The sequence below is a fragment of the Actinomycetota bacterium genome, from assembly GCA_035640355.1.
Taxonomy (GTDB): domain Bacteria; phylum Actinomycetota; class UBA4738; order UBA4738; family HRBIN12; genus CALGFI01.
In genome coordinates this window covers 1-50,197 of record DASQWI010000024.1, presented here as the reverse complement: position 1 = coordinate 50,197, position 50,197 = coordinate 1, and the positions used below count along the sequence as shown (strand labels likewise).

Sequence of the window (50,197 nt, the reverse complement as noted above, 5' to 3'; positions counted from 1 at the left end):
CGGGCCTGGGCGCGCTCCAAGCTCGGCATTACACGCACGCCCCCTGGGGCGTCGGAACCTACGCACCGTACGCGCGTCGTGGCATCCCGCCGGTCCACGGCCGCGGCGACGTTCTGTAGGGCGACCTCCGTCCGGTGGGTGCGAGCAAGATCGAGCGAGCGGTGGACGACCGCGACACGGCGCTCCGGATCTTCCTGGAGGAGCGCTGCTCGGCGCCTCGCTCGTGGGTCAACGGTCCCGGCGATACCTACGCCCGGCACGCGCACGACTACCACAAGGTCCTGTTCTGCCTCGACGGCTCGATCACGTTCCACCTCGACGACGGTGACACGATGCTCGAACCGGGCGACCGCCTCGACCTCCCACCCGGAACGTGGCATACGGCGACGGTCGGTGCCGAGGGCTGCTCGTGCATCGAGGCGTCGCGATGAAGGTCGCGCTCCAAGTCGACCAGTTGTTCCTGAACGCGCCCGGCGGGATCGGCACCTACATCCGCCACCTGGTGCCGGAGCTTGCGAATCGAGATCCCGCGGTCGAGATGACGTTGTTCCATTCGAGATTCGACTCCCCCGAGCCGCCGGAACCGTGGATGCGAGAGCACCCCATGCACGAGCTCCGGGGGAGGATGCGCTCGCTGTACCTCCGGTGGAACGTCGTCGGCCGACCGCCGCTCCCCGCCCCTCTGGCCGGGGTGGACATCGTCCACGTCACCAACCATGCCGGCGTCGCGCCCGCCGGCGCGAGGCAACGTCTCGTCGTAACCGTCCACGACCTCGCCTTCGACGTCCTGCCCGGAGCGTTCCCGCCCAGATGGCGGGTCGTCTACCGCCTCGGCGTGCGTGCGACAGTTCGGCGGGCCGATGCGATCGTCACGCCGTCGCGGACCACCGCGGAGGATCTCCTTTCGAGAACCGCCGTCGACCCGAGCAAGCTCCACGTCGTTCCGCTCGCCGCTTCGTTGCCCGCAGGCAAGCTCGACGCCGACGACGTGCTGGCCCGGCTGAAGATCCGGGGACCGTACGTCCTGTTCGTGGGGACGCTCGAGCCGCGCAAGAACCTCCTCCGGCTGGTGCGCGCGTACCGGCGCGTTGCGGCCGAGGGCTTCCCTCACGCGCTCGTGCTCGCGGGGCCGCTCGGATGGCATCACGAATCCTTGATGCGCGAGCTCGCGCTGCAGGGGCCGGGGGAGATCGTCATGACCGGCGAGATCTCGGCCGACGAGCTCGACGCCGTCTACCGCGCGGCGGACGTGTTCGCCTATCCATCGCTGTACGAGGGGTTCGGTCTGCCGGTGCTCGAGGCGTTGGTTCGAGGCATCCCGACCGTCGCCTCGAACACGTCCGCCGTTCCCGAGGTCTCGGGCGACGCGGCGCTGGGGGTGGATCCGCGCTCGGTGCGGTCGATCGCGCAGGCTATCTCGTCGCTCGTGTCGGACGTCGGGCTCGCCGATCGCATGGCGGCTCGGGCGCGGGCACAGGCCCAGCGGTTCAGCTGGGACGAGACGGCGCGCTTGACACTCCAGGTCTACGAGCGAGCTCTCGGCGAGAAATGACGCGGCCGGCTCGCGTTCGAGTCAGTCGTACTCGTAGAAGCCGCGTCCGCTCTTGCGGCCGAGCCGGTGCGCCGCCACCATCCGCCGCAGCAGCGGCGGAGGCGCGAACCGGGCGTCCCTGAACTCCTCGTACAACACGTCGCCGATCTGCGCGCACGTGTCGAGGCCGATCAGATCGGCCAACCGGAGCGGCCCCATCGGGTGGTTGAGCCCCAGGTCGATCGCGGCGTCGATGTCCTCACGGCTGGCGAAGCCTTCCTCGAGCATCCTGATCGCATCGTTCAGGTATGGGATCAACAGCGTGTTCACGATGAATCCCGCGCGATCGCGCGAGAGCACCGTGGTCTTGCCGAGCGCGGCACCGTACTCGCGAGCGAACTCGACCGTCTCGTCCGACGTCGTGATCGCTTTCACGATCTCGATCAGTCCCATGACCGGAACCGGATTGAAGAAGTGCATGCCGATCACGCGGTCCGCGCGTTTGGTCGCCGCGCCGAGGTCGACGATGGGAATCGACGACGTGTTCGAGGCGAGCACGACCTCGGGCCGGACCACCTCATCGAGGCGGCGAAAAACGTCGCGCTTGGTATCGGCGTCCTCCGTCGCGGCCTCGATGACCAGATCCACGTCGGCGAGATCGTTCGGGTCGGTCGTCCCCGAGACGCGCGCAAGGGCCTCGTCGCTCACGTTGGCATCGAGCTTTCCGCGTTCCACCGCGCGCGCCATGGACGTCTCGATGCGGTGGCGCCCCGACTCGACGAGCTCGTCGCTCGCCTCGAGGTAGACCACCTGTTGGCCGGCGCGAGCGGCGACCTCGACGATGCCCGAGCCCATCAACCCGGAGCCGACCACCCCGAGCACTCGAACGTCTTCGCCGCGCATGGCCTCCGGCCGAACCGATGTCAGAGGCCAAGCGTACAATCGGTCGGTACCGCGATCCGATCGCATCGAGACAAAACCCGTGCGCAACTGGACATCGGTAGGCAGGCTCCGCCGTACCTCGGTATTCGCGTTCGCCGTCGCCGGCCTCGTGCTCGGTCACGCGCTGGCGTACGTCCTGGCGATGCCCGATCCACATCACCGTGACCTGGTTCTCTCGCGCACCGGTCACGACTACCTGCCCGCGGCAGCCCAACTGGCGCTGATCCTCGCGTTCGCCGGCGCGTCCGCGGCAGCGATCGGCGGCATCCTCTCGCGGCGGGAGTCGGCGTCGGATCGTTGGCTCACGCTCGCGGCGCGACTTGCTGTGGTGCAGGCGAGCGCGTTCGCGGGTCAGGAATTCATGGAGCGCATCGCAACGGGCGCGCCGCTCGCGGATCTCGTCCACGAACACCTGCTCGTCGTCGGCTTCGCCGCGCAGGTCGTCGTGGCGTTCGTCGGCTCGGCGGTCCTTCGGTGGATCGCGCGATCCTCGGCCCGTCTCGTCGGCGCGAGGTGGACGGCGCTACCGACTCCAAGGCTCGTTCCCGCCTTCGCGCTTCCGGCGGCGAACGACGTCCATCGTCACCGGGACGCCCACCGGTCGAGCGCTCAACGCGCACCTCCCCTTCGCTGACTTCCGTCGTTGCAGGCGCGGCTGAGCCGCGCCAACGCAAGTCCCGAAAGGAGAGGGCATTGTCCAAGAACGTGACGCGCACGCTGACCGCGTCCATCGTCACGATCGTCGTGGTCGGCCTCGCGCCGGCCGCATCCGCTCATGAAGGACGGACGCACGGCGACCTGGAGATGGTCGTGGGGTTCGGGACCGAGCCGGCATACGCCGGCCAGCCGAACAGCGTGCAGCTGATCCTGAGCCACGGCGGCGAGCCGGTCGTCGATCTCGGCGACACCGTCGACGTCGAGGTCGAGTTCGGCGACCAGACCATGGCGCTTCAGCTCGAGCCGAACTTCGCCGTCGGCGCGTCCGGCGAGCCTGGCGACTATCGCGCGTGGTTCATCCCGACCCGTCCGGGTCACTACACGTTCCACTTCAGCGGGACCATCGCGGACGAGGAGATCGACGAGTCGTTCACGTCGGGTCCGCGGACGTTTGGCGACGTGAACGATCCGGCAGAGATCCAGTTCCCTGAGCAGGACCCAACGACAGGCGAGCTCGCGGACCGCATCGACCGTGAGGTGCCGCGGCTCACCACAGCGATCGACGACGTGCGCGCCGCATCGACGGAAGCGTCAGACGACGCGGCGGGAGCGCGGACGCTTGGGCTGATCGGCGTCGTCGTCGGGGCCCTCGGAGTGATCACCGCCGTCGCCGCACTCGTCGCGGCGCGAAGGAGACCGGCACGGGCCTAATCGCGCATGCCGGCGGCGCCGACGAGCTGTTGTCCACCGCGCTCGTCAGCGGTGGCGTCGTGCTCGCGTGGATCGGGCTCACGCGCATCCGGCATCGCGGGTTCTACCGGCTCCCGCGATGGGGCGCCTGGTCGCTTGTTGCGCTCGCGCCCGCGTCGCTCTTTGCCGCGTTGGCGGTCCCGTCGTTGCTGTTCCCACAACAGGCGGCTGGGCCTCGTCCCACGTCGACGGCCTCGATCGCTTTCGTCGAACCGTCGCCGGGTGCGAGCGTTTCCGGCCTATGGCTGGGCGTCCGCCTCCGCCTCGAAGGCGGACAGGTCGTTCAACAGACGACGACGAACGTCACGCCCGACACCGGACACATCCATCTGTACCTCGACGGCGAGATCGTCTCGATGACCTACGGGACCCAACAGCGCGTGCCGCTCGACGACCTCGCCCCCGGACCGCATCGATTGATGGCCGAGTTCGTCGCCGCGGATCACGTGCCGTTCGCGCCGCCAGTCGTGACGGCCGTCGAGTTCTTCACGGAAGAACGATGAGACGCCTCGTCTCGCGGATCGCGCTCCTCTCGGGGGTTGGCGTGGTCCTCGGGACGACGTGGTTCTCGACGCCCGCACTCGCCCATGCCGCGCTCGACGAGTCCGACCCCGCGAGTGGTGAGATCCTCCAGGCGCCGCCGGACGAGATCCGTCTCACGTTCACCGAGCCGCCCGACGTGTCACTCACGACGATCGGCGTCGACGCCGGTGGCGTCCCGGTGGCCACCACCGGCCCGCCCGAACGCGTGCCCGGCACGGAACGCGAGATCCGGTTCGGCCTTCCCGAACTGGACGACGGCGTCTACACCGTCACGTGGCGAACCGTCTCCGAGACCGACGGCCACGTCACGGCCGGCGCGTTCACGTTCGGCGTTGGTGTCACTCGAGGAGAGGTCAGTGGAGTCGTTCCCCGCGACGAGACGCCGCCGCCGAGTCCCCTCGCCGTCACCGGAAAGTGGGGCCTGTACGTCGGGTTGGCCGTTCTGTTCGGTGCCGCCGTCGCCGGTCTCGTCGTCTTCGGTCCGAACACGATTGCCCGCCCGGCGGTCCTGGCGGTCGCGTGGATCGGCGTCGCCGTCGGCGTGGTCGTCATCACACTGGAAGAGCGTGCGGTGTTGTCGGTACCGCTAGGGACGTTGCTCTCCTCGAAGGCGGGAGGTGACTTCGTCGGCCTGGCGATCGCCGTCGGCGTGGCCGGCCTTGCCACGCTCGTCGCCGCGGTTCATACGAGCCGGGCCACGCTCGCCCTCCTCGCCGCCGCGACGGCCGCCGCGATGTTCGTGCGGGCGCTGACCGGTCATGCCGGCGGATCGGTCACCGCGGTCGGCGAACAGTGGCTTCACCTCATGGCGGTCGGCGCGTGGATCGGCGGTCTCGCGTGGCTCGTCCTATCGCTGCGACGCGGTCTCGAACCGAGGACGGTTCGGCGTTTCTCGAACCTCGCGGCCGTGGGGCTCGCCATGCTGTTCGTATCCGGCTTCCTCCGCGCAGCGAACGAGCTCGGCGGATTGGGATGGTGGCTCGACCCGTTCGAGAACGACTACAGCACGGCGCTCGTCGTGAAGCTCGGTGTGGTGGTTCCGCTCGTCGGGCTCGGCGCGTTGAATCGGTTCCGGAACGTCGCGCGGATCGAACGCGCCGGCTCGCGCCCGCTCCTTCGAACGGTGGGCGCCGAGCTCGGACTGGCCGCGACGGTCTTCGCGGTGACAGGCGTCATGACCGGACTGCCGCCGCAGGAAGGATCGGACCTCGCTCCTGCCGAACGACCGCTCGTCGTGACGGGCTCGGACTTCGCCACGACGACCAGGGTGCGTCTGCAGATATCGCCGGGCGCAGTCGGGCCGAACGAGTTCGTAGCCGACGTGACCGACTTCGACACGGGCGAACCCGTCGACGCGCAACAGGTGAGCCTGCGATTCGACCTTCCGGCGCGACCGGAGGTCGCCTCCGAGCTCGACCTCGAACCGATGGAAGACGGCACGTGGCACGCCGAGTCGACAACGCTGGCGATGCCCGGTACCTGGAGCGTCACTGTGCTCGTCCAGGGCGCCGGCGACTCGACAACGGTCGACCTTCGTGTCACTCCCCGAGTGCCGGACCAGCGCGTCGAGGTCTCCCGCGCTCCCGGCCAGCCGGACCTGTACACGATCTTCCTCGGCGGCGAGGTTCAGATCCAGGCGTACGTCGATCCCGGAACACCGGGACGAACGAACCAGGTGCACGTGACGGCCTTCGAGGGCGCGGAAGAGCTCCCGCTACGATCCGCCGTGATCGGAGTGACGGCGCCGTCTGATGAGCGATTCGAACCTGACCTGCTGCGGCTCGGTCGGGGACACTTCGCCGCGAACATCGAGCTGACGCCCGGCGTATGGTCGTTCGACGTCACGGCGGAGGCGCGTGACGGCAGCGTCCTTTCGGCGGCGTTCGAGCAGCGTTTCGAGACATGAGACGCACGATCACGATCGTGTTGGTCGGAGCAGCGCTCGCCGCATGCGGCGGCTCGGACGGATCGGGCGGCTCCCCCACCGCCACGCTCTCGCTGATCCCCAGGCCGAGCAGCTCGGCCGAGCTTGCCGTGACCTCTCCGGGGAACGGAGAGATCGTCCGCGGCTCGACGGTCGATCTGCGGGTCGACCTGGAGGGTGCCAGGATCGTCCCGCAGACGACGACGGAGCTCGCGCCCGACGAGGGCCATCTCCACGTCCTGCTCGACGACGAGGTCATCTCGATGACCGAAGGCACACGGCAGCGGATCAGAGACGTCGCGCCCGGCGTCCACCGACTGACGGTGGAGTTCGTGGCGAACGATCACGCGCCGTTCGACCCGCGCGTGATCGCGACAATCGTGTTCGAGGCGCGCGGATGAGCGCCGACGTCCGCACCATCAGCGCGCAGCGGTCGGCGCGCGCGACCCTCGTCATCGTGGCAGCCGGAAGCGTCGTGCTGCTCGCGCGCCCGTTCGTCGGCGTCGCGCCCGACGCGCGCGTGCAGCTGTTCGCCACGGCGTACCTGGTGCTCGCGGCATCCTCGCTGGCTGTGCCGGTCGCGAACGAACGTCCGCGCGTCGCGCCCTCAATTGTCCTGGCGATCGGCGCGGCCTCGATCGTTTTCGCGTCGACGATCGCCGGCCCGTCGGTACCAACGCCGCACCCGTCCCTCGCGCTGCCGCTGTCACTCCTCGCCGCGGTCGCGGAGGAAGGGCTCTTTCGCCGTGTCGCGTACGCGCGACTCGCCAAGTACGGCGCGCTCGTTGCCATCGCGGGCTCGGCGATCCTGTTCGCCATGGTGCACCTGCCGGCGTATGGCGTCGCGGCCCTTCCCGTCGACCTGGGCGCGGGGGCCCTCTTCGGGTGGCAGCGGTGGGCGTCCGGCACGTGGCTCGTGCCGGCGGGCACGCACGCGTTCGCCAACGCGGTGGCGATCCTGCGATGAGGCGTGCACTGGCTCTCTCGATAGCCGCCGTGTTCGTGGCGGGTGCGGCGTGCTCGCCCGCGCCGGCACCGATCCGTGTCGGTGCGGTGTACCCCCTGTCCGGATCGCAGGGGCCGGGTGGTGTCGACGAGTACCGGGGCGTTCAGGTCGCCGTCGACCTCGTGAACGCGGACGGCGGCGTCGACGGCCGGCCGATCGAGCTGGTTCCGCTCGACGTTCCGGTTGCCGACGCCGCGCCGGGCGCGGTCGAGGAACTCCACCGAGAGGGCATCGCCGTCGTGCTCGGAAGCTACGGCAGCACGATCTCGGCGCCGGCGGCGGACGCCGCGGCACGACGGAGCATGTTGTTCTGGGAGACCGGCGCCGTGGGGGAGATGACCGGCGGCGGCGCGGGCGAGCTCGTCTTCCGAGTCGCCCCGAGCGGCGCGGTCCTCGGCCGCAACGCGATCGCCTTCGTTGCCGACAGGGATGCGCCGGTGCTCGGTAGGGACGCCTCGAAGCTGCGCTATGCCGTGACCCTCGTCGACGACGCGTACGGGCGTGCGGTCGCGAAGGGTGCGCTGGACGAGCTCGAACGGCGTGATTACACCCTCGCCGCGACGCTCCCGTACGACCCGCGGACCGTCGACATGACGCGACTGATCAGCGAGCTCACTGCGGCCCAGCCCGACGTCGTGTTCGTGTCCGCGTACCTGGAGGACGCGATCGCGATGCGCCGGGAGATGGTTCGCCAAGGCCTCGACGTCCTCACGGCGATCGGAACGTCATCGAGCTACTGCATGCCGGAGTTCGGCACGACGCTCGGCAAGCAAGCCGTCGGGCTGTTCGCGTCGGACAAGCCCGACTCCGAGGCGCTGAACGATCGCGGTCTGACCGCCGGCGGACGCGCGCTGCTCGAGCGGGCCCGTGACGCGTACGCGGACCGATTCGACGAGTCGATGAGCGCCGCCGCGCTCGCCGGGTTCTCCGGCGCGTGGGCGCTCCTCGGCGTCGTGGCGCAGAACGCCGACTCGCTTACACCGAAGGCGATGGCGGACTCCGCGAACCGAACGCGCCTTCCGATCGGGTCGCTGCCGAACGGCAGCGGTCTCCAGTTCGGCGAGGCCGGGACGGCGACGGCCGGTGCGAACGTCCTCGCCGCGAGCGTCGTGTGGCAGTGGCAGGCGCCGGGCGAGTACGCCGTCGTGTGGCCGCCGCGGTACGCGACGTCGCGTATCGAGCCGATCGATCCGCTCCCGTGAAGGACCGCCCACGACGGCTCCGCGGGCCTTCCGGCACGCCCAGCCGAACGGTCCTCGCGGTCGGCAGCGCCGTTGTCGCCGCCTACATCGCCACGGCGTGGTTCTCGGGACAACTGAGCCCGCTCGCCCAACGCCCGCTGCTCGACGGACTCGTCCCGCCGGCGCCGTACCGATGGGTCGATCCCCCGCCCGAGCTCGCGTCGACGAACGTCGAACCGACGCCCGTGACGACGGTGGTGAAGCTCGGCAACAGAGGAAGCGCGACTGCGATCGTGTCGACCGACGACGCCCAGGTGACCCTCGTGCTGCCGCGCGGTGCATTTGGGAACGCGGCGCAACAACAGAGCGTTCGGGTCCGCATCGAACCACTCCCGCCCGGCACGGTCGAACCCCCTGAGCCGCCACTTCGGATCCTCGGCAACGTGTATCGGCTGCGCGGGAACTACGTCCCGTCGGGCGACCCGGCTCCTCTCCAGACCGAAGGCGTGCGCGTCGTGCTCGTGTACCCGTTCATCTCGACCGACCACTGGCAGCACGCCGTGATCGTCTCCCCAGACGGCGAGTCATGGACCTCGGTCGAGACGAACGACTTCCGCGGCATCCAGCAGGCCGACGGACCGATCGAGACGCTCGGCTACGTGGCCGTCGTTCAGACGGGAGTGCGCGCGTCGCCGGCGCCGACCACGGACGGCGGCGGCGACGTCGCAACGATCGGGATCGTGGTGGGACTCATCGCGCTCGCGGCGGGCGCCGTATTGGCGCTCCGACCCACGCGCCGGCCATCGGCGCGTCGACGCCGTGGTTTGAGGAAACGAACCGACCCTCGCGGGCGACGCGACGAACGGACGCGCGGCCGACGGCGATCTAGTAGCAGGCCTGGGAGAGGAGCGGCCAGGGATTCACGGCCGAACCGATCACCGAATACCCGTAGGGACTGACCGGCCAGTTCTCCGGGATCTGATAGGGGTGCCACTCGAAGTGGTTGTGGGGCGTCGTTGCGTCGCCCGAGACTCCGACGTACCCGATGATGTCGCCGGCGTTGACGGACCCAGTCACCCCCGGTTGCGCGAGATGCGCGTTGTACGTGTACCCGTGCGCGCCGTACACGTAGACGGCGTACCCCCCGAGGCCGTTCACCGACGTGCTCGCCGTCCCGTCGAACGTCGCGCGGATCGGCGTGTTCATCGGCGCCATGATGTCGTTTCCGGCGTGCGGGTGGTATCCGCCGCCGAAGCGAGGCGCGCCGAACCCGTCTGACACCGCGCGCGGCGGATCGACGGGACAGACCTCGAACACGCCGTCGAAGAACTGGACCCCGGTTAGCGCCTCGAGCTCTCGTTGCCGCTTGCGGTCGAGCCGTTTGGCGAGCTCTACGGCCTTCGCCTTCTTCGCCTCGAGGTCGTCCAGGATTCGCTGTTGCTCGGCGAGGTTCGCGTCCACAGCGGCCTTTTGTTCCCGGGCCTGTTGAAGCGCGGCCGCGCGACTCGCCCGGAGGCGCTCTTCCTCCTGCTTCTCCGCCGCCAGCTCGTTCTTGAGGTTCTGCACGTCGATGGCCAGGTCGACGTCCGTCTCGCTGACGGCGCTCACGTACTCGAGCCGAGCGGACAGGTCGACCAGCGAGGTCGAACCGAACAGGAACTCGAGCTCGGTCCCCGGCCCGGCCATGAAGGTCTCTCGCGCGCGCGCGTCGAGCCGCCTCTGAAGCGCCGCGAACTCGTTCTGCGCGTCGTGAAGGTTCTCCCTCGTCTTGTCGAGTTCCGCACTGATCTGCTGGAAGCGAGCTTCGGCGTCCTGGACCCGCTGCCACATCTCGGCGGCCTGGGCCATGAGGCCGTCGAGCTCCCCTTCCTGTTGCGAGATTTCCGCGACGAGCCGGTCGACTTCCGCCTCCGCGTCCTCGAGCTGTTCCTCCGTCGAGGTCTGCGCACTCGCTACCGGCGAGAGCGCCGCGAGGAGCAGCAGCGCGACAGCTGCATAGAGCAGGCCGGAGAGACGGCTGGGGGCGTGCATCGACTTCTCGGCCATGGAAGGGTTCCCTGCTTACCGAGCCGGCTACGGGGTTGTCAACTCGCGCGGCCGTTCGAGCCTGCCCCACGCGTTGGCCCGATGCAAGCATCGTCGTCGGCCAAGAACGGACGCTCGCGCCCGCGCCACATCACGTGGCGCGCTACAGCTCCGTGCCCGGCAGTCCCAATGCGCGCGCGATCAACAGGCGCTGGATCTCGTTTGTCCCCTCGCCGATCTCCAACACCTTGGCGTCGCGGTAGAAGCGCGCGACGGGGAACTCCTCGACGTAGCCGTAGGCGCCGTGGACCTGCACGGCCTCGCGGGCGCACGTGGTCGCCACCTCGCTCGCGTAGAGCTTGGCTACCGACGCCTCCGTCGCGAAGGGCTTCCCCCGATCGCGCCGCCACGCCGCGTTCAACACGGCCAGCCGACCGGTCTCGACGGCCACCTTCATGTCGGCGATCTTGAACTGGAGCGACTCGAACGATCCGATCGGCTTGCCGAACGCCTGGCGCTCGCTCGCGTACTTCACGCTCTCCTCGAGGCATCCGCGGGCGAGACCGACGGAAAGGGCGCCGATCGCGACGCGCCCGTCCGCAAGCGCCTCGAGGAACTGCGCGTACCCGCGTCCGCGTTCGCCGAGCAGGTGATGGGCGGGGACGCGGCAGCGGTCGAACGACACCTCGTGCGTGTCGCTGGCCCGCCAACCGATCTTGCGGTATGCCGCGCCGATCGTGAGCCCGGGCGTTCCGCTCGGTACGACGATCGTGGTGACGGCGCCGTCGCCGATCTCGGCATCCACCGCCGCGACCAGGATGGCCGACGTGATCGGTGTTCCCGAATTCGTGATGAACGCCTTCGTTCCGTCGATCACCCACTCGTCGCCGTCGAGCCGAGCCGTCGTTCTGATGGCGCGGGCGTCGGATCCGCCACCGGGCTCGGTCAGGGCGAACGCGCCGAGCGCCTCGCCGCGCGCCATCGGCTCGAGCCACCGTCGCTTCTGCTCCTCGGTCCCGAACCGGTAGATCGGGTTCGCCGCCAGGCCGACCGCGGCCTCGAGCGTGATCGCTACCGACGAGTCCCACCGGGCGATCTCCTCGAGGCACAGGCAGAACGTCACCAGGTCGCCGCCCTGGCCGCCGTACTCCTCGGGGAACGGGACGCCGAACAGGCCGAGCTCGCCCATGCGCTTCACGACCTCGAGCGGGAACTCCTCGCGCTCGTCGTAGCCGGCCGCGGCCGGCGCCACGATCTCCTCGGCGAACTCGCGTACGAGCGTTTGGAAGCTTCGCTGTTCGTCCGTGAGGTCGAAGTCCACGAACTAACCTTAGCCCGAGTGGTCGGCCGGACCGCCTGTGGCACCATGGCGTCGTGAAGTCGACGCATGCACCCGAGGAGAAGCTCGGTCGCGACGCAGTGGCGCGTCGGGCGTGGCCCGAGGCGTACGACGCCCTCCGGCCGGCGTGGGCGTCAGGCCGTCTGGACGCCAACGACCTCGAGCTCTTCGCCAAAGCCGCGTGGTGGGTCGGCCGGCCCGCGGAGGCGATCGAGGCGTGGGAACGTTCGTACGGCAAGCACGTGGAGCGCGACGAGAAGCTCCGCGCCGCGCTCGTCGCGATCACGCTCCGTCGCCAGTACGGCGCGAAGCTTGCCAAGTCGGTGGCCCAGGGATGGCTGAACCGCGCCGAACGGCTCCTGGAGGGCGAACCGGAATCGGTCGTGCACGGGTACGTGGCGATCGCGCACGGGCAGCTCGCCTGGTCGCGCGGTGAGCTCGACCACGCGCTGTCGCATCTCGAGGTCGGGGCGGCCGTCGCCGAACGCCTGGGCGAGGCAAAGCTCCGCGCCTGGGCGGCGATGTACCGCGGCATGGTGCTGGTCGACCTAGGGCGAGTCGACGAGGGATGGGCGCTGCTCGAGGACGTGAGCGCGGCCGCGGTCGGCAATGAGCTCGGCGCGTACACGACGGGCGTGGTGTTCTGCAACGTCATCAACGTCTGCCGGAACCTCGCCGACTACCGTCGTGCGAGCGAATGGGCGGAGGCCGCCACGCGGTGGTGCGAGCGGCAATCGATCAACGGGTTCCCCGGCATCTGTCGCGTCCACCGGGCCGAGATCATGCGGCTGCTGGGGACGTGGACGGCGGCGGAGTCCGAGCTCCGCCGGGCGACCGACGAGCTGTACGACTTCAGCCCCATGCATGCCGCGTCGGCGTTCCACGAGCTCGGCGAGATCCACCTCCGCATGGGCGATGAAGCGGCGGCGGAGCACGCGTTCCGCCAGGCGCAGGAGATCGGCGAGGATCCCCAACCGGGCCGCGCGTTGCTGCTGCTTCGTCAGGGGAAGATCGATGCCGCCGCGGCGTCGATCCGCGGAAGCCTCGCCGAGGAGACCTGGAACCGCCTGAGCCGCGCGCGGCTGCTGCCGGCGCAGGCGGAGATCGCGTGGGCCCGGGGCGACTCGAAGACGGCGGCGGCGGCCGCGAAGGAACTCGACGGCATCGCGGCCGACTACCCGGCGGATGCGATCGTCGCGAGCGCCGAGTGGGCGCACGGCCTGGCCGATCTCGCCGACCGCGCTCCCGCGAGCGCGTCGAAGCGGTTCCGCAAGGCGCGCCAACTGTGGCGCCAGATCGACGCGCCGTACGAGACGGCCCGTGCGGGCACACTCCTCGGGGCCGCGCTCGCCGCCGACGGCGACGTGGACGGCGCGGTCCTCGAGCTCGAGACGGCGCGCGCCGCGTTCGATCGACTCGGCGCCGTGCCGGACGTTCGCGTCGCCTCGGATCGTCTCGCGGAGCTCCAGCGCGCCGTGGGTCGAGAGGTGGCGCAGCGCACGTTCATGTTTACGGACATCGTCGGCTCGACGGCGCTGCTCGAAGCGATCGGCGACGAGGCGTGGGAGGACCTTCGCCGCTGGCACGACGAGACGCTCCGGGCGTGCATCGCGATCCACCGCGGCGAGGAGGTGGACCACACGGGCGACGGGTTCTTCGCGGCTTTCCCCGACGCGGCTTCGGCGGTCGCGTGCGCGAAGGAGATCCAGACTCGCCTCACAGAGCATCGCCGCGACCACGGATTCGCGCCGCAGGTCCGGATCGGCGTTCACGCGGCGGATGCGACGCGAGCGGGCAAGAACTATTTCGGAAGGGGTGTCCACGCCGCTGCGCGGATCGGCGCGATCGCCGGCGCCGGCGAGATCGTGGCGAGCGCCTCGACCGTCCAGCCTCTGACCAGCGTTACGGTGTCGAACCCGCGCTCGGTCCCGCTGAAAGGTATCGCCGAGCCCGTCGCCGTCGTTACCGTCGCCTGGCGCTGACGCGCCTCTAGCCGGTCGGCCTGAACCCTTCGATGTCCTCGATCGAGCCCGTTCGGGCTTCTTCGGGCTTCACCACGACCTCCATGCGTTGACCGATCTCGAGCGGCTCGTCCCCCGTCTCGACGATGCGATGGACGACCGCGGCGGCGGCTCCATCCGGCCGGACGAGGCCGATCGTGACCGGCTGCTCGAGCGGCTCCCCTTCGAGGCCGGTGTAGGAGATCGTGAACGACACCAGCCGGCCGCCCGGGCCGACCTCCGTGTCGGCTGCAAGCTCCGTGAAGCAGCGCTCGCAGAACAGCCGTGCCGGAACGTAGGTGTAGTCGCACGAGTCGCACCGCGAGCCGAGGAGCACGCCGCGATCCCGGAGCGCCGCAAAGAAGACGTCGCCGGCAACCCCGGGGGTGTAGCGGTGCGAGACAGGGATCCGGCCCTTCCACCGCCGAACCTCGTCCGGCCGCTCGAGCTTCTCCAGCACGGTGTCAGTCCCCCGTCGCCCGTGGGCGGAAGTACGCGATGTCCAGGATCGAACCGGTGCGATCGACCTCGGCTTTCCATACTGCCTCGACGGCCATCCCCACGCGAACGTCGTCGGGCGCGACCTCGCCGAGGACATGGAGGAAACCGCCATCCGAGCCGTCGATCGAGATCACCGCCGGAAGCTGCGGCTCATCGAGCGGGGTCATGTCCCACGCGACGTGGCAGATCGAGAAGGTCTCCACGCTGCCCGTGTGCCGAACGTCGACCCATGAGTCGGTCGCCCGGAAGCACCGTTCGCAGAACATGCGGGGCGGGACGAGGACGCGGCCGCAGCCGCGACACTCGCGGCCGAGGATCCGCCCCTCCGCGAGACCGTCGAGGAACCGGCCGACGGCAACACCGGCGTCCCACTCGTACCGGGCGTCCACGGCGTGATCCACCGCGCCAACGGCCCCGCGCAACTCCGTGTCGGACAAGGGATGTCCCGCGGTGGCGTACGGCGGCGTCTGGACGACCGGAAGTGACGTCGCAGCGGCCGTCGTGGAGGGCTCCGTCGGTAACGAGCCGGACGATCGCGATACGCCGTCACGTCCCATGACGACCACCGTTCCCACCTGCATCAGGTCGCCCCACGCCTGGGCGACGCCGCGCTCGGGCGTTCCGGGAACCTGCCGCTCGCCCGCATCGCCCCGCAGCTGCCAGTACAGCTCGGCGATCTTCATCAGACCCGCCGCGGCGATCGGGTTCCCCACGCCGAGCAGACCGCCGGACGGGCAGCTCGGTAGGTCGCCGTCGCGATTCAGCACGCCATCGCGCGCTGCCTCGGGAGCCTTGCCCGGTTCGAACAGCAACAGCCCCTCGAGATGATGCAGCTCCTTGTAGTCGAACGGGTCGTACGGCTCGGCGACGTGGATCTGCTTGCGCGGTTCGGTCACGCCCGCCATGTCGTAGGCCATGCGCGCGGCGTTGGCGACATACTCGGGGAACACCAGATCGCGGTTCGTCCAGTACGTCGTGTCGAGGTTCCAACCGACGCCATCGATCCACACCGGTCGGTCCGTGATCCTGCGCGCTGCTTCCTCGCTCGCCACGACGACCGCGACCGCTCCGTCGCTGATGGGTGACACGTCGAGTCGCTGCACCGGCCAAGCGAGCGTCTCGGACCCGAGCACGTCGTCAACCGTGATGTCGCTCTGTCCCAGCAGCGCGGCGGGGTGTCCGGCCGCGTTTCGCTTGTTCTTGACCGCGATCTGTGCGATGTCGCGCTTGTCGAGGTCGTACACGCTCATGTACCGGTTCATCTCGAGGGCAAAGATCCACAGCAGGTTCGGACCGAGCGGCCGCTCCAGGACGTTGTCGAAGATCGTGAGGAACGCCCCCTGCGGGTGCGGCTGCGTTGAGGACATCTTCTCCTCGGCGACGGCGAGCACGACGTCCGCCATGCCGCTGGCGACCGTGTACCAGGCCTGGATCGCGGTGAACACGCCGCTGCCGCCGCCGACGTACGTACGGATGAACGGCTTGCCGAACCCGCCCGCGCCGTCGGACAGGTACTCGCCCTTCATGTGCACCCCATCGAACGCGTCTGGCGCGCTCGTCAGACACACGGCGTCGACGTGATCGAGGGTAAGCTCGCACGAGTCGAGCGCCGCCCGCGACGCCTCCCAGGCGAGCTCCTTCCCGGTCTCCTGTGCGCGCCGAACGAACTTCGTCATGCCGGCGCCGACCACCGCGACGCGACGTGCCATCAGCCGCGCTCCGATAGGTACTCGATGATCTGCATCGAGTTGCCGTCCGGATCGCCGAACGACGCGTACCGGGCGTAGCCCGACACCTCGCCCATGTGCTCGTCGAACACGACGCCGAGTTCCTCGAGCGACGCCTTCGCCGCATCCAGGTCGTGGACGAGGAAGACGGCGGTACCACCGTGATCTGCCACGTGTCCGTCGACGTGGCCGTGCAGTCCGAGGCGCACCGTGCCGCCGTCGAGCTCGGTCCATCGATCCCCTCGGCGAAGGACGGACAGCCCGAGCTTGTCCGCGTAGAACTCGACCGCGCGATCCATGTCGCTCACCCAGAACCACACGTGATCGACGCCCTCGAGCCTCATCCCCGGGCCCCCGCATCGTTCGCCAGGACCACCACGGCCGACGATGTGCTCGGCACCTGGCGAGTCGATTGCGCGACGGCGACGTACGCCTCGTCGACCTGACGCTCTCCCGCTTCGCCGCGGAGCTGCTCCACGCACTCCAGCACCCGGACGAGCCCGTTCGCCTCGAACAGGTTCCCCTGACCGATAGAACCGCCGGACGCGTTCACGGACATCTCGCCGCCGATGTCGAGGTCGCCGTCCTCGAGCAGCGAGGCGAGCTCGGGGCCGTCGGCGATTCCGAGCGCCTCGAGGTGTTCGAGCTCGCGGAACGCATAGACGTCGTCGACCTCAGCGAGATCGATCTCCTCGGCGGGATCTCCGACGTCCGCGAGCCGGTAGGCCATCTCCGCCGCGCGCGTCGTGGACTCGGCCTGTCCCCACGGCCGGCTCTCGAGCGACGGGCTCGACGACGCCCACCCCGCGCCGAGGACCCACACCGGCGCCTCGGTCAGCTCTCGCGCGCGTTCCTCGGATGCCAGGACGATCACGACGCAGCCGTCGGCGCGCCGCGCAACCTCGAGGTCGCGAAGCGGCCACGAGACCGGTGTCGAGTCGTCGACGTCTTCGACGGAAAGCTGCGCCGGATACGCCGCACGCGGATTGTCGAGCGCGTTCGTACGGTTCTTCGAGGCGACCATCGCGCAGTGCTCCTCCGAGAGCCCGGTGCGTTCGAGGAACGCGTTCATCTCGAGACCCGCCACGTTCAGCGTCGAGATACCGAGCGGCCGGTTCAGAACCGGGTCGAGGGCGAACGCCTCGATGGCTCCGAGCGAGCGAACGTCCGAAACCTTGCTGTGCGCCTCGACCGCGACGACGGACGCGATCCCCGAACGGATCAGCATGAGCGCCGTCACGAATCCGAACAGTCCGTCGCCGGCGACCGTCTGCACCGGCCGTTGCACGGCGCCGAGTTGATCCGGCACGTACTCGTCGAAGATGGACGTTCCCTCGAGGAAGTCCTCCGAGCAGCACACGAACGAGTCGACGCCCGTCCTCGGATCGACGCCGGCGTCGAAGTAGGCGCGCTGCGCCGCCTCGAACATCAGCTCCTTGTACGAGACACCGGCCGTGATAGGGGCGAACCCCGCGTGACCGATCCCTACGACCGCGACGCGCGGCTCCACGTCCTCGATTCTCCCATCGCTCGCGATCGTGCGGCCAACCGTCAGACCGTCGCCGTCGCCCGCGCGGGGCGAACGCGGTCCGCGAACCGCGCCGCGATCGGTCCGGCGATCGCCAGCAGCAGCACGTACGCGGCGGCGAGCGGTCCGAGCTCGGGCTCGACGCCCACCGTGACGCCGATGCCGGCGATGACGATCGAGAACTCGCCCCTGGCGATCAGCGCCGCGCCCGCACGGATGCGACCGCGCCGGCCGATCCCGCCGCGACCCGCCGCCACCCACCCGGTGAGGAACTTCGTTCCCCCACCGACCACGGCGAGCAGGAGGGCTGGCACCACCGCGTCGGGCAGAAAGCCGGGATCGATGCGAAACCCGAAGAAGATGAAGAACACGCCGGCGAAGACGGCGCGGAGCGGAACTACCAACGAACGAGCGCGTTCTGCTGCCGGTCCGGAGAACGCGATCCCCGCCAGGAACGCGCCGACCGCTGCAGAGACGTTCAACGCCTCGGTGATACCTGCGGTGAGGAGAAGCACCCCGAGGATGCCGAACAGCATCGCCTCGTCCGAATGACTGAACACCAGGCGACTGAGCGCCGGGCCGAACCGCGCGCCGGCGGCGAGCACTGCGCCCACAACGACGACGGCGATGAGCACGGCTATCACGACGCGCGCCACGCCGCCGCCGACCAGCAGGACGGTGACGAAAGGAAGGTAGCCGGCCATCACCAGGTCCTCGACCACCAGGATGGCGAGGACGATGGGCGTCTCCCGATTGCCCATCCATCCCAGGTCGTCCATGGTCCTGGCGATCACCCCGGAGGACGAGATGTACGTGATCCCGGCGAACAGGATCGCGGGGACGAGATCCCACCCCATGATCAGCCCGAGCGCGAGTCCCGGCGTCGCATTGAGGAGTGCGTCGAGTGCGCCCGCGGTCGTTGAAGCGCGAAGGGCATCCACGAGCTCCCGAGCCGAGTACTCCAGGCCCAGCGTGAACAGGAGCAGGATCAGTCCGATCTCGGCGCCCGCCGCGATGAACCCCTCGGCCGTCACCAACGGTGCGACGCCTCCTTCGCCAAAGGCGAGCCCGGCCACCAGGTAGAGCGGGATCGGGGAAAAACCGAAGCGGGCGGCGATCCGCGACAGAACCGCCAGGAGGAGGGTCACCCCGCCGAGCTCGACGAGGAACAGCGCGTCGCGCACGCCTCAGCCCGTGTGTAACAGGACGACGAGCTCTTCGATCCCCCGCGGCGTCCCCACGACCACGAGGACATCGCCCGCCTCGATACCGAATTCGGGACCAGGCGCAGGGAACGCGGCGTCGTCGCGCAGCACCGCGACGATCGAGACGCCGGTTCGCGTTCGTGCGGCCGTGGTCCCCACGGTCTTGCCCGCGTACGGCGACGTGGCGGGGAGCGGCAGCCGGTCGACGGCGAGACCCTCGACCTGCCGCTGCAGCTCGACGAGCTCCTTCGCCACCTGGGAGACGCCCAATAGCTCAGCGAGTGTCCGGCTGTCCTCGGGTCCAAGCCGGAGGAGATCGTGACTCGTGTCGGGATCGGCGCGCTCGTAGAGGACGAGCTCGCGTTCTCCCGTTCGGTGGTGGACCACGCCGACGCGAGCACCGCCCTCGGTCACGAACTCGTAGCGGACGCCGATCCCGGGAAGCTCGACCTCGTTGACCACGGCCACGTGGCCATCCTCGCAGAGCAGGCAGTCGTGCGGATCGAGCGTGCGGTTCGCAACATCACTGGGCAGCGCCGCGCGGCCGATCGCGGTCAGTCGCCGAGGATCTTCTTCTTCTGGTTCTGGAACTCCGCCTCGGTGAGAACGCCGCGATCGCGCAGCCCCGCCAGGCGCTCGAGCTCGGTCGTCACCGACGGCGCGGCCGGTGATGGGCGGGATGCATTCGACTGGTACATCCGTTCCTTGTTGCGCTCTCCCTGCTCGTAGATCGTCCTTTGCACGCTTTCGGGATGGCGGATGTTCGCGAACACGTTCCGGCCGAACTCGCTCGCGGACTGGATCACCAGGTCGCCCGCTCCGACCATCCGTTCGAACACCGACTGCTGGAACCGAACGTCGTTGATGGCCTCGAGCGGGATCTCCATCGTCCGCTTGGCGATGAAGCCCTCGCGATGGATCACTCGGTCGCTCGTCACGGCGAAGGTCGAGGTAATCCAGGCGACGAACGCGCGCACGGGATACCACAGCAGGATCAGCGCTCCGGCGGCGAGCGCGATCCACAGCACCGCGGTCCTGGCGGAGCCGTCGTCGGGCGCGTAGATCAGCGCGAGGATCCACCCCACGACGACGAGCACCGTCACGAAGATCGGAGCGACGAGCGCGATCCAGTGCGGACGAAGATCGAGCACGAGCTCCTCGCCCTCGATGAGCAGCCGTCGCGGGAACGCCATCGGGCGGGAGCTTACTGCAGGTGCTCGACCTCACCGAACCGAACTCGCTCGACCGCTTCGCCGACTCGGACGAGGAGCGCGCCGGTCTCGTCGACGTCGACGGCGTCGCCTTCAACTACGTTCCCACCGGTCGTCCGCGCGCGGATCTGGGTGCCGAGCGTCGAGCAAACGTTCCGGTACGACGCGACCACGTCGTGCCCGAACGACTCGCTCGACGGCCGGTATCCCTGGGCGAACCGGTGGAGGAACGCCGTCAACAGCGTCTCGTCGTCGGCCTCGACGGCTGCGGCGTTCGGAACATCGCTCGGCGGCGACCCGAGATTGACGCCGATCCCGACCACGACGAATTCGACGCTCGATACCGCTACGCGTGCCTCGGCCAGGATTCCCCCGGCCTTGCGACCGTTCACCAGAACGTCGTTCGGCCACTTGCACGTGGCATCCGCCGCAGCGACGTCGCGACACGCCGTGGTCAAGGCGGTGCCGGCCAGCAACGAGATTGTGCCGATCGAATCCGGCTCGAGCGGCGGTCGCAGGACGAGTGAGAACAACAGGGCGTGCCCCGGTTGGTCCGTCCATGTTCGGCCCAGGCGTCCGCGGCCAGCGGTTTGGTGGCTCGCCGCGACGAGGGTCCACTCCGGCGCGCCGTCGATCGCCATCCGCACCGCCGTGGCCTGGGTCGAACCGGTAACCTCGTCGAATCGCACGGGCGCGCGCAGCCCCGCCCCTGCGAGCGCGCGCGAAAGCGCCTGTTCGGAAAGCATCGGAGGTTTGACTCCCCTTCGGGGGTCCTCGATTATCGGCTGCCGGAGCGGACCGCGTGGCGAAACCTCGGATCCTCATCGCGAACCGTGGCGAGATCGCCGTCCGCATCATCCGGACCGTACGAGAGCTCGGCTACACGTCGATCGCCGTGTACAGCGACGCCGATCGCGACGCGCTCCACGTCGAGATGGCCGATCACTCGTACCGGATCGGTCCGCCGCTCCCCGCCGAGTCCTACCTGTCGATCGGGGCGATCCTGGAAGCGGCCGCCAAGTCGAGGGCGACGATGGTTCACCCCGGCTACGGCTTCCTGTCCGAGCGCGCCCAGTTCGCCCGCGCAGTCGAACAGGCCAACATCACCTTCATCGGGCCGCCGGCAGACGCCATCGAGATGATGGGCGACAAGGCCGTCGCCAGACAGGCGGCCGACCGCATCGGCGTTCCCATCGTCCCGGGGACGCCCGAGCCGGTCACGATCGAGGATGCGCCGCGGGAGGCAGACCGCATCGGCTATCCGGTGCTCGTGAAGGCTGCGTTCGGCGGCGGCGGTCGCGGCATGCACGTCGTCAGGAAGCCCGAAGAGCTCACGGCTGCGCTCACGCGTTCGGCACGCGAGGCCACGGCGTACTTCGGGCGACCCGAGATCTTCCTCGAGCGATACATCAATCGCGCGCACCACGTCGAGGCGCAGGTGATCGCGGACACGCACGGCAACGCGTTCTTCCTGGGCGAGCGCGACTGCTCGGTGCAGCGGCGCCACCAGAAGCTGATCGAGGAGACGCCCTCGCCGGTCGTCGACCCGGAGCTTCGCGCGCGGATCGGCGAGTCGGCGTTGGCCCTCGCCAAGGAGGCGGGCTACGTCAACGCCGGCACGGTCGAGGGAATCGTCGACGAGGACGGCGCCTTCTACTTCTTGGAGATGAACACGCGCCTTCAGGTCGAACACACGGTGACAGAGATGGTCACCGGTCTCGACCTCGTCGCGCTCCAGATCCGCGTCGCACTCGGCGACAAGCTCGAGCTCGACGACGTCGCTCCGCGCGGGCACGCCATCCAGTGCCGCATCAACGCCGAGGATCCCGCGCGGAACTTCCTGCCCGGACCCGGTCGCGTCACGCGGTACCGAGAGCCGTCCGGTCCGTTCGTCCGCGTCGACTCGTTCATCGAGGCCGGACGAGAGATTCCCTCCGACTACGACTCGATGTTCGCGAAGCTCGTCGTGTCGGGTGATACGCGCGAGCGCGCGATCGAGCGGATGCTCCGCGCACTCGGCGAGTTCCGCGTCGAGGGCGTTCCGACGACGATCCCGTTGCACCGGTGGATCCTCGGTGCGCGAGCGTTCCGCAAGTCGACGCATACGACGACGTGGCTCGAGAAGGCCCTACGTGACGCGGAGCTCGAGCTCCCCGCGGGGGGCCCGCAACCCCCGCCGACCGAGGTGAAACCGCCGGTCCCCGCCGAGCTCCTCGTCGAAGTGGACGGTCGGCGCGTGCCCGTGCGGATCTTCGACCAGCGTCGCGACACCGCGCCCCGGCCTCCCAGTCGCCTGACCGCGCACCACGACCAGGCCGTGCACAGCGTCGTCACCGCTCAGATGCAGGGCACGGTCCTCCGGGTGCTGGTCGAGGTGGGCCAGGAGATCCAGGCCGGCGACGTCGTATGTGTCCTCGAGGCGATGAAGATGGAGAACGCGATCCCCGCGCCGCGCGAGGGTGTCGTATCGGAGCTACCGGTCCGCGAAGGACTGGTGGTTCAGGCGGGCGACACGCTCGCCGTCATCGACTGAGCGCCGCGGCGTGCTCCCGAATGCTCTCCGGAGCGATGAGCTCCGCGGGGGCGATCGCTTCGGGCGATGACAAAGCCCACGGTAGCCACAGCCCGAAACTCGTCCCCTCGCTGGTCGATCGCTCGAGCCACACGCGACCGCCGATCGCCTCGCTCGTCTTCTTGCAGATGTACAGGCCGAGACCGGTGCCGCCGACGCTTCGCGTGGCCGAGCTGTCGACCTGGAAGAACCGCTCGAAGATGCGGTCCTGCGCCGCGACGGGAATGCCGCCACCTTCGTCCTCGACCATGATGGCGACGCCGCCGCCGCGTTCCTGCCCCCGGATCGTGACGCGCGTGTCGGGTGGCGAGTACTTGAGCGCATTCTCGACCAGGTTCGACAGGATCTGATGGATCCGGGCATCGTCGGTCTCCACGAGCGGCAGCCCCGGTCGGAACCTGAGGTCGAACGTGTGACCGTGTGCGCTCGGTGTGAGCTCGAGGACGACGTCATCGGCTATCTCCTCCAACGAGACGACCGAGAGCTGCAGTGGCTCGACCTTCGCCTCGAGCTTGGCGACGGCGAGTAGCTGTTCGATCAAGCGGCGAAGACGATCCCCCTGCCGGTCGGCGGCCTCCAGGAACGAGCGCCCTTGCTCGTCACCAAGACCCGGCCCGAGCTGCAGAAGCGTCTTGAGGTAGCCCTGGATCGACGTCAGTGGTGTCCGTAGCTCGTGCGAGACGACGGCGATGAAGTCGTCCTTCATCCGGGACAGGATCTTCTCTTGCTCGAGGGCGTACTCGAGCCGGGCAACCAAGCGCGTGTTCTCGAGCGATGTCGTGGCGCCCCAATGCGCCGCGACGACGGGGACAGCGAGGAGCGGCACCAGAAGCAGACTGCGGTCGGCCACGATCAGAGCCACCGGCGACATCGCGACGAGGGCCATCGCCGTTGCGGCCTGGAACCAGAAGTCTGCGAGCAGGTAGCGAACGATCGGTTCGCCTCGTGCAAGCGCGAGCCCCACTCCGGTAAGGACGTCGTTGACCAGGAAGAGCACCGCCGCCGCCGCAAAGATAGCGATCAGGGACCCCGGAGAGATGCGAGCCGTGCCGCCGATCGCCTCGTAGACGGCACCCGCGGCCGCCACCGAGATCGTGTACTGGGCCACGTTGAACAGGACTTTGAACGGGCGCTTGCCGTAGAGGACGTCGGCCACGATCGTCGCGGCGGCGAAGACGATCGCCGCCGCCGCCGTGCCGAACGCGAGGAGTACCGCGAAGCCGAACGTGGTGGAGGTGCCGATCTCCTCGACGTTGCTCTCTCGCGGCAGCGTGATCGGAAACAGCTCGCCGATCAGCGCCAGCGCGGCCAACAGCCAGAAGGTGATCGTGTTTGCGGCGATTGCGTCCAGGTCGAGCCGGATGAGGAGTGGACCGAGGAGACCAAGCCCCACAACGGTGACAGCCCCGACGTACGCTCGTGCCGCGAGCGACGTCGGGGCATCGCCCCCTTCATCGTGTTCTCGGCTGGGAACTACGACCGCGAGGTCACGCTTAGAAGGCATACGGTCGCCACTTGCGCGGCGCGCCGAGGACGTACACGAGGACGACAAGAAGCGCCGGCGAGTACCACGCGCGCTTCAAGAGGTTCTGCACTGCCGTCTCACCTCCTCCGACAGCCGGGGCGATGGCGCCCCCTCGAGCTGGCCGCTGACACTCACTGCCCGGGGTTGCTATCGGTCGCGTTGTCGTGCGACTCAATAGGCCGTCCGAACCGTCGTTACCGTAGTTCGGTGTCCCCACCCCGAGCCATCGTCCGTTCGCACGGATTACTCGTCGGACCGGAGGTTTCAGAGTCTGACGTCGGGGGACGCCGTTTGGCCCGCGAGACATGCCCTCACCATGCGGCCCGGCATCACCGATCGAGGGCTCAGGCACGAGGATCGGCCCGCCGATAGGGGAAGTCGCGGGCCGAAAGGCCAATACGAAAGGATCCTCCGTGCTGCTCGTCGTGTTCGTCGCGTTGGCAGGCGCGCTGGTCCCGATCGCGGGCGGGAGGCTGTCGGCGCTGCTCGACCTCGGGTTCCGATCGCTGTGGCTTCTTGCGACGGCCGTCGCCCTGCAAGTCGCAGCATTCGTGATCCCGGGCGACGCAGATGCGTGGCGGATCACGGCGCACGTCGCGTCGTTCCCGGTGGGCCTCGCGTTCGTGTGGGCAAACCGAGCGATCCCCGGTCTGTGGGTGATCGCGGTCGGTGCCCTACTGAACGGGATCGCCATCGCGGCAAACGGCGGCGTGATGCCGGCCTCGGCGTCCGCGGTTCGATCGGCCGGGCTCGAAGCCGACCCCAGCGGGTTCGTGAACTCGGACGTGCTCGCCGATCCCAATCTGCTCTTCCTCGGCGACGTCTTCGCGATACCGGCGTCGTGGCCGTTCGCGAACGTGTTCAGCGTGGGCGACGTCCTCATCGCCGTCGGCGCTGCCTACTCGATCCACGCGACCTGTGGGTCTCGATTGGTCCCCGTTCGGTTCCACCGCGTGCCGACGCCAACGCACGCGGCAGAGGATGGCTCGCCTAGTCGCTCTCCTTCGAGCCCCAATCGTCCCGACCGGTGATGCGGAACCCGCTGTCGTGGATGCCGTACTGGCGATTGATCGACACGAGGAGCGCCGTCATCGTCTCGGCGATCCGGGCCTGCGACAGCAGACCGCAGTCGACCCACCGGAGCCCCGGGATCCGTTCGACCAACGCGCCCACGATCGTCTTCGCTTCGTGATCGTCGCCGCAAACGAGCACGTCACTCTCCATCGGTCGTTCGACGTCCATCAGCGCACGCGCCGAGATCGTGTGAAACCCCGCCGTCATCCGCGCTCCCTCGCCGACGATGGCCGCCGCCTGCTCGGCCGCCGAACCGTGCCATGGACGGACCACGTGCCACGCTCTCCCCCCGACGGCGGTCGCGAGAGGGCTCGTCGCGTCCATGACCACGGCGCCGGCTCGGAGGTGCGGCTTGATCGTGCGGTACGTCTCGGCTTGCCCCTCGAACGGGACGGTCACGATCACGGTGTCCGTCTGCGAGACGGCGAGCTCGTTCGTCGTGCCGGCAACGTTCGCGCCCACCCCGAGCACCTCGACGGCGCGAGTCGCTGCGGCGGCGCCGCGCTCCTCCGACCGAGAGCCGATCACGACGCCCACGCCCGCCGTTACCAGGCGAAGCGCCAGCCCGAACCCCTCTTCCCCCGTACCGCCGACGATGGCGACGTCCATCGTCAATGCGGCCGCACAACGTTCGCTTCGCTCACTGTGCTACCCCCGCTCCCCCTCACGGTGCCCTCAGTGAGGGCGGTACTCACCGAAGACGTCGCGCAGGACATCCGACACCTCGCCGAGCGTCGCCCGCGCACGGAGCGCCTCACGCATCGCCGGCAGGACGTTGTCCGTCCCGGTTGCCGCGGTGCGAACGGCGCCGAGGGCGCGCTCCACGACCGCGGTGTCACGCTCCCGGCGAAGCCGTCGTAGGCGCTCCACCTGCGCGCCGACCTCCTCCTCGCCGATCCGCTGCAACTCGACGGACGGCTCATCTGGATCGTGGAATCGATTCACGCCGACGACGACGCGGTCGCCCGACTCGATGCCCTGCTGGATGTGGAACGCCGACTCGTGGATCTCGTCCTGATAAAACCCGGCCTCGATCGCGGCGACGGCACCGCCGAACCCGTCGATCTTGTCGAGGTAGGCGCGTGCGCGATCCTCGATCTCGTCGGTGAGCGCCTCGACGAAGTACGCACCGCCGAACGGGTCGACGACGTTCGCGACGCCGGTCTCGTACCCGATGATTTGCTGGGACCGGAGGGCTATCTTCGCCGCTCCCTCCGTGGGGAGCGCGAACGCCTCGTCGAACGAGTTCGTGTGCAGCGATTGCGTCCCACCGAGCACCGCGGCGAGCGCCTCGATCGCCGTCCGCACGATGTTGTTCTGGGGCTGCTGCGCGGTGAGCGTCGCTCCGCCGGTCTGCGTGTGGAACCGCAGCACCAAGCTGCGCGGATCCTTCGCGCCGAACCGTTCCGACATGATGCGCGCCCACATCCTGCGCGCCGCACGGAACTTCGCCACCTCCTCGAAGAAGTCCATGTGGCAGGCGAAGAAGAACGAGAGCCGCGGCGCGAACCGGTCGATGTCGAGGCCGGCCTGGAGCGCCGCATGCACGTACGCGATGCCGTTCGCTAGCGTGAACGCGACCTCCTGCACCGCGGTCGCCCCTGCCTCGCGCATGTGGTACCCGCTGATCGAGATCGTGTTCCATCGAGGGAGCCGCTCGCCGCAGTACGCGAACAGGTCCGTGATCAGACGCATCGACGGCTTGGGTGGATAGATGTACGTGCCGCGCGCCGCGTACTCCTTCAGAAGGTCGTTCTGCACGGTCCCCGACAGCGCGGCCGCGTCGAAACCACGCTCCTCTGCGACGAGCTCATACAGCACCAGCAGGATCGGAGCGGTCGCGTTGATCGTCATCGAGGTCGACACGCGATCGAGCGGGATGTCCTCGAGCAGTCGATGCATGTCATCGATGGAATCGATCGCCACGCCGGTCTTCCCGACCTCGCCCTCGGCGCGCGGATGATCCGAATCAAGTCCCATCTGCGTCGGGAGGTCGAACGCGACCGACAGCCCGGTCTGCCCGTGTTCGAGCAGGTAGCGGAAACGTCGATTCGTCTCGCCGGCGGTCCCCATCCCCGCGTACTGGCGCATGGTCCACAGACGCCGTCGGTACATACTCGAGTGGATCCCGCGCGTGAACGGCGGCGAACCGGGTGCGCCGATGTCCGCGTCGAGATCGTTCCCCTCGAGATCCTCGGGCCCGTAGACGTCGCGGAGCTCGATCCCGGACGCGGTTTCGCGCCGAGTCTCGGTCATGCGCTCTCCTTGCCGGGGACCGCGTTCGCTCGATACCGCTCGCTCACCGCTTGAGTCCCCCGCACCTCCTCCAGCGTAACGGGTAGCATCGCGACGGGGGTGATGGGGGGGCACGCGGAACGAAATGGTCGTCGTGCGAACCCCGGAGCAGATGGACGTCGTCGATCCGCGTATCGAGGAGTACATGCGGACGCTCCTCACCCGGTTCGACGAACCCACGTTGCTCGAGATGGAGACGTACGCCGCCGAGCGCGACTTTCCCATCGTCGACCGGCTCGTCGGCGTCACCCTGGAGCTGCATGCCCGTTCGATCCGCGCTCGACGCGTCTTCGAGCTCGGTTCCGGCTTCGGCTACTCGGCGTACTGGTTCTCACGCGCCGTCGGTTCCGGCGGGGAGGTCCACTGCACCGACGGTGACCCGAAAAACGAGCCGAGGGCGATCGAGTACCTCTCGCGAGCCGGTCTGGCGGACCCCGTCCGCTGGCATGTCGGCGACGCGCTCCGGAGCTTCGCGGGCGTCGACGGCGAATTCGACGTCGTCTTCAGCGACATCGACAAGCACGAGTACCCCGACGCGTGGCGCGCGGTTCGCGACCGGATCCGGGTCGGCGGCCTGTACCTGTGCGACAACACCCTGTCCTACGGCGGAGGATCCGTCCTCACCGACGGCGAGTGGCCGGCGGCGATCCGGGAGCACAACGCGTTGATCGCCGAGGACGAGCGCTACGTTTCGGTGATCAACCCGACGCGCCAGGGCGTGCTCGTTGCCATGCGTACGGTCTGAACGGCGCTAGTCTGAGGGGAAGCATCCATGGCCAAACGAAGGGCTGACGTCGGCACGCTCTACAAGGGCAGTCCCGGCCAATGGTCATGGCTCGCGCACAGGATCACCGGACTCGCCGTCACCCTGTTCTTGTTCGCGCACGTGGTCGACACCGCGGTCGTCGGTTGGGGGCCCGACGCCTACAACCGGGTGACCGAGGTCTACCACAACTGGGTCGTGCGGGTGCTCGAGCTCGGTCTGGTCGCGGCCGTGCTGTACCACGCGATCAACGGCCTGAAGATCATGGTGTTCGACTTCTGGCCGTCGACCACTCGGTACATGAAGCCGATCTCGGCCGCGTCGACGGTTCTGTTCCTGGGCAGCATGATCCCGATCACCTGGATCATGGGTCGCGAGATCCTCAACCTCGCCTTCGGGTGGGACCTGTGAGCGTCGGGACACGTACCGGAACGCCACCGGCCCTCCCGCCCGGTCGAGGGACGGGGGTTCGGCGGGACCGCCGCGATCGTCCCGCGGGCGGGTTCGAGCTCTGGTCCTGGTTGTTCATGCGCGTGAGCGGCGTCGCGCTGCTCGTTCTCGCCGTCGGCCACGTCCTCATCATGCACGTGCTGGACGAGGGCGTTTCGCGCGTCGACTTCGAGTTCGTGCAGCTCCGCTGGCAGAGCCCGCTCTGGCGCACGTGGGACTGGGCGCTCCTGGTCCTCGCGCTCCTCCACGGCGTCAACGGACTGCGCGTGACGGTGCAGGACTACGTCCGCTGGCCCGGCGCGCGATTCGCGCTGAACGTGCTGTTCGCGCTCACCGGATTCGTCCTGTTCGTCCTGGGAACGGTCATCGTGTTCACGTTCGATCCGAACGCTTGGCCTCGCCCGTCCTGACGACATGACGACCGTCCACACGTACGACGCCGTGATCGTCGGCGCGGGGGGGGCAGGACTCCGCGCGGCGATCGAGGCGGCCGACCGCGTCCGGACCGCCGTCATCTCGAAGCTGTACCCGACGCGCTCCCATACCGGCACCGCACAGGGGGGGATGTGTGCGGCGCTGGCGAACGTCGAGGAGGACTACCCCGAGTGGCACGCGTTCGACACGGTGAAGGGCGGCGACTACCTCGTCGACCAGCCGGCGGCGCAGCTCATGACGGAAGAGGCCGTCGACGCCGTCTACCAGCTCGAGCACTGGGGGTTGCCGTTCAACCGAACGCCCGAGGGTCGGATCGATCAGCGGCGCTTCGGCGGTCACACGCGCAACCACGGTGAGGCGCCGGTACGGCGCGCGTGCTACGCCGCCGATCGAACCGGCCACATGATCCTGCAGACGCTGTACCAGCAGTGCGTCAAACGCGACGTTCGATTCTTCAACGAGTTCTACGTGCTCGACCAGCTGCTCTCGGACGGCCGATGCGCGGGAGTCGTCGCGTACGAACTTGCGACCGGCGAGATACACGTGTTCCGCGCGAAATCGGTGCTGTACGCGACCGGCGGGTACGGCCGAATATTCAAGGTGAGCTCGAACGCGCACACGCTCACCGGCGACGGTCCCGCGGTGCTGTTCCGCCGCGGCATCCCTCTGCAGGACATGGAGTTCTTCCAGTTCCATCCGACCGGCGTGTACAAGCTCGGCATCCTGCTGTCCGAGGCCGTGCGCGGCGAAGGCGGCATCCTCATCAACTCCGAGGGCGAGCGGTTCATGGAGCGCTATGCGCCGACCGTGAAAGACCTCGCTCCGAGAGACCTCGTCTCGCGCGCGATCTACCAGGAGATCAAGGAAGGACGAGGCGTCGGGCCTCGACGCGACGCGGTGTACCTCGACGTTCGACACCTTCCACACGATGTGATCGAGGAGAAGCTGCCGGACGTAACGGAGTTCGCGCGGGTGTACCTCGGCGTGGAGCCCACGCGAGAGCCGGTGCCGATCCAGCCGACGGCGCACTACGCCATGGGCGGGATCCCCACCAACACGGATGCCCAGGTCGTCGTGGGCGAGGAGGAGTCGCCGGTTCCGGGCCTGTACGCGGCCGGCGAATGTGCGTGCGTCAGCGTCCACGGAGCCAACCGCCTGGGGACCAACTCGCTGCTCGACATCGTCGTGTTCGGGCGTCGTGGTGGACTCCACATGAGCGAGTTCGCGCGCGACGCAGACCTACCGGACCTGCCCGACGCCCCGGACGTGCGGGTACGCGAGACGATCGACGGGCTGTTGAACCGGCCCGAGGGCGCGAACGCCGCCGACATCCGCGCCGAGCTCCAGGAGCAGATGTTCGACCTGGCGTTCGTGGTGCGTTCGGAGACAAGCCTGCAGAAGATGGCCGACGTCCTCGTCGGGCTGCGGGAGCGGTACGAACGGGTCTTCGTTCAGGACACGGGCAAGGCCTTCAACACGGAGCTCACCGAGGTCATCGAGCTGGGCTTCATGCTGGACTGCGCGGACGCGCTCGTCGCGGCGGCCCTCGCTCGGGACGAGAGCCGGGGCGGTCATTACCGCGAGGATCACCCGCTCCGCGACGATGCGAACTGGCTGAAGCACTCGCTCGCGTACCGTAAGGCGGACGGCTCGATCGAGCTGGAGACCAAGCCGGTGAAGCTCGGGCCGTACATCCCGATGGAGCGCAAGTACTGATGGACGACGGCAACGGCCTCGGCGACGTCCTGGAGGCATCCGACCGCCGGGCGGCGGGCGCCGGTGGACGGGTATCGCTGACGTTGAGGATCCGCCGCTACAACCCCGAGACCCGCGGCCAGGAATCGTGGTGGGACGAGTTCACGATCGAGAGTGAACCGGACGACCGGCTGCTCGACGCGCTTCACCACGTGAAGTGGTACCTGGACGGGACGTTGGCGCTTCGACGTTCGTGCGCGCACGGGATCTGCGGCTCCGACGCGATGATGATCAACGGACGAAACGCCCTGGCGTGCAAGATCATCGTTCGCGACGTGGCACCACGCGTCACCGTCGAACCGATCCGCGGCCTCCCCGTGCTGAAGGACCTCATCGTCGACATGGAGCCGTTCTTCGCCGGGTATCGGTCCGTGCTGCCGTACCTGATCAACGACTCGGGCGAACCGGAGAAGGAACGCCTCCAGTCACCCGAGGAACGTCACCGGTACGACGACACCACCAAATGCATCCTGTGCGCGGCGTGCACAACCTCGTGTCCGATCTTCTGGGGTGACGAGGAGTACGTCGGCCCCGCCGCGATCGTCAATGCCCACCGGTTCGTCTACGACTCGCGCGACGAGGGCGGGAGGCGGCGCCTCGAGATCCTCGCCGAGAAGAACGGCGTGTTCCGCTGCCGGACGACGTTCAACTGCACGGACGCGTGCCCACGCGGGATCGAGGTCACCAAGGCGATCCAGGACGTGAAGCGCTCGATCCTGTTCGACCGGTTCTAGCCGGGCCGTCGCGGCGGATAGGGTCGAGTCCATGGCTCACCTCGTCACGCTCATCCCCGGCGACGGCATCGGTCCCGAGGTCGCCGACGCGATGCGACTCGTCGTCGAGGCAACTGGGGCCGTGGTCGAATGGGTCGTCGAGGAGGCCGGCGCGGCGGTACTCGAACGAGAGGGGACGCCGCTGCCCGATCGGGTCCTCGAGCAAGTCGAACGCTCGCGTGTCGCGATCAAGGGACCGGTCACCACGCCGGTGGGAACCGGATTCCGGAGCGTCAACGTGGCCCTGCGTCAGGAGCTCGACCTGTTCGCCGCGGTTCGGCCGTCGAGATCGCTGCCGGGCGTGCCCACCCGTCACCATGACGTCGATCTCGTCGTGATCCGCGAGAACACCGAGGATCTGTATCAGGGGATCGAGTTCGAACGCGGAACGCCGCAGGCCGCGGCCCTCCGCCACGAGCTTCGGCGGCTGACCGGACGCACGGTTCGCGAGGACGCCGGACTGACGGTCAAGCCGATCAGCGTCACGGGGGCACGCCGGATCGTCCGGTTCGCGTTCGAGTTCGTGCGGTCGAACGGACGGCGCAAGGTCACCCTCGGGCACAAGGCGAACATCATGAGGTTCTCGGATGGGCTGTTCCTGTCGATCGGTCAACAGGAGGCAGCGGACCAGTCGGACGTTGTGTTCGAGGACATGCAGATCGATCAGCTTTCGATGCGCCTGACGCGCGACCCCGAGACGTTCGACGTGCTGCTGCTGCCGAACCTGTACGGCGACATCCTCTCCGACCTGTGCGCGGGTCTCGTCGGTGGACTGGGTCTGGCGGCCGGCGCGAACCTCGGCTGGGAGTACGCCGTATTCGAACCTGTTCACGGCAGCGCGCCCGACATCGCCGGACGAGCGGTCGCGAACCCAATTGCGATGATCCTGTCTGGGGCGATGCTCCTCCGTCACGTCGGCGATGGCGATCGCGCGTCGGCGATCGAGTCGGCCGTCGATACGGTGCTCGAACGCGGAGACGTCCGAACGCCTGACCTCGGCGGAGGATCCACGACGGGCGAGGTCGCCGAGGCGATCGCCGCCGAAGCGGCCCGCTAGCTGGGGCAGGCGGAACTAACCGGCGCCCGGGCCGAAGATCCCGCCCTCCGTCATCCTTCGAACGTCCAGCGCCTCGTCGAGCTCTTCCGGACCGAGCACTTTTCGCTCGGCGGCGATCTCGCGGACGCTGCGCCCGGTGGCCACCGCCTCCTTGGCGATGTCGGCGGCGGCGTCGTAGCCGATCTTCGGCACCAGGGCGGTGATGATGGGGAACGACTGCTCGACGAGCAGCAGCGCCCGTTCTCGATCGGCGTCGAGCCCGTCGACCGCGCGATCGGCGAACAGCGACGCGGCTCGTGTGAGAAGTTCGATCGACTGCAGCAGGTTGTGCGCCATGACGGGCATCATCACGTTGAGCTCGAAGTCGCCGAGCGCGCCCGCGACCGTCACGACGGTGTCGTTGCCGATCACCTGGGCCGCGACCTGACGAACGACCTCGGCGGCGACGGGATTGACCTTGCCCGGCATGATCGAGGAGCCCGGCTGCAGGGACGGCAGCCGAAGCTCGGCGAGCCCCGCGCGCGGACCGGAGCCCATCCAGCGGATGTCGTTCGCGATCTTCATCAGCGAGACCGCGACGGTCTTCAGCGCCCCGCTCGTCTCGACCAGCGCGTCCTGGGCACCCTGCGCCTCGAAGTGATCGGCCGCCTCCCGGAGTGGGTGGCCGATGCGTTCCGCCAGCAGCGCGATCGTCCTCGAGGCGAACCGCGGATGCGCGTTCAGTCCCGTCCCCACCGCCGTGCCGCCGAGCGGAAGGTCGGCGAGCCGTTCGGTCGTGGACCGGAGGCGCTCGATCCCCTTCTCGACCTGCATCGCATATCCCCCGAGCTCCTGACCGAGCCGCACGGGCGTCGCGTCCATGAGATGGGTCCGTCCCACCTTCACGACGTCGTCGAGCTCACGGGCCTTCGCAGCCAGCGACGCATGCAGTCGCTCGAGCGCGGGGATCAGGTCCTCGGAGATGCCCAGGAGCGCCGCGATCCGGATCGACGTCGGGATCACGTCGTTCGACGACTGGCACGCGTTGACGTGATCGTTCGGATGGACGTCCTTGCTGCCGCGCTCGCCGCCGAGCATCTCGATCGCGCGGTTCGCGATGACCTCGTTCGCGTTCATGTTCGTTGACGTGCCGGACCCCGTCTGGAAGACGTCGAGGACGAACTCGCCGTCGAGCCGCCCCTCGACGACTTCGTCCGCTGCCGCGGCGATCGCCTGGGCCGCTCGAGGCTCGACCAGACCGAGCTCCGCGTTGACGGTCGCGGCGGCCGATTTCACCAGGCCGATGGCCCCGATGAAGCGCCGGGGGAACCGGATTCCCGAGACGGGGAAGTTCTCCAGCGCGCGCTGCGTCTGGGCGCCGTAGTAGGCGTCTGCGGGAACCCGAACCTCGCCCATCGTGTCCTTCTCCACGCGGAACGCCGTCACTCCGTGTCCCTCCCGTAGACCCGGGTCCGCACGCCGTCCGCCCCGCTCAGTGTGCTATCCAGGAGGCCCCGAGACCCGACCGGGTCCCTCGCGTGGAACCTGTCAACAGCCCGGCTCGCCGGGATGTCCGCAGCACTGGGCCCGCGAGAACGTGGCCCGCACGCGGTTTCGAACCGTGAGCCGGAGCTTCGTGGGGACCGGCGCGTCGTACTCGCGCCAGTTCGTGAAGAAGTTCCGAACGTGCTCGGCGAGCAGCGCGACGAAGCGGCGCATCGGCCTCATCGTACGAAAGCGTCGATCCGTCCGGTCAGAGGTGAGCGGCGGTCACAGGTTCGTCAGGGCCGCACACTTCGCGCGGATACCCTCCGCCGCGCGCCGGAGCGCGGCGAGCTCATCGTCGTTCAGATCGAGCTCCACGATCTCGCGGACGCCCGCACTCGACAGCTGAACCGGGACGCCGACGTAGATCTGGTCGATCCCGTACTGGCCGGTGCACCACGCGCAGACGGGGAGCACGTCGTCGTGGCGGCCCGCCACCCCGTCGACCATGTTCACGACCGACGCCGACGGCGCGTAGTAGGCGCTCCCTTTCTTCAGGAGGCCTACGATCTCCGCCCCCGCGTCGCGCGTGCGGGCGTAGAGCCGTTCGAGCGTCTCCTCGTCGACCAGCTCGACCAGAGGCTTCCCGTCCACGGTGGCGTGGCGCGGCAGCGGCACCATCGACTCCCCGTGAGAGCCGAGCGTGATGGCGTCGACGACGAGCGGCGACACGCCGAGCTCCTCCGCGATGAACGCGCGCAGACGTGCCGAGTCCAGGACGCCTGCCATCCCCATGACGCGTTCCTTGGGGAACCCGGAGACGTCCGCGGCGAGGAACGTCATCTCGTCGAGCGGGTTCGTCACAACGATGAGGATCGCGTTCGGTGATACCGGCACGACGCGCTCGACCACCTCGCGCACGATTCCGGCGTTCTTGCCCAGGAGGTCCATCCGGCTCATGCCGGGTTGGCGCGGGAACCCCGCGGTGATGACGACGACGTCGGAGCCTGCCGTGTCTGCGTATTCGTTCGTGCCGGTGATGGCCGGTTCGAACCCGACGACCGGGGCGGACTGACGGAGATCGAGCGCGAGCCCTTGTGGCAGCCCTTCGACGATGTCGATCAGCACCACGTCACCCAGTCCGCGCTCGAGCAGGCGCATCGCCGTGGTCTGTCCGACGAATCCGCTTCCGACGACCGTCACCCGCATCGCACGCTCCTCGTTGGCCGAAGGCGCTGGAATCGTACCCATCGCGCGCCGCCGAGCCGCTACGAGCGGAGGCGCTCGACGACTGCGTCGGCGACCTGAGAGGTTCCGGTCGCATCAGGGTCGTCGCGGGCGGCCTTCAGGTCGTAGGTGACCGTCCGCCCCTCCGCGATCACCGCCGCGACGGCGGCTTCGAGTCGATCGCCCGGGTCGACCTCGCCGAGGTGGCGCAGCATCATCGCACCGCAGAGCATCAAGGCCATTGGGTTGGCGCGGTTCGTTCCCCGGTACTTCAGGGCGCTCCCGTGCGTCGCCTCGAACACCGCGCACCCGTCGCCGAGGTTTGCGCCGGGCGCGACCCCGAGGCCGCCGACGAGACCAGCGCAGAGGTCCGACAGGATGTCCCCGTACAGGTTCGGCAGCACGAGGACGTCGTAGTCCTCCGGACGCTGGACGAGCTGCATCGTGAGGTTGTCGATGATCCGGTCGTCGAACGACACGTCCGCGTACTCCGATGCGACTCGACGCGCCGTCTCCAGGAACAGGCCGTCGGAGAACTTCATGATGTTCGCCTTGTGTCCGGCGGTGACCCTGCGCCGACCGTTCGCCCGGGCGTACTCGAACGCGAAGCGCACGATCCGCTCGCTCGCACCCTCGCTCACCGACTTGATCGACAGGCCGGCGTCCTCGCGGATGTGCTGACCGGTCGAGCGTTCGATGAACGAGATGATCTCGGCGGTCGTCGGCTCGTCGTGCTCGAACTCGATCCCCGTATAGCTGTTCTCGGTGTTCTCGCGCACGACGACGATGTCGACGTTCTCGTAGCGAGATCGAACGCCCGGGTACAGGCGGCACGGCCGGAGGCACGCGTAGAGGTCGAGCTCGACGCGCAGGGCGACGTTCGCACTCCGCTGGTCACCCCTGATCGCGGTAGTGAGCGGCCCCTTCAGCGCGACGCGGTTCGAACGGATCGACTCGAGCACGCGCAGCGGGAGCGCGGTTCCCTCGCGATCGACAACGCCCTGGCCCGCCTCTTGGACGTCCCAGTCGATGTCGACGCCGGTCGCCTCGACGGCGCGTCGCGCGGCGTCCATCAGCTCCGGCCCGGCGCCGTCACCGGGTATGAGCGTCACGCGATGGGACACAGGTCTCCTCCGCCTCGCGAACCGTGGCGCGCGGTAGTCTCGTCAGGATAGGACCGGTTCACCGGCCGAGATCGGAGCACCCGTGAGCGAGACGGGGCACGGGGAAAGCACGGCGAGCCAAACGAACGCCATGCGGACCCCTCAGGAAAAGGGGCTGCGCGAGGTCGTCGCCGCCCAAACACGGCTGTCGGACATCGACGGCGAGAACGGGCGGCTGTGGTACGCGGGGTATCCGATCGAGGACCTCGCGGCCAACGCGACGTATGAGGAGGTCGTCCACCTTCTCCATCGCCTCCGGCTCCCCACCCGCGCGGAGCTCGACTCGTTCGTGGAGTTCATGATCGAGAACCGCGAGGCGGACAAGTTCATCTCGGACGTCATGCCGACGCTCGCCCAACAGACGTCGCCGATGTCGATGCTCCGAACGAGCGTCTCCGCGGCGTCGGCGTACGACCCCGACGGGTGGGACAGCTCACCTGAGGCAAACGAGCGGAAGGCCCTCCGCCTGGTCGCGCGAACGCCGACGTTCCTTTCGCAGTACCACCGGCTCCGAACGGGACAAGAGATGGTCGAGCCGCACGCGAAACTGGCCCACGCCGCGAACTTCCTGTACATGCTCACCGGCGTCGAGCCGTCGCAGGAGGACGCCGACGTGCTCGACACGACGTTCACCTTGTACGCCGACCACACGATGAACGCCTCGACGTTTACTGCACGCATCATCGCGTCGACGCTCGCCGACATGCACTCGGCCATCACGGGCGCGATCGCGGCGCTGAAAGGCCCGCTGCACGGCGGCGCGAACGAAGAGGCGATGAAGATGCTCGAAGAGATCGGATCGCCCGATCGAGCCGAGGCCTACGTGAAGGATCGGCTCTCGCGCAAGGAGAAGATCATGGGGTTCGGTCACGCGGTGTACCGGACGATGGACCCTCGAGCCCGCATCCTCAAGCGCCTGTCGAAGGAGACCGGCGAGCGCCACGGCGACCTGCGGTGGTACCAGATCTCCGAGGAGGTCGAGCGAGCGGCGCTCCACGAAAAGGGCCTGAACCCGAACGTCGACTTCTACGCGGCCAGCGTGTACCACGTGCTCGGCATCCCCACCGACCTGATGACGCCGATCTTCGCGGTGGCGCGCATGGCCGGGTGGACGGCCCACGTCCGCGAGCAGTACGCCGACAACCGGATCATCAGGCCGTCGTCCGAGTACATCGGTCCACGCGACCAGGTCTGGGTGCCGATCGAAGAACGCGGGTGAACACCGCACAGAGCAACGAGGGCGGGTAGGCCACTCAGCGTCACGTCGAGGCGTCGTCGTCGCCCGCACGGTCGCCGGGGGACGGGCGAGGCAACAGACCTGCGCGCTCGATCACGCGGCGAACGGCGCCTTCGTGTCCGAGGCCGATCACGTGCACGCCAGCGATCCCCGGTACCTCTCGCAGCCGTGTGATGAGCTCGACGCACTGCGCCGTTCCGAGGGCCTCCGCCTCCGCTGCCGTCGCATCGTCGAGGGCCGCGAGCAGGGGCTGCGGGACCGAGACGCCGGGGAGATGGTCGTTCAGGAAATGTGCCTGCTTGGCGCTCCGGATCGGCGCCACGCCGACGAGCACGGCCACGCGTTGAGGGATTCCACGAGTGCGAACGACGTCCACCCACGCCAGCAGCGCCTCGAGGTCGTACGTGATCTGCGTGACGACGAAGGCTCCACCCGCGTCGAGCTTCGCTTCCAGCCGAGCGGGGTCGTAGTTCGGAGCAAGCGGACTATCAGCCACGCCGACGAAGTAGCGCGGGGGCTCGTCGATCTCGTGGCCCGACTGGAGACGCCCTCCCGTTCGGAGTGCCATTCCGAGCCGGATGAGCTCAGTCACGTCGAGATCGTCCGCTGCCCTCGCGTCCGGATGATCGCCGACGGACAACGGGTCCCCGGTGAGGCAGAGCACATTGCGCGCGCCGAGTGCCCACGCGCCGAGGAGATCGGCGGTGAGCGCAAGCCGGTTCCGGTCGCGAACCGTCAGCTGAAGGGTGGGCTCCAGCCCCGCTTGCGCCGTCGCCGCCACGCCGGCAAGCGGCGACATGTGCGCGCTCGCCGCGGGGTTGTCCGTGACGTTGACCGCGTCGGCGTACCCGACGAGCCCTCGCGCCTGCCCGGTGAGTGACGAGAGATCCCCAGATCGCGGGGGCACGACTTCAGACGTGACGGCGAACCGGCCCGAATGAACGATCGCCTCGAGCCCGCTCGAGGAGCGCGGCGTCAACGGACGCCGATCGCGGCCTCGGCGGCGGCCACGGTGTTCAACAAGAGCATCGCCGTCGTCATGGGACCCACGCCACCGGGAACCGGCGAGATCGCGCCGGCGACCTCCTTCACCTCATCGAACTTCACGTCGCCGACCAGTCCCGACTCGGTCCGATGCACGCCGACGTCGATCACCACGGCTCCCGGCTTCACCATGTCCGCGGTGACGAGCTGAGGAGTCCCGGCGGCCGCGACGAGGATGTCTGCGCGGCGCGTCTGCGAGGCGAGGTCGCGCGTCCTCACGTGACAGATCGTGACCGTCGCGTTCCCCCGGATGGAGTCCTGCGCGAGCATGATCGACAGCGGGGCACCGACCAGCTCGCCGTAGCCGACGACGACGACCTCGGCGCCCTCGAGCTCGACTCCGCTCCGCAGGAGGAGCTCGACGATCCCGTACGGCGTCGCCGGCGGGAACGAGGGGTCGCCCCGAACCATGAGACCGACGTTCAGCGGGTGCAATCCATCGACGTCCTTGGCCGGGTCGATGGTCGTCTGCACGGCCAGCTCACTGATGTGCCGCGGCACCGGCAGCTGAACGATGATGCCGTGGATCTCGGGATCGCGGTTCAACCGGCGGATCGTGGCGAGAAGCTCACCCTGTGTGACGAATGCAGGCAGGTCCACCTGCTCGGATCGGATGCCGACGTCAGCGCTCGCCTTGTGCTTCGAGCCGAGGTAGATGCGCGAGCCCTCGTCGTCGCCGACGAGAACCGCCGCGAGTCCCGGTTGAACGCCTCGGTCGACGACCGCCATCACCCGCTCGGCGATCTCGGTTCGGATCTGAGCGGCGATGGCTCGTCCGTCGAGGATGCGCGCGGTCACGGGCGGACATCTTATCGGCGCCCCGAACCGCTGCGGCCGAACGGGTTTCGGCGGTGCGGGGGGCGCAAGAAGCGAGCGCGATGCGCAAGCGTCCGTCCCCGCAGCGGGATCTAGTGGCGGAAGTGGCGTCGTCCCGTCACGACGACTGCCATGCCGCGCGCCTCGGCGACGGCGAGGACTTCCTCGTCTCGGATCGAACCGCCCGGATGGATGATCGCCGTGACACCGGCGTCTGCAGCGACCTCCACGGCGTCAGCGAACGGAAAGAACGCGTCGCTGGCCATCGCGGCGCCTTTGGCCCGGTCGCCCGCCTTCCGCGCAGCGATCCATGACGCGTCGACCCGCGACATCTGACCCGCGCCCACGCCGACCGTCGCGCCCCCGTTCACGAGGACGATCGCGTTCGACCGAACGCGCGCGGCGACCGTCCACGCGAGCATCAGGTCCGCCCATTCCTCCACGGACGGCTCCCTCGCCGACACGACCTTGGCGTCTTCGCGCGGCGTTCGTACGTCATCGCGGTCCTGGACCAACGCACCTCCGCGGACGGCGCGGATCTCGATGCCGCCCGGTTTCGCCAGGGGTGCTTCGATGACCCGAAGCGACTTCCGATCGCCGAGTGCCGCGAGCGCGTCGTCGGTGAACGATGGCGCGACGACGACCTCCGTGAAGACCTCGCGCATCGCCTCGACCGCTCGCTCGTCGCAGACCACGTTGAAGGCGACGATGCCGCCGAACGCCGACACCTGATCCGATTCGAACGCCGCCGCGTACGCGCTCGCCGCGTCGTCCCGGACGGCGGCGCCGCAGGGATTGTTGTGCTTCACGATCACACACGCCGACTCCGGCAGATCCGCGGCGAGACCGAACGCGGCGTCGACGTCGAGCCAGTTGTTGAACGACATCTCCTTGCCCTCGATCAGCACCCGCGCGCCCTCGAGAACGCCCGAACCCGCCGACTCCCGGTAGAGCGCTCCCTGCTGATGCGGGTTCTCGCCGTAGCGAAGATCGGCCACCTTCTCCAGGGAGAGCCCGACGAACGGAGCCATGCCCTGCGAGGTCTGCGCGAACCACTCCGCGACGGCGACGTCGTACGCGGCCGTGTGGGCGAACGCCTCGGCGGCGAGCGTCCGACGCATTTCGTCGCTCACGCCCCCGCTCGCGCCGATCTCGCGGAGCACGTCGCGGTACGACCCCGGATCGATGACGACCGCGACAGAAGCGTGGTTCTTGGCTGCAGCGCGAACCATCGCCGGGCCGCCGATGTCGATGTTCTCGATCACCTCGTCGTCATCCCCGCTGCGCGAAACCGTCGCGCGGAAGGGATAGAGGTTCACCACCACGAGATCGAACGGCTCGATCTGGTGACGCGCGAGCTCCTCATCGTGCTCCTGCTTCCGGCGATCCGCGAGGATCCCCGCGTGGATGCGTGGATGGAGCGTCTTCACCCGTCCGCCGAGCATCTCGGGAAACCCCGTCACGTCTTCGACCGGCGTGACGGCGACGCCGGCGTCTCGGAGCGTCGTGGCGGTACCACCGCTCGAGACGATCTCGACGCCGTGGTCCGCCAGCTCCCGCGCGAGCTCCACGATTCCCGTCTTGTCGTACACGGCGAGCAGAGCACGTCGCACCGGGCGAACGGGGCTCACACCGGCACCTCCACGCCGGCTGAGCTCACGTGGCGGCTCCTCGGCGGCTGAGCGTCACGCGGGCGCTTTCTCCAGCACCCTGACGATGCGTCCTTCGATCGTGATGCGGCCCTCGACGAGCGCGCGGATCGCAGCCGGCAGCAAACGGTGCTCCGCCTCATGCACCCGTTCCTCGAGAGAATCCCAATCGTCGCTCGGGTGAACGGGAACGGCGTCCTGGAAGACGATCGGCCCGTGATCGACCTCCTCGTCCACGAAATGCACCGTGACGCCGGTGAGCTTCACTCCCCACGCGAGCGCGTCCGCGACCGAGGTCGTTCCCGGGAATGCCGGGAGCAGCGCGGGGTGGACGTTCAGGATCCTGCCGGCGAACGCGCGGACGACGTCGGGACCCACGATCCGCATGAACCCGGCGAGCGCAACGACGTCGATCGAGCGAGCGAGGAGGATCTCGAGGAGCGCCCGGTCGAAGGAGACCCGGTCGTTGTGGGCGGACGGATCGAGAAAGACGGTCTCGACCTCGTGCGAGCGCGCGCGCTCGAGCGCGCGTGCGTTCGCACGATCGCTCACCGCGAGGACGATCCAAGGACCGACGACGGGATCGTGGAGTAGGGCCTGCAGATTGGTGCCCTCCCCCGACGCGAGAACGGCGACTCGCGCGTCCGCCACGGCGCGCACGCTAGGCACCTCGTCGAGAAGCGTCAAACGACCTCAGTTGAATACCGCGCGGTCGTGACCGTCGGAGCTCGCGTCGCTCGGGAAGGTAACAACGCCGGCGGTACGCTTCGACCGTGGTGACCGAAGAACGCGCGTCGCGAGGGACCGAACGGTGCCGGTCGCATCCATCGCGAGCGTCGGTCGCGACCTGCGACCGATGCGGGCGCCCGTTGTGTCTGGGATGCGCCGTTCCGGTGCGAGGCCGCGTGCTTGGTCCAGAGTGCCTGGAGGCGGCGATCGGGCCGGACCCCTCGCTTCCCGAGGTCCCGGAGCGTGATCCGGCGCAGCGCGCGCGGGTTGCGGCGACCGTCGCCTTCGCCGTCGCGGTCATCTCCACCGCGCTGCCATGGAGCCGTTTCGGGGCGGGCTCGGACGTGCTCGGAGCATGGAGCGACACACCCGCATGGTCGATGGTGGCAGCTATTGCCGCCAGCCTCGGGCTCGTGATCTCGCTTATCGGATCGTTCACACGCCGCGCGCCGCCCGTCCTCGACGTGCTCGCAACGCTCGCTGGAGTGGCAGTCGCCGCGGCCTGCGTGCTGGCGTTGGTTCGGCCCCGGCCGTTCACCTCGCCGTGGCTCGGCCCCTGGGTCGCCCTCGGCGCGGGTTTCGCGGCGACGATCGCCGCCATCGGTGCCCGCATCCGCTCGCGTGGCCGCGTCGGCGTTCATGTTTGACTCGATTGCAGGCACGGTGTTCGATAGGCGGGTTGCCGGGCGGCCAATGGGAAGCCCGCGAAAGGAGCGTCATGTCGCAGACCGGTTTTGACATGTCCAAGCTGTCGACGGCGAGCAAGATCCTGCTCGGCGCCGGCGTCCTCTATCTGATCGATCTTCTCCTCGCCTGGCAGCGAGTCTGCTTCGTCGGCCAGTGCATCACCGCAAGCGGGATCGAGGGCATCGGCGTGCTGAACCTGCTGCTCGTCATCGCCCTGCTCGTTTGGGAAGGCCTCGCGCTTGCGAACATGGAGATCAACGCCCCCCGCGCGCTCATCAGCGCAGGGCTCGCGGCGGGGATCCTGCTGTTCACCATCCTGAAGATCATCGTCGACAGCGACTCCATCTACATCTTCGCGTGGATCGGCCTGCTGCTCGCGCTGGCGATCGGTTACGGCGGCTGGATGCGCTGGCAGGAACACCAGGCCGGCGCGACGACCGGCGGCACAACCATGGGGCCGCCGCCGACGGATACCGGCGGTTTCACCAGCTGACATCACGGCCCGACGCGTTTCGCCCTCCGTCGAGGCCCGCTTCGGTTGGCGTTCGAGCGCGTGAGGTCGTCGCCGCACCGACCGCACCGCCGATGCATCCCCAGCCGATCGCGAGCGCCGTCCCCGTGAGCGCGTGCGGACCGAACAGGATCCATCCCGCGTTGGCTCCGCCCGCGGCGCCGTAAGTGATCACGACCGTCGCGAGGAGCGAACCCGCAGCGACGAGCGCTGCGAAGACGAGTCCGCTCGCGGCGCCGATGGACCACCCCTTCCGACCGGCACGCTCGGCGACCGCGGCGGCGTGGCGCCCGCCCAGGAGCGTCGCCACGGCGGGAACGAGAAGAAAGGCGAGGTAGAGGTCCGGCAGTTGCTCCGACGGGAGCCCGCCGTGCCCGACCGGCAGGAGAAGACCGTTGCCGGAGCTTGGCGCTTTGAGTCCGGCGAATCGTCCGTAACAGAGAAGATCCGCGTCGATGTCTCCGCGGATCACATCGCAGCCGCCCATCGCCGGTACGAGCGTCCACATCGCCTCGTTCGGAACCACGGCGACGTGATGCGCGAATGCGGCAACACCGACATCCGGGCGGTCGAACACCGCCCTCCAATAGCTTGCCGTTGACGGCGTGAGGAACGCGACGGCGTCGTCGGCTTGCGCCACACCGGCGACGAACAGCCCGCCGATCGAAAGCGCGAGACCGAGGACGAACATCCGCCACCCTCCCGCGATCGCGGCACGTGCGGCTCGCAGCGGAACCGTCGCCTCGGCGCTCGCCAACGCGGAGGCGATGCCGCCAGACGCGCCCGCGGCCGCCGCGAGAGAGAACGGGAGCACGAGCGCCTGCCAGGCCGAGAGCGACACGCGCAGATCCGGGGACGAGAATCCACCGAACCGAAGCGACGTCCGGACCTCGACAAACAATGCGAGTGCGAAGACCAATGCGGCGTACGCCGGCGCAACCGCCGCACCGAGCAGCATCCGTCGAGGAACGGTTCCGCCGGCCCGTTGGGCGACGGAGCGACCACTCCGGAACACCAGCCATAACCCGAGGGCGGTGACCGCGAGAAAGGCGACGCCGATCGAGACGGATGTCGAGCCGGAACCGCCAGCCATCGACGCGTCGTCGGCGACATGAACCTCGATAGCGATGTGGTTGAACGCGCCGACGTAGATCGCGCCGATCTTCGCGGTCGTGACGACCGAGGGACCGGTCCCGGCGACGATCCGTGCACCGAACGCGAGGGTTTGGCCGATCGCGGCGAGGACGACGAACGTCACGGCGCCTCGCGCGAGTGCTTCACCGAGGTGGCGGAGGCCACCCCGGCTCACGACAGCGCGACCTGGACCAGCTCTGCGACCTCGGTCGGCGTGCGCGCCACCTTCACCCCGGCCGCCTCGAGCGCCTCCGCTTTGGCCTGCGCCGTGCCGCTCGACCCCGTCACGATCGCGCCGGCGTGGCCCATCCGTTTCCCCGGGGGCGCCGTGAACCCCGCGATGTAGCCGACGACGGGCTTGCCGACACGTTCGGAGATGAACGTGGCCGCGCGCTCTTCGTCGTCGCCGCCGATCTCGCCGACCATGACGACGATCTCCGTGTCGGGATCGTCGGAGAACAGCGCGAGCGCGTCGATGAAGCCGATCCCGTGCACCGGATCGCCGCCGATCCCGATGCACGTCGATTGCCCGAGATGGCGTCTCGTGAGCTCGTGAACGATCTGATACACGAGCGTTCCCGATCGCGAGACGAGTCCGACACGCCCGGGCGTGCACACCTCGCCGGGGATGATCCCCACGTTCGCCTCCCCGGGCGAGATGACGCCGGGGCAGTTCGGGCCGACGAGGACCGATGAACGCCCATCGAGGTACGCGCTCACCTCGGCCATCTCGCGGACGGGGATGCCCTCCGTGATGGCGACGACGACGCCGATCCCCGCGTCGACAGCCTCCAGGATCGCATCGGCGGCGAACCGCGGTGGGACGAAGATCATCGACGCGTTCGCGTCCGTCTCGCGGACGGCGTCGGCGACCGTCTCGAACACCGGAATGCCGTCGACGTCCAGCCCGCCTTTCCCGGGAGTCACGCCCGCGACGACGTTCGTGCCGTAGTGGCGGTTGCGACGGGTATGGAACGTCCCCTCGTTGCCCGTGATGCCCTGGACCAGCAGTCGCGTGTCCCGCCCGACGAGGACGCTCACGGTGCGCTCACCGTGCGCTCACGGCGCGCTCGCGGGCGCGCGAACGGCCGTCACGCCGCGGCGCCGCTCGCGAGGGCCGCCGCAAGTTGCGCGGCCTCGATCATCGTCGGGGCAGACACGATGTTTGGATGCTGCGCTTGGGCGAGGATCTTCCGGCCCTCGGCTGCGTTTGTCCCGTCGAGGCGAACCACGATCGGAACCTTCGGCTGGACGCGTTCGAGCGCCTCGAGCACACCTCGTGCAACCAGGTCGCCGCGGGTGATCCCGCCGAAGATGTTGATCAATACCGAGCTGACCGCCGGGTCGGACAGGACCACCTCGAGCGACGTGGCCATCTGATCGGCGCTCGCGCCGCCGCCGACGTCGAGGAAGTTCGCCGCTCGCCCGCCGGCCTGCGCCACCACGTCGAGCGTCGACATCACGAGCCCCGCGCCGTTGCCGATGATCCCCACGTCGCCGTCGAGCTTCACGTACTGAAGGCCTTTCTCCTTCGCGCGCGCCTCGACCGGATCGATGGGAAACGCGGAACGGAACGACTCGATGTCGGGATGACGGAACAACGCGCTGTCGTCGATCGTCACCTTGGAGTCGAGGGCGACGACGCGACCGTCCTCGAGCTGCACGAGTGGATTGATCTCGACGAGCGTCGCGTCGACCTCCAGGAGCATGCGGTAGGCCTTCCCGATGATGTCGGCCGCGCCCCGTCGTGACTCCGAAGGGAGTGCCGCCGCAAGCTCGCGAACGTGGAACGGCCGCATCCCGATGCTCGGGTCGACCTGAACGCGCCGGATCGCTTCCGGCCGAGTCCGCGCGAGCTCTTCGATGTCGACTCCGCCCTCGGCGGTCATCAGCGCGAGGTACCGCCCGGTCGAACGATCCAGCAAGAGCGACGTATAGAACTCGCGGGCGATCGGGAGTAGCTCCTCACAGAGGACGCGCGTGACGGCCATCCCCTTGAAGCCGTCGCGTAGCATCCGCTCGGCTTCCTCCGCCGCGTGTTGCGGCGAGTCGACAAGGGCAACGCCGCCGCCCTTGCCGCGTCCGCCGACCTGGACCTGGATCTTCACGACCGACCGCCCGCCGAGCTCCTCCGTGGCGCGGGCGGCGTCTTCGGCGGTTGTCGCGACGATCCCTCTCGGCACTGGGATGTCGTACCTCGCGAACAGCTCCTTGCCCTGGTGCTCGTACAGGTCCACTCAGCTCGCCCGCTCGTGCGAGAGCCGGTCGTCGAGCCACGCGATGATCTCGCGGGTCGACGCTCCGGGCGTGAAGATCTTCTCGACGCCGGCCTCCGCCAGCCGAGGAACGTCAGCGGCGGGGATGATGCCGCCGCCGAAGACGAGCACGTCGCCAGCGTCCCGTTCGCGGAGCAACGCAACGACCTTGGGGAACAGCGTCATGTGTGCGCCCGAGTGGCACGACAGACCGACCGCGTCGGCATCCTCCTGGATGGCCGTCTCGACGATCTGCTCGGGCGTTTGGTGCAAACCGGTATAGATGACCTCAAACCCCGCGTCGCGAAGCGCTCGCGCCACGACCTTGGCGCCACGATCGTGACCATCAAGGCCCGGCTTGGCGACGACGATGCGCGGCTTACCAGGCATTCCGCGGTCAGTCTAACGAGGGCCGCGCGTCGGTCGTTCGAAAGCTCGGCACGCTGCGATACTCGGATCGGTGTTGGGTCGAAAACGCATCCGCTTTCGCCCTCCGGGCCTGAAGCCGACGACGAAGATCGGCACCGTCGGGCCCTACCGAGGGCGACTGGGCCTCGCGTGGGTGATCGCGCCGGTCGTTGCCGGGATCGTGATCGTCGTCGCCGGCTACGTCGCCCTCATCCGGTAACAAGCGACGCCGACAACTTCGCCCCTTCCGGTAACGGATCGACGTCGACTCACCACCTGCTTGGAAGTCCGTGGCGTAACCGAAAAGCTTCGGGGATCTTGATCGGCAGCTCGGGCGGCGCGGGGCCGGGAACGAACCTCGTGCCATCTGGTCGGAACCATCCGACGGCACCCCCAGGCCTCGCGACCGTCCAGCCGTGCTCGTGAAGGAGCCGGTGATGGAACGTGCACACGAGCACCAGGTTGTCGAGGTCCGTCCGGCCACCATGCCGCCACCACACGATGTGGTGCGCCTTCACGAACCGCACCGATCCGCAGCCCGGGAACGTGCATCCGACGTCTCGGTAGCGAAGCTGACGAAGCATCGCGGCTGAGGGGAACCTGCTCATCCGTCCCAGCGCGAGCGGCTCGCCGGCCGCATCCTCGACGACCGTCTGCGTCCTCGACTCGCAGCGCAGCCGCTCCGCCGTTTGTGAAGCGATCACGGGGCCGTCTTCGATGTCCGCGCCACTCGGTGATCCCGCGGCCGACGCGCCCTCGCGCATGTGGACGACGACCGTAGCGCGATCGGTGTCCGGATCTTCCCCGATCCGCGACGAGCACAGGGCCACCAGCGCGTCTGCTTTGCGCGCGCTCGCGAACAGCTCGCCGTCCTCCCCCGGCATCGTGGGGATACGCTCGGCAAGCCGGTCGATCGCCTTGGCCACGACGGCGCCGTCGGCCGCGGGGAGCTCGCCTTCGATGCCGAACCGAGCTCCATCCTCCGAATACCACCAATTCACGAAGCGCTGCCGATCCGCGGCGCGAACCTCCTCGATCGCGCGCCGGACGGCGAGATCGGCGCGGCGACGAACGGCCGACACAGAGACTCGCGAGGCCCATGCGATGAGGCCGTCCTCGTCCTCGAAGCTGGCGAAGCGCGCGAGCTCGACGACCTTGTCGATGCCGAGTCGGCCGCTCGCCAGCGCGTGCGCCAAGGCCGGAAGCGTCTCGAGGGCGTGCGCCGCGTGGAGCCACCGACGCGCTTTCCAGACCGTGATGCCGTAGCGGATAGAGAGCCATGACGCCATGTCTCTCGCACCGGAGTTCTTCCAAACCCGGACTGCGTCGGCCCGAGCGATGAGACGCAGCAGGTCACGCTCGTCGGACGCGAAGCGGCGGTGGACCTCGTCCAGCTCACCGACGACGGCGTCGGCATCGTTCTGTATCAAGGGTTCCCGAACCTTCTGACCGCCTTCGATGGGGCCGACGAAGGCTTCGCGGCTCGGGGGAGGGACAACAAGTATATCGAACGTACGTTCGAAAGTCAACACTTCAGCGTCACGAAAGAGAAATCACACCGAGAAGGCGCGATGCTCTCCGCCCACCGAACCAGGCTCGATCAGCCCACCTTCCGAAGCGGCGCGTACGCGAGGAGTAGGTGCTTCTCCCCCGCGTCCTCGAACCGCACCGTCGCCTCGGCGTCGGTGCCGCGTCCGTTCACCGTGACGACGACTCCCTCGCCCCACTTGTCGTGGACGACGGTGTCGCCGGCCGAGATGTCGACGGACTGCGGTCGCCCCATCACCGCCTCGCGGATCGGGGAGGCCGAGCCGTCCGCGTCAGCCACGTCGTCGCCCTCCAGTGACCGGACGAGCTCGTTCGGAATCTCGGACAAGAATCGCGACGGCGGGTTGTACGACGTCTGTCCGAACAGCGCTCGGCTCCACGCGTTCGTCAGGTACAGGCGTTCGCGAGCACGCGTCACGCCTACGTACATCAGTCGCCGTTCCTCTTCGAGCTGCGCGGGGTCGCCCATCGAGCGGTAGTGAGGAAAGATGCCGTCCTCGAGCCCGATGACGAACACGACCGGAAACTCGAGGCCCTTGGCGTTGTGGAGCGTCATCAGCGTCACGCTCCCCGCCTCCTCGTCGTACTCGTCCTGCTCACCGAGCAGGGACACCTGCTCGAGGAAGTCGGCGAGCGTGCCCTCGGGATCGCGCTGAGCGAACTCGGCCGCCACGCCCCCGAGCTCCCGGATGTTCTCGATCCGCCCCTCGGCCTCGACCGTCCGTTCGGTCTCCAGGTCGAGCAGGTACCCGGACTCGGTGGCGGCCGCCTCGATCATCCGTTGCGGTCCGGCGCCGGACTCGACAGCCGCGGCGAGCGTGTCAATGACGTGCACGAACCCGGCGATCGCGCCCCTGGCCCTCGTCGCGAGCGAACCGATCTCGTCCGCCCGTCGCGCCGCCTCCAAGAAGGGGACGCCCTCGATCGCGGCGAACCCCTCGATGGCCGTCACCGTCGCGTCGCCGATCCCGCGCTTCGGTGTGTTGATCACGCGTCGGGCCGCGACCACATCCTGCGGGTTCAGCAGCAAACGGAGGTACGCGATGACGTCGCGGATCTCCTTGCGCTGGTAGAAACGCACACCGCCGATCACTCGGTACGGCGTGCCTGCGCGAATGAAGACATCTTCCAGGACGCGGCTCTGCGCGTTGGTCCGGTAGAAGATGGCGATGTCGGAATACGGGTGCCCTTCGTCCTCGACAAGTCGATGGGTCTCCTCCGCGACGAACAGCGCCTCCTCGTGCTCGTCGTCGGCGCGGAAGCGAACGGCGAGCTCGCCGCCCGCGATCTCCGTCCACAGGCTCTTCGGCTTGCGCTGGACGTTGTGCTCGATCAGCGCGTTCGCCACCTGGAGGATGCTCTGGGTGGAGCGATAGTTCTGCTCCATCACGAAGATGGCGGCGTCGGGATAGTCGTGCTCGAAGTCCAGCAGGTTCTGGATGGTCGCCCCTCGCCAGGAGTACACGCCCTGGTCCGCGTCTCCTACCACGCACAGGTTGCGGTGCTTGGCCGCCAGCATGTTCACCAGGTGGTACTGGGCGCGGTTGGTGTCCTGG

The 50,197-nt window shown here is 68.7% G+C and carries 51 protein-coding genes and 1 pseudogene; 23 read left to right on the top strand and 29 right to left on the bottom strand.

Going from position 1 to position 50,197, the window contains the following annotated elements; all coding sequences use genetic code 11:
- The first annotated feature begins 134 nt into the window (after positions 1 to 134).
- Both VFA08_12565 and VFA08_12560 read left to right on the top strand, forming a co-directional pair.
- Positions 135 to 431: a cupin domain-containing protein gene (locus VFA08_12565; GenBank protein ID HYZ14419.1), complete on the top strand. Its 297-nt coding sequence runs from the start codon at positions 135 to 137 to the stop codon at positions 429 to 431.
- A complete protein-coding gene (locus VFA08_12560; protein HYZ14418.1) occupies positions 428 to 1,552 on the top strand; it encodes a glycosyltransferase family 1 protein in 1,125 nt (374 codons plus the stop codon). Before VFA08_12565 ends, VFA08_12560 begins: the two co-directional genes overlap by 4 nt.
- A 21-nt stretch (positions 1,553 to 1,573) precedes the next feature.
- Here the strand turns inward: VFA08_12560 and VFA08_12555 are convergent, their stop codons facing one another.
- Positions 1,574 to 2,434 carry a 3-hydroxybutyryl-CoA dehydrogenase gene (locus VFA08_12555; protein ID HYZ14417.1) on the bottom strand — a complete coding sequence of 287 codons (861 nt, stop codon included), beginning with the start codon at positions 2,432 to 2,434 and terminating at the stop codon, positions 1,574 to 1,576.
- Between the two features lie 79 nt (positions 2,435 to 2,513).
- Between VFA08_12555 and VFA08_12550 the strand changes: the two genes are divergently transcribed.
- The 8 genes from VFA08_12550 to VFA08_12515 are packed head-to-tail and all read left to right on the top strand — an operon-like array spanning position 2,514 to position 9,493.
- Positions 2,514 to 3,107: a hypothetical protein gene (locus tag VFA08_12550; protein HYZ14416.1), complete on the top strand. Its 594-nt coding sequence runs from the start codon at positions 2,514 to 2,516 to the stop codon at positions 3,105 to 3,107.
- A 59-nt stretch (positions 3,108 to 3,166) separates the two neighbouring features.
- Positions 3,167 to 3,841: a hypothetical protein gene (locus VFA08_12545; GenBank protein HYZ14415.1), complete on the top strand. Its 675-nt coding sequence runs from the start codon at positions 3,167 to 3,169 to the stop codon at positions 3,839 to 3,841.
- A 29-nt stretch (positions 3,842 to 3,870) separates the two neighbouring features.
- Positions 3,871 to 4,383 (top strand): hypothetical protein, encoded by a 513-nt coding sequence (locus tag VFA08_12540; GenBank protein HYZ14414.1) that lies wholly within the window; start codon positions 3,871 to 3,873, stop codon positions 4,381 to 4,383.
- On the top strand, positions 4,380 to 6,329 hold the full coding sequence (locus tag VFA08_12535; GenBank protein ID HYZ14413.1) for a FixH family protein: 1,950 nt from the start codon (positions 4,380 to 4,382) through the stop codon (positions 6,327 to 6,329). The genes VFA08_12540 and VFA08_12535 overlap by 4 nt, the downstream gene beginning before the upstream one ends.
- Entirely contained in the window at positions 6,326 to 6,748 is a 423-nt protein-coding gene (locus VFA08_12530; GenBank protein HYZ14412.1) for a DUF6130 family protein, read from the top strand. The genes VFA08_12535 and VFA08_12530 overlap by 4 nt, the downstream gene beginning before the upstream one ends.
- Complete coding sequence (locus VFA08_12525; protein HYZ14411.1) at positions 6,745 to 7,314, top strand: CPBP family intramembrane glutamic endopeptidase; 570 nt, start codon at positions 6,745 to 6,747, stop codon at positions 7,312 to 7,314. Before VFA08_12530 ends, VFA08_12525 begins: the two co-directional genes overlap by 4 nt.
- Positions 7,311 to 8,555 (top strand): ABC transporter substrate-binding protein, encoded by a 1,245-nt coding sequence (locus tag VFA08_12520; GenBank protein HYZ14410.1) that lies wholly within the window; start codon positions 7,311 to 7,313, stop codon positions 8,553 to 8,555. Before VFA08_12525 ends, VFA08_12520 begins: the two co-directional genes overlap by 4 nt.
- Complete coding sequence (locus tag VFA08_12515) at positions 8,552 to 9,493, top strand: hypothetical protein (GenBank protein ID HYZ14409.1); 942 nt, start codon at positions 8,552 to 8,554, stop codon at positions 9,491 to 9,493. The genes VFA08_12520 and VFA08_12515 overlap by 4 nt, the downstream gene beginning before the upstream one ends.
- On the opposite strand, the gene VFA08_12510 is transcribed toward VFA08_12515, so the two are convergent.
- Together VFA08_12510 and VFA08_12505 are read right to left on the bottom strand one after the other, a co-directional pair.
- Positions 9,420 to 10,580 carry a peptidoglycan DD-metalloendopeptidase family protein gene (locus VFA08_12510; protein HYZ14408.1) on the bottom strand — a complete coding sequence of 387 codons (1,161 nt, stop codon included), beginning with the start codon at positions 10,578 to 10,580 and terminating at the stop codon, positions 9,420 to 9,422. The two genes, VFA08_12515 and VFA08_12510, sit on opposite strands and share 74 nt — an antisense overlap.
- Before the next feature lie 142 nt (positions 10,581 to 10,722).
- Positions 10,723 to 11,880, bottom strand: coding sequence for an acyl-CoA dehydrogenase family protein (locus VFA08_12505; GenBank protein HYZ14407.1), 1,158 nt, complete (start codon positions 11,878 to 11,880; stop codon positions 10,723 to 10,725).
- A gap of 53 nt (positions 11,881 to 11,933) precedes the next feature.
- Here VFA08_12505 and VFA08_12500 point away from each other — a divergent pair, with 53 nt between their 5' ends.
- Complete coding sequence (locus VFA08_12500; protein HYZ14406.1) at positions 11,934 to 13,880, top strand: adenylate/guanylate cyclase domain-containing protein; 1,947 nt, start codon at positions 11,934 to 11,936, stop codon at positions 13,878 to 13,880.
- A 7-nt stretch (positions 13,881 to 13,887) separates the two neighbouring features.
- On the opposite strand, the gene VFA08_12495 is transcribed toward VFA08_12500, so the two are convergent.
- The 9 genes and pseudogenes from VFA08_12495 to VFA08_12455 form a co-directional block, all read right to left on the bottom strand.
- On the bottom strand, positions 13,888 to 14,358 hold the full coding sequence (locus tag VFA08_12495; protein ID HYZ14405.1) for a Zn-ribbon domain-containing OB-fold protein: 471 nt from the start codon (positions 14,356 to 14,358) through the stop codon (positions 13,888 to 13,890).
- A gap of 4 nt (positions 14,359 to 14,362) precedes the next feature.
- Complete coding sequence (locus VFA08_12490; GenBank protein ID HYZ14404.1) at positions 14,363 to 14,956, bottom strand: Zn-ribbon domain-containing OB-fold protein; 594 nt, start codon at positions 14,954 to 14,956, stop codon at positions 14,363 to 14,365.
- Positions 14,951 to 16,108 (bottom strand): annotated as a pseudogene (locus VFA08_12485) (thiolase domain-containing protein). Before VFA08_12485 ends, VFA08_12490 begins: the two are co-directional and overlap by 6 nt.
- Complete coding sequence (locus VFA08_12480) at positions 16,108 to 16,470, bottom strand: VOC family protein (GenBank protein HYZ14403.1); 363 nt, start codon at positions 16,468 to 16,470, stop codon at positions 16,108 to 16,110. The pseudogene VFA08_12485 and the gene VFA08_12480 overlap by 1 nt, the downstream one beginning before the upstream one ends.
- The gene (locus VFA08_12475) at positions 16,467 to 17,636 is read right to left on the bottom strand and encodes an acetyl-CoA acetyltransferase (GenBank protein ID HYZ14402.1); all 1,170 of its coding nucleotides are present in this window, start codon (positions 17,634 to 17,636) and stop codon (positions 16,467 to 16,469) included. The genes VFA08_12480 and VFA08_12475 overlap by 4 nt, the downstream gene beginning before the upstream one ends.
- A 41-nt stretch (positions 17,637 to 17,677) precedes the next feature.
- A complete protein-coding gene (locus VFA08_12470) occupies positions 17,678 to 18,838 on the bottom strand; it encodes a cation:proton antiporter (protein ID HYZ14401.1) in 1,161 nt (386 codons plus the stop codon).
- A 3-nt stretch (positions 18,839 to 18,841) separates the two neighbouring features.
- A complete protein-coding gene (locus VFA08_12465; protein ID HYZ14400.1) occupies positions 18,842 to 19,327 on the bottom strand; it encodes a cation:proton antiporter regulatory subunit in 486 nt (161 codons plus the stop codon).
- Between the two features lie 86 nt (positions 19,328 to 19,413).
- Entirely contained in the window at positions 19,414 to 20,052 is a 639-nt protein-coding gene (locus tag VFA08_12460; GenBank protein HYZ14399.1) for a PH domain-containing protein, read from the bottom strand.
- 11 nt (positions 20,053 to 20,063) lie between these two features.
- A complete protein-coding gene (locus tag VFA08_12455; protein ID HYZ14398.1) occupies positions 20,064 to 20,816 on the bottom strand; it encodes a biotin--[acetyl-CoA-carboxylase] ligase in 753 nt (250 codons plus the stop codon).
- 56 nt (positions 20,817 to 20,872) lie between these two features.
- On the opposite strand from VFA08_12455, the gene VFA08_12450 reads away from it, so the two are divergent.
- Complete coding sequence (locus tag VFA08_12450; GenBank protein HYZ14397.1) at positions 20,873 to 22,603, top strand: acetyl-CoA carboxylase biotin carboxylase subunit; 1,731 nt, start codon at positions 20,873 to 20,875, stop codon at positions 22,601 to 22,603.
- Here the strand turns inward: VFA08_12450 and VFA08_12445 are convergent.
- Entirely contained in the window at positions 22,593 to 24,035 is a 1,443-nt protein-coding gene (locus tag VFA08_12445) for an ATP-binding protein (protein ID HYZ14396.1), read from the bottom strand. The genes VFA08_12450 and VFA08_12445 overlap by 11 nt on opposite strands.
- Before the next feature lie 545 nt (positions 24,036 to 24,580).
- On the opposite strand from VFA08_12445, the gene VFA08_12440 reads away from it, so the two are divergent.
- Complete coding sequence (locus tag VFA08_12440; protein ID HYZ14395.1) at positions 24,581 to 25,198, top strand: DUF5317 domain-containing protein; 618 nt, start codon at positions 24,581 to 24,583, stop codon at positions 25,196 to 25,198.
- Here VFA08_12440 and npdG read toward each other — a convergent pair.
- On the bottom strand, positions 25,158 to 25,850 hold the full coding sequence (npdG, locus tag VFA08_12435; GenBank protein HYZ14394.1) for an NADPH-dependent F420 reductase: 693 nt from the start codon (positions 25,848 to 25,850) through the stop codon (positions 25,158 to 25,160). The genes VFA08_12440 and npdG overlap by 41 nt on opposite strands.
- A gap of 66 nt (positions 25,851 to 25,916) precedes the next feature.
- Complete coding sequence (locus tag VFA08_12430; protein ID HYZ14393.1) at positions 25,917 to 27,497, bottom strand: methylmalonyl-CoA mutase family protein; 1,581 nt, start codon at positions 27,495 to 27,497, stop codon at positions 25,917 to 25,919.
- Between the two features lie 124 nt (positions 27,498 to 27,621).
- Here VFA08_12430 and VFA08_12425 point away from each other — a divergent pair, with 124 nt between their 5' ends.
- From VFA08_12425 to VFA08_12400, 6 genes are read left to right on the top strand one after another with little or no spacing between them, the layout of a single operon-like run.
- Positions 27,622 to 28,281: an O-methyltransferase gene (locus VFA08_12425; GenBank protein HYZ14392.1), complete on the top strand. Its 660-nt coding sequence runs from the start codon at positions 27,622 to 27,624 to the stop codon at positions 28,279 to 28,281.
- Between the two features lie 27 nt (positions 28,282 to 28,308).
- Complete coding sequence (sdhC, locus tag VFA08_12420; GenBank protein HYZ14391.1) at positions 28,309 to 28,710, top strand: succinate dehydrogenase, cytochrome b556 subunit; 402 nt, start codon at positions 28,309 to 28,311, stop codon at positions 28,708 to 28,710.
- The gene (locus VFA08_12415) at positions 28,707 to 29,159 is read left to right on the top strand and encodes a succinate dehydrogenase hydrophobic membrane anchor subunit (GenBank protein ID HYZ14390.1); all 453 of its coding nucleotides are present in this window, start codon (positions 28,707 to 28,709) and stop codon (positions 29,157 to 29,159) included. Before sdhC ends, VFA08_12415 begins: the two co-directional genes overlap by 4 nt.
- A gap of 4 nt (positions 29,160 to 29,163) precedes the next feature.
- Positions 29,164 to 30,900: a succinate dehydrogenase flavoprotein subunit gene (gene sdhA / locus VFA08_12410; GenBank protein HYZ14389.1), complete on the top strand. Its 1,737-nt coding sequence runs from the start codon at positions 29,164 to 29,166 to the stop codon at positions 30,898 to 30,900.
- Positions 30,900 to 31,673: a succinate dehydrogenase iron-sulfur subunit gene (locus VFA08_12405; protein ID HYZ14388.1), complete on the top strand. Its 774-nt coding sequence runs from the start codon at positions 30,900 to 30,902 to the stop codon at positions 31,671 to 31,673. The genes sdhA and VFA08_12405 overlap by 1 nt, the downstream gene beginning before the upstream one ends.
- 31 nt (positions 31,674 to 31,704) lie before the next feature.
- Positions 31,705 to 32,769, top strand: a complete 1,065-nt coding sequence (locus VFA08_12400; GenBank protein HYZ14387.1) for an isocitrate/isopropylmalate dehydrogenase family protein — start codon at positions 31,705 to 31,707, stop codon at positions 32,767 to 32,769.
- A 15-nt stretch (positions 32,770 to 32,784) separates the two neighbouring features.
- Here VFA08_12400 and VFA08_12395 read toward each other — a convergent pair whose 3' ends face one another.
- The 4 genes from VFA08_12395 to VFA08_12380 all read right to left on the bottom strand — a co-directional run bounded on the left by VFA08_12395 (position 32,785) and on the right by VFA08_12380 (position 36,584).
- The gene (locus VFA08_12395) at positions 32,785 to 34,194 is read right to left on the bottom strand and encodes a class II fumarate hydratase (protein HYZ14386.1); all 1,410 of its coding nucleotides are present in this window, start codon (positions 34,192 to 34,194) and stop codon (positions 32,785 to 32,787) included.
- A 102-nt stretch (positions 34,195 to 34,296) separates the two neighbouring features.
- Positions 34,297 to 34,467 (bottom strand): hypothetical protein, encoded by a 171-nt coding sequence (locus VFA08_12390; GenBank protein HYZ14385.1) that lies wholly within the window; start codon positions 34,465 to 34,467, stop codon positions 34,297 to 34,299.
- Between the two features lie 51 nt (positions 34,468 to 34,518).
- Positions 34,519 to 35,442, bottom strand: coding sequence for a malate dehydrogenase (mdh, locus tag VFA08_12385; GenBank protein HYZ14384.1), 924 nt, complete (start codon positions 35,440 to 35,442; stop codon positions 34,519 to 34,521).
- Between the two features lie 59 nt (positions 35,443 to 35,501).
- The gene (locus VFA08_12380; GenBank protein ID HYZ14383.1) at positions 35,502 to 36,584 is read right to left on the bottom strand and encodes an isocitrate/isopropylmalate family dehydrogenase; all 1,083 of its coding nucleotides are present in this window, start codon (positions 36,582 to 36,584) and stop codon (positions 35,502 to 35,504) included.
- An 82-nt stretch (positions 36,585 to 36,666) separates the two neighbouring features.
- Here VFA08_12380 and VFA08_12375 point away from each other — a divergent pair, with 82 nt between their 5' ends.
- Positions 36,667 to 37,842, top strand: a complete 1,176-nt coding sequence (locus VFA08_12375) for a citrate/2-methylcitrate synthase (protein ID HYZ14382.1) — start codon at positions 36,667 to 36,669, stop codon at positions 37,840 to 37,842.
- A 40-nt stretch (positions 37,843 to 37,882) separates the two neighbouring features.
- On the opposite strand, the gene VFA08_12370 is transcribed toward VFA08_12375, so the two are convergent.
- From VFA08_12370 to purN, 4 genes are all read right to left on the bottom strand, one after another.
- Positions 37,883 to 38,839 (bottom strand): methylenetetrahydrofolate reductase, encoded by a 957-nt coding sequence (locus tag VFA08_12370; protein HYZ14381.1) that lies wholly within the window; start codon positions 38,837 to 38,839, stop codon positions 37,883 to 37,885.
- Positions 38,836 to 39,702, bottom strand: a complete 867-nt coding sequence (locus VFA08_12365; protein ID HYZ14380.1) for a bifunctional 5,10-methylenetetrahydrofolate dehydrogenase/5,10-methenyltetrahydrofolate cyclohydrolase — start codon at positions 39,700 to 39,702, stop codon at positions 38,836 to 38,838. Before VFA08_12365 ends, VFA08_12370 begins: the two co-directional genes overlap by 4 nt.
- Positions 39,703 to 39,812: 110 nt before the next feature.
- On the bottom strand, positions 39,813 to 41,351 hold the full coding sequence (gene purH, locus VFA08_12360) for a bifunctional phosphoribosylaminoimidazolecarboxamide formyltransferase/IMP cyclohydrolase (GenBank protein HYZ14379.1): 1,539 nt from the start codon (positions 41,349 to 41,351) through the stop codon (positions 39,813 to 39,815).
- 54 nt (positions 41,352 to 41,405) lie between these two features.
- The gene (purN, locus tag VFA08_12355; GenBank protein HYZ14378.1) at positions 41,406 to 42,029 is read right to left on the bottom strand and encodes a phosphoribosylglycinamide formyltransferase; all 624 of its coding nucleotides are present in this window, start codon (positions 42,027 to 42,029) and stop codon (positions 41,406 to 41,408) included.
- Between the two features lie 245 nt (positions 42,030 to 42,274).
- Between purN and VFA08_12350 the strand changes: the two genes are divergently transcribed.
- Entirely contained in the window at positions 42,275 to 42,745 is a 471-nt protein-coding gene (locus VFA08_12350; GenBank protein ID HYZ14377.1) for a hypothetical protein, read from the top strand.
- Positions 42,746 to 42,816: 71 nt separating this feature from the next.
- Positions 42,817 to 43,278: a hypothetical protein gene (locus VFA08_12345; protein ID HYZ14376.1), complete on the top strand. Its 462-nt coding sequence runs from the start codon at positions 42,817 to 42,819 to the stop codon at positions 43,276 to 43,278.
- Here the strand turns inward: VFA08_12345 and VFA08_12340 are convergent.
- The 4 genes from VFA08_12340 to VFA08_12325 are packed head-to-tail and all read right to left on the bottom strand — an operon-like array spanning position 43,268 to position 47,075.
- Positions 43,268 to 44,605, bottom strand: coding sequence for a hypothetical protein (locus tag VFA08_12340; protein ID HYZ14375.1), 1,338 nt, complete (start codon positions 44,603 to 44,605; stop codon positions 43,268 to 43,270). The genes VFA08_12345 and VFA08_12340 overlap by 11 nt on opposite strands.
- Positions 44,602 to 45,471, bottom strand: a complete 870-nt coding sequence (sucD, locus tag VFA08_12335) for a succinate--CoA ligase subunit alpha (GenBank protein HYZ14374.1) — start codon at positions 45,469 to 45,471, stop codon at positions 44,602 to 44,604. The genes VFA08_12340 and sucD overlap by 4 nt, the downstream gene beginning before the upstream one ends.
- 50 nt (positions 45,472 to 45,521) lie before the next feature.
- Positions 45,522 to 46,667 (bottom strand): ADP-forming succinate--CoA ligase subunit beta, encoded by a 1,146-nt coding sequence (gene sucC / locus VFA08_12330; protein HYZ14373.1) that lies wholly within the window; start codon positions 46,665 to 46,667, stop codon positions 45,522 to 45,524.
- Entirely contained in the window at positions 46,668 to 47,075 is a 408-nt protein-coding gene (locus VFA08_12325) for a cobalamin B12-binding domain-containing protein (GenBank protein ID HYZ14372.1), read from the bottom strand.
- 73 nt (positions 47,076 to 47,148) lie between these two features.
- Here VFA08_12325 and VFA08_12320 point away from each other — a divergent pair, with 73 nt between their 5' ends.
- The gene (locus tag VFA08_12320) at positions 47,149 to 47,313 is read left to right on the top strand and encodes a hypothetical protein (GenBank protein ID HYZ14371.1); all 165 of its coding nucleotides are present in this window, start codon (positions 47,149 to 47,151) and stop codon (positions 47,311 to 47,313) included.
- A gap of 49 nt (positions 47,314 to 47,362) precedes the next feature.
- On the opposite strand, the gene VFA08_12315 is transcribed toward VFA08_12320, so the two are convergent.
- Both VFA08_12315 and VFA08_12310 read right to left on the bottom strand, forming a co-directional pair.
- Positions 47,363 to 48,523, bottom strand: coding sequence for a DUF222 domain-containing protein (locus VFA08_12315; protein HYZ14370.1), 1,161 nt, complete (start codon positions 48,521 to 48,523; stop codon positions 47,363 to 47,365).
- Positions 48,524 to 48,693: 170 nt separating this feature from the next.
- Positions 48,694 to 50,197 (bottom strand): 3'-5' exonuclease (locus VFA08_12310; protein HYZ14369.1); only part of this gene is annotated, 1,504 nt, incomplete at its 5' end.

Bases quoted from the DNA above. Each gene is read 5' to 3' on its own strand.
- VFA08_12560 (HYZ14418.1), top strand. From the start codon at position 428: ATGAAGGTCGCGCTCCAAGTCGACCAGTTGTTCCTGAACGCGCCCGGC.
- VFA08_12555 (HYZ14417.1), bottom strand. From the start codon at position 2,434: ATGCGCGGCGAAGACGTTCGAGTGCTCGGGGTGGTCGGCTCCGGGTTG.
- VFA08_12535 (HYZ14413.1), top strand. From the start codon at position 4,380: ATGAGACGCCTCGTCTCGCGGATCGCGCTCCTCTCGGGGGTTGGCGTG.
- VFA08_12530 (HYZ14412.1), top strand. From the start codon at position 6,326: ATGAGACGCACGATCACGATCGTGTTGGTCGGAGCAGCGCTCGCCGCA.
- VFA08_12525 (HYZ14411.1), top strand. From the start codon at position 6,745: ATGAGCGCCGACGTCCGCACCATCAGCGCGCAGCGGTCGGCGCGCGCG.
- VFA08_12520 (HYZ14410.1), top strand. From the start codon at position 7,311: ATGAGGCGTGCACTGGCTCTCTCGATAGCCGCCGTGTTCGTGGCGGGT.
- VFA08_12510 (HYZ14408.1), bottom strand. From the start codon at position 10,580: ATGGCCGAGAAGTCGATGCACGCCCCCAGCCGTCTCTCCGGCCTGCTC.
- VFA08_12490 (HYZ14404.1), bottom strand. From the start codon at position 14,956: ATGGGACGTGACGGCGTATCGCGATCGTCCGGCTCGTTACCGACGGAG.
- VFA08_12480 (HYZ14403.1), bottom strand. From the start codon at position 16,470: ATGAGGCTCGAGGGCGTCGATCACGTGTGGTTCTGGGTGAGCGACATG.
- VFA08_12460 (HYZ14399.1), bottom strand. From the start codon at position 20,052: ATGGCGTTCCCGCGACGGCTGCTCATCGAGGGCGAGGAGCTCGTGCTC.
- VFA08_12455 (HYZ14398.1), bottom strand. From the start codon at position 20,816: ATGCTTTCCGAACAGGCGCTTTCGCGCGCGCTCGCAGGGGCGGGGCTG.
- npdG (HYZ14394.1), bottom strand. From the start codon at position 25,850: ATGGACGTCGCCATCGTCGGCGGTACGGGGGAAGAGGGGTTCGGGCTG.
- VFA08_12430 (HYZ14393.1), bottom strand. From the start codon at position 27,497: ATGACCGAGACTCGGCGCGAAACCGCGTCCGGGATCGAGCTCCGCGAC.
- VFA08_12425 (HYZ14392.1), top strand. From the start codon at position 27,622: ATGGTCGTCGTGCGAACCCCGGAGCAGATGGACGTCGTCGATCCGCGT.
- sdhC (HYZ14391.1), top strand. From the start codon at position 28,309: ATGGCCAAACGAAGGGCTGACGTCGGCACGCTCTACAAGGGCAGTCCC.
- sdhA (HYZ14389.1), top strand. From the start codon at position 29,164: ATGACGACCGTCCACACGTACGACGCCGTGATCGTCGGCGCGGGGGGG.
- VFA08_12405 (HYZ14388.1), top strand. From the start codon at position 30,900: ATGGACGACGGCAACGGCCTCGGCGACGTCCTGGAGGCATCCGACCGC.
- VFA08_12400 (HYZ14387.1), top strand. From the start codon at position 31,705: ATGGCTCACCTCGTCACGCTCATCCCCGGCGACGGCATCGGTCCCGAG.
- VFA08_12390 (HYZ14385.1), bottom strand. From the start codon at position 34,467: ATGCGCCGCTTCGTCGCGCTGCTCGCCGAGCACGTTCGGAACTTCTTC.
- mdh (HYZ14384.1), bottom strand. From the start codon at position 35,442: ATGCGGGTGACGGTCGTCGGAAGCGGATTCGTCGGACAGACCACGGCG.
- VFA08_12345 (HYZ14376.1), top strand. From the start codon at position 42,817: ATGTCGCAGACCGGTTTTGACATGTCCAAGCTGTCGACGGCGAGCAAG.
- VFA08_12325 (HYZ14372.1), bottom strand. From the start codon at position 47,075: ATGCCTGGTAAGCCGCGCATCGTCGTCGCCAAGCCGGGCCTTGATGGT.